60 protein-coding genes, 1 tRNA gene and 1 pseudogene (1 of these 62 running past the window's edge) are annotated in these 56888 nt (G+C 38.4%); 50 read left to right on the top strand and 12 right to left on the bottom strand.

Annotated features, from left to right (window positions below; all coding sequences use genetic code 11):
- On the bottom strand, window positions 1–202 hold the 5' portion of the coding sequence (gene nhaC, locus HMPREF9706_RS04135) for a Na+/H+ antiporter NhaC (RefSeq protein WP_006908130.1). Its footprint begins 1232 nt before the window's first position; only the first 202 of its 1434 coding nucleotides appear in the window; the start codon lies at window positions 200–202; its stop codon lies off the left edge, out of view.
- 11 nt (window positions 203–213) lie between these two features.
- The gene (locus HMPREF9706_RS04130; protein ID WP_006908129.1) at window positions 214–1257 is read right to left on the bottom strand and encodes a DmpA family aminopeptidase; all 1044 of its coding nucleotides are present in this window, start codon (window positions 1255–1257) and stop codon (window positions 214–216) included.
- Between the two features lie 298 nt (window positions 1258–1555).
- On the opposite strand from HMPREF9706_RS04130, the gene HMPREF9706_RS04125 reads away from it, so the two are divergent.
- From HMPREF9706_RS04125 to thrS, 11 genes are all read left to right on the top strand, one after another.
- Window positions 1556–2602, top strand: coding sequence for a 2,3-butanediol dehydrogenase (locus tag HMPREF9706_RS04125; protein ID WP_006908128.1), 1047 nt, complete (start codon window positions 1556–1558; stop codon window positions 2600–2602).
- A gap of 299 nt (window positions 2603–2901) precedes the next feature.
- Entirely contained in the window at window positions 2902–3288 is a 387-nt protein-coding gene (locus tag HMPREF9706_RS04120; protein ID WP_006908127.1) for a GtrA family protein, read from the top strand.
- A 9-nt stretch (window positions 3289–3297) separates the two neighbouring features.
- Window positions 3298–4233, top strand: a complete 936-nt coding sequence (gene pgfS / locus HMPREF9706_RS04115) for a glycosyltransferase PgfS (protein WP_006908126.1) — start codon at window positions 3298–3300, stop codon at window positions 4231–4233.
- 1 nt (window position 4234) lies between these two features.
- On the top strand, window positions 4235–6907 hold the full coding sequence (locus tag HMPREF9706_RS04110; protein WP_006908125.1) for a YfhO family protein: 2673 nt from the start codon (window positions 4235–4237) through the stop codon (window positions 6905–6907).
- On the top strand, window positions 6900–7751 hold the full coding sequence (mutM, locus tag HMPREF9706_RS04105) for a DNA-formamidopyrimidine glycosylase (protein WP_006908124.1): 852 nt from the start codon (window positions 6900–6902) through the stop codon (window positions 7749–7751). Before HMPREF9706_RS04110 ends, mutM begins: the two co-directional genes overlap by 8 nt.
- Entirely contained in the window at window positions 7751–8341 is a 591-nt protein-coding gene (gene coaE, locus HMPREF9706_RS04100; RefSeq protein ID WP_231285834.1) for a dephospho-CoA kinase, read from the top strand. The genes mutM and coaE overlap by 1 nt, the downstream gene beginning before the upstream one ends.
- A gap of 36 nt (window positions 8342–8377) precedes the next feature.
- On the top strand, window positions 8378–8881 hold the full coding sequence (gene nrdR / locus HMPREF9706_RS04095; RefSeq protein WP_006908122.1) for a transcriptional regulator NrdR: 504 nt from the start codon (window positions 8378–8380) through the stop codon (window positions 8879–8881).
- On the top strand, window positions 8878–10317 hold the full coding sequence (locus tag HMPREF9706_RS04090; RefSeq protein WP_006908121.1) for a DnaD domain protein: 1440 nt from the start codon (window positions 8878–8880) through the stop codon (window positions 10315–10317). Before nrdR ends, HMPREF9706_RS04090 begins: the two co-directional genes overlap by 4 nt.
- Complete coding sequence (gene dnaI, locus HMPREF9706_RS04085; protein WP_006908120.1) at window positions 10318–11250, top strand: primosomal protein DnaI; 933 nt, start codon at window positions 10318–10320, stop codon at window positions 11248–11250.
- A 9-nt stretch (window positions 11251–11259) separates the two neighbouring features.
- Window positions 11260–11469 (top strand): hypothetical protein, encoded by a 210-nt coding sequence (locus tag HMPREF9706_RS04080; protein WP_006908119.1) that lies wholly within the window; start codon window positions 11260–11262, stop codon window positions 11467–11469.
- Window positions 11470–11854: 385 nt separating this feature from the next.
- Entirely contained in the window at window positions 11855–13801 is a 1947-nt protein-coding gene (thrS, locus tag HMPREF9706_RS04075) for a threonine--tRNA ligase (RefSeq protein WP_006908118.1), read from the top strand.
- A gap of 271 nt (window positions 13802–14072) precedes the next feature.
- Here the strand turns inward: thrS and HMPREF9706_RS04070 are convergent, their stop codons facing one another.
- Window positions 14073–15320, bottom strand: coding sequence for a D-alanyl-D-alanine carboxypeptidase family protein (locus HMPREF9706_RS04070; protein ID WP_006908117.1), 1248 nt, complete (start codon window positions 15318–15320; stop codon window positions 14073–14075).
- 175 nt (window positions 15321–15495) lie between these two features.
- Between HMPREF9706_RS04070 and HMPREF9706_RS04065 the strand changes: the two genes are divergently transcribed.
- Together HMPREF9706_RS04065 and HMPREF9706_RS08920 are read left to right on the top strand one after the other, a co-directional pair.
- On the top strand, window positions 15496–16671 hold the full coding sequence (locus HMPREF9706_RS04065) for an O-antigen ligase family protein (protein WP_006908116.1): 1176 nt from the start codon (window positions 15496–15498) through the stop codon (window positions 16669–16671).
- A 79-nt stretch (window positions 16672–16750) separates the two neighbouring features.
- Window positions 16751–18171, top strand: a protein-coding gene (locus HMPREF9706_RS08920; RefSeq protein WP_155949073.1) for an IS3 family transposase whose coding sequence is annotated in 2 segments (ribosomal slippage) — window positions 16751–17318 and window positions 17318–18171 — 1422 coding nt in all. Because the reading frame shifts where the segments join, the coding sequence is not laid out codon by codon here.
- Window positions 18172–18278: 107 nt separating this feature from the next.
- On the opposite strand, the gene HMPREF9706_RS04050 is transcribed toward HMPREF9706_RS08920, so the two are convergent.
- The gene (locus HMPREF9706_RS04050; RefSeq protein WP_006908114.1) at window positions 18279–19253 is read right to left on the bottom strand and encodes a serine hydrolase; all 975 of its coding nucleotides are present in this window, start codon (window positions 19251–19253) and stop codon (window positions 18279–18281) included.
- Window positions 19254–19553: 300 nt separating this feature from the next.
- On the opposite strand from HMPREF9706_RS04050, the gene infC reads away from it, so the two are divergent.
- Genes infC through rplT form a run of 3 tightly spaced genes read left to right on the top strand, consistent with a single transcriptional unit; the run spans window position 19554 to window position 20692 of the window.
- A complete protein-coding gene (infC, locus tag HMPREF9706_RS04045; protein ID WP_081580744.1) occupies window positions 19554–20075 on the top strand; it encodes a translation initiation factor IF-3 in 522 nt (173 codons plus the stop codon).
- Between the two features lie 38 nt (window positions 20076–20113).
- Window positions 20114–20311, top strand: a complete 198-nt coding sequence (rpmI, locus tag HMPREF9706_RS04040) for a 50S ribosomal protein L35 (RefSeq protein ID WP_006908112.1) — start codon at window positions 20114–20116, stop codon at window positions 20309–20311.
- A 24-nt stretch (window positions 20312–20335) separates the two neighbouring features.
- Complete coding sequence (gene rplT, locus HMPREF9706_RS04035; protein ID WP_006908111.1) at window positions 20336–20692, top strand: 50S ribosomal protein L20; 357 nt, start codon at window positions 20336–20338, stop codon at window positions 20690–20692.
- Between the two features lie 194 nt (window positions 20693–20886).
- Here rplT and HMPREF9706_RS04030 read toward each other — a convergent pair whose 3' ends face one another.
- A complete protein-coding gene (locus tag HMPREF9706_RS04030) occupies window positions 20887–21558 on the bottom strand; it encodes a DsbA family protein (protein WP_006908110.1) in 672 nt (223 codons plus the stop codon).
- Window positions 21559–21777: 219 nt separating this feature from the next.
- Between HMPREF9706_RS04030 and HMPREF9706_RS04025 the strand changes: the two genes are divergently transcribed.
- From HMPREF9706_RS04025 to ptsP, 9 genes are all read left to right on the top strand, one after another.
- A complete protein-coding gene (locus tag HMPREF9706_RS04025; protein WP_006908109.1) occupies window positions 21778–22461 on the top strand; it encodes a GTP pyrophosphokinase in 684 nt (227 codons plus the stop codon).
- A complete protein-coding gene (locus HMPREF9706_RS04020) occupies window positions 22458–23306 on the top strand; it encodes an NAD kinase (protein WP_006908108.1) in 849 nt (282 codons plus the stop codon). Before HMPREF9706_RS04025 ends, HMPREF9706_RS04020 begins: the two co-directional genes overlap by 4 nt.
- Window positions 23297–24211 (top strand): RluA family pseudouridine synthase, encoded by a 915-nt coding sequence (locus HMPREF9706_RS04015; protein WP_006908107.1) that lies wholly within the window; start codon window positions 23297–23299, stop codon window positions 24209–24211. Before HMPREF9706_RS04020 ends, HMPREF9706_RS04015 begins: the two co-directional genes overlap by 10 nt.
- Complete coding sequence (gene mgtE / locus HMPREF9706_RS04010; RefSeq protein WP_006908106.1) at window positions 24198–25562, top strand: magnesium transporter; 1365 nt, start codon at window positions 24198–24200, stop codon at window positions 25560–25562. The genes HMPREF9706_RS04015 and mgtE overlap by 14 nt, the downstream gene beginning before the upstream one ends.
- A 94-nt stretch (window positions 25563–25656) precedes the next feature.
- Window positions 25657–26727, top strand: a complete 1071-nt coding sequence (locus tag HMPREF9706_RS04005; protein ID WP_006908105.1) for a M42 family metallopeptidase — start codon at window positions 25657–25659, stop codon at window positions 26725–26727.
- A 74-nt stretch (window positions 26728–26801) separates the two neighbouring features.
- Window positions 26802–27455 carry a DivIVA domain-containing protein gene (locus HMPREF9706_RS04000; RefSeq protein WP_006908104.1) on the top strand — a complete coding sequence of 218 codons (654 nt, stop codon included), beginning with the start codon at window positions 26802–26804 and terminating at the stop codon, window positions 27453–27455.
- Window positions 27456–27543: 88 nt separating this feature from the next.
- Complete coding sequence (locus HMPREF9706_RS03995; RefSeq protein WP_006908103.1) at window positions 27544–29121, top strand: peptide chain release factor 3; 1578 nt, start codon at window positions 27544–27546, stop codon at window positions 29119–29121.
- 332 nt (window positions 29122–29453) lie between these two features.
- Complete coding sequence (locus HMPREF9706_RS03990; protein ID WP_006908102.1) at window positions 29454–29720, top strand: phosphocarrier protein HPr; 267 nt, start codon at window positions 29454–29456, stop codon at window positions 29718–29720.
- Window positions 29720–31447, top strand: coding sequence for a phosphoenolpyruvate--protein phosphotransferase (ptsP, locus tag HMPREF9706_RS03985; protein ID WP_006908101.1), 1728 nt, complete (start codon window positions 29720–29722; stop codon window positions 31445–31447). Before HMPREF9706_RS03990 ends, ptsP begins: the two co-directional genes overlap by 1 nt.
- 124 nt (window positions 31448–31571) lie before the next feature.
- Here ptsP and HMPREF9706_RS03980 read toward each other — a convergent pair whose 3' ends face one another.
- Window positions 31572–32114 (bottom strand): folate family ECF transporter S component, encoded by a 543-nt coding sequence (locus HMPREF9706_RS03980; RefSeq protein WP_006908100.1) that lies wholly within the window; start codon window positions 32112–32114, stop codon window positions 31572–31574.
- A gap of 206 nt (window positions 32115–32320) precedes the next feature.
- Between HMPREF9706_RS03980 and HMPREF9706_RS03975 the strand changes: the two genes are divergently transcribed.
- The 14 genes and pseudogenes from HMPREF9706_RS03975 to HMPREF9706_RS03910 form a co-directional block, all read left to right on the top strand.
- Window positions 32321–33538 (top strand): glycosyltransferase family 4 protein, encoded by a 1218-nt coding sequence (locus tag HMPREF9706_RS03975; protein WP_006908099.1) that lies wholly within the window; start codon window positions 32321–32323, stop codon window positions 33536–33538.
- A gap of 126 nt (window positions 33539–33664) precedes the next feature.
- On the top strand, window positions 33665–33892 hold the full coding sequence (locus HMPREF9706_RS03970) for a YkuJ family protein (RefSeq protein ID WP_006908098.1): 228 nt from the start codon (window positions 33665–33667) through the stop codon (window positions 33890–33892).
- Window positions 33893–34026: 134 nt separating this feature from the next.
- Window positions 34027–34563 carry a YqeG family HAD IIIA-type phosphatase gene (locus HMPREF9706_RS03965; RefSeq protein ID WP_006908097.1) on the top strand — a complete coding sequence of 179 codons (537 nt, stop codon included), beginning with the start codon at window positions 34027–34029 and terminating at the stop codon, window positions 34561–34563.
- Window positions 34550–35674 (top strand): ribosome biogenesis GTPase YqeH, encoded by a 1125-nt coding sequence (gene yqeH, locus HMPREF9706_RS03960; RefSeq protein ID WP_006908096.1) that lies wholly within the window; start codon window positions 34550–34552, stop codon window positions 35672–35674. The genes HMPREF9706_RS03965 and yqeH overlap by 14 nt, the downstream gene beginning before the upstream one ends.
- Window positions 35675–35690: 16 nt before the next feature.
- Window positions 35691–36011 (top strand): ribosome assembly RNA-binding protein YhbY, encoded by a 321-nt coding sequence (gene yhbY, locus HMPREF9706_RS03955; protein ID WP_006908095.1) that lies wholly within the window; start codon window positions 35691–35693, stop codon window positions 36009–36011.
- 3 nt (window positions 36012–36014) lie between these two features.
- The gene (locus tag HMPREF9706_RS03950; protein WP_006908094.1) at window positions 36015–36704 is read left to right on the top strand and encodes a nicotinate-nucleotide adenylyltransferase; all 690 of its coding nucleotides are present in this window, start codon (window positions 36015–36017) and stop codon (window positions 36702–36704) included.
- 8 nt (window positions 36705–36712) lie between these two features.
- Window positions 36713–37327, top strand: a complete 615-nt coding sequence (gene yqeK / locus HMPREF9706_RS03945) for a bis(5'-nucleosyl)-tetraphosphatase (symmetrical) YqeK (protein WP_006908093.1) — start codon at window positions 36713–36715, stop codon at window positions 37325–37327.
- A gap of 6 nt (window positions 37328–37333) precedes the next feature.
- A complete protein-coding gene (gene rsfS, locus HMPREF9706_RS03940; RefSeq protein ID WP_006908092.1) occupies window positions 37334–37693 on the top strand; it encodes a ribosome silencing factor in 360 nt (119 codons plus the stop codon).
- Window positions 37681–38463 (top strand): class I SAM-dependent DNA methyltransferase, encoded by a 783-nt coding sequence (locus tag HMPREF9706_RS03935; RefSeq protein WP_040444581.1) that lies wholly within the window; start codon window positions 37681–37683, stop codon window positions 38461–38463. Before rsfS ends, HMPREF9706_RS03935 begins: the two co-directional genes overlap by 13 nt.
- Window positions 38463–39671 (top strand): tRNA(Met) cytidine acetate ligase, encoded by a 1209-nt coding sequence (locus tag HMPREF9706_RS03930; protein ID WP_006908090.1) that lies wholly within the window; start codon window positions 38463–38465, stop codon window positions 39669–39671. The genes HMPREF9706_RS03935 and HMPREF9706_RS03930 overlap by 1 nt, the downstream gene beginning before the upstream one ends.
- Before the next feature lie 69 nt (window positions 39672–39740).
- Window positions 39741–40295: a YceD family protein gene (locus HMPREF9706_RS03925; protein WP_006908089.1), complete on the top strand. Its 555-nt coding sequence runs from the start codon at window positions 39741–39743 to the stop codon at window positions 40293–40295.
- An 18-nt stretch (window positions 40296–40313) separates the two neighbouring features.
- On the top strand, window positions 40314–40487 hold the full coding sequence (rpmF, locus tag HMPREF9706_RS03920) for a 50S ribosomal protein L32 (protein WP_006908088.1): 174 nt from the start codon (window positions 40314–40316) through the stop codon (window positions 40485–40487).
- A gap of 131 nt (window positions 40488–40618) precedes the next feature.
- Window positions 40619–41221 carry an ATP-dependent Clp endopeptidase proteolytic subunit ClpP gene (clpP, locus tag HMPREF9706_RS03915; RefSeq protein ID WP_006908087.1) on the top strand — a complete coding sequence of 201 codons (603 nt, stop codon included), beginning with the start codon at window positions 40619–40621 and terminating at the stop codon, window positions 41219–41221.
- A 127-nt stretch (window positions 41222–41348) separates the two neighbouring features.
- Window positions 41349–41564, top strand: a pseudogene (locus tag HMPREF9706_RS03910) (ArsR/SmtB family transcription factor); the annotation flags it as partial.
- A 63-nt stretch (window positions 41565–41627) separates the two neighbouring features.
- On the opposite strand, the gene HMPREF9706_RS03905 reads toward HMPREF9706_RS03910, so the two are convergent.
- Genes HMPREF9706_RS03905 through HMPREF9706_RS03895 form a run of 3 tightly spaced genes read right to left on the bottom strand, consistent with a single transcriptional unit; the run spans window position 41628 to window position 44728 of the window.
- Entirely contained in the window at window positions 41628–42326 is a 699-nt protein-coding gene (locus HMPREF9706_RS03905) for an amino acid ABC transporter permease (RefSeq protein WP_006908085.1), read from the bottom strand.
- A 23-nt stretch (window positions 42327–42349) separates the two neighbouring features.
- Window positions 42350–43207, bottom strand: a complete 858-nt coding sequence (locus HMPREF9706_RS03900) for a transporter substrate-binding domain-containing protein (RefSeq protein ID WP_006908084.1) — start codon at window positions 43205–43207, stop codon at window positions 42350–42352.
- A 12-nt stretch (window positions 43208–43219) separates the two neighbouring features.
- Window positions 43220–44728 (bottom strand): amidase, encoded by a 1509-nt coding sequence (locus HMPREF9706_RS03895; protein ID WP_006908083.1) that lies wholly within the window; start codon window positions 44726–44728, stop codon window positions 43220–43222.
- Between the two features lie 557 nt (window positions 44729–45285).
- On the opposite strand from HMPREF9706_RS03895, the gene HMPREF9706_RS03890 reads away from it, so the two are divergent.
- The 5 genes from HMPREF9706_RS03890 (at window position 45286) to eno (ending at window position 50533) form a co-directional block, all read left to right on the top strand.
- Entirely contained in the window at window positions 45286–45687 is a 402-nt protein-coding gene (locus tag HMPREF9706_RS03890; protein WP_006908082.1) for a hypothetical protein, read from the top strand.
- 423 nt (window positions 45688–46110) lie between these two features.
- The gene (gene gap, locus HMPREF9706_RS03885) at window positions 46111–47109 is read left to right on the top strand and encodes a type I glyceraldehyde-3-phosphate dehydrogenase (protein ID WP_006908081.1); all 999 of its coding nucleotides are present in this window, start codon (window positions 46111–46113) and stop codon (window positions 47107–47109) included.
- 110 nt (window positions 47110–47219) lie between these two features.
- Complete coding sequence (locus HMPREF9706_RS03880) at window positions 47220–48419, top strand: phosphoglycerate kinase (RefSeq protein WP_006908079.1); 1200 nt, start codon at window positions 47220–47222, stop codon at window positions 48417–48419.
- Window positions 48420–48445: 26 nt separating this feature from the next.
- On the top strand, window positions 48446–49210 hold the full coding sequence (gene tpiA, locus HMPREF9706_RS03875) for a triose-phosphate isomerase (protein WP_006908077.1): 765 nt from the start codon (window positions 48446–48448) through the stop codon (window positions 49208–49210).
- Window positions 49211–49228: 18 nt separating this feature from the next.
- Complete coding sequence (gene eno, locus HMPREF9706_RS03870) at window positions 49229–50533, top strand: phosphopyruvate hydratase (RefSeq protein ID WP_006908076.1); 1305 nt, start codon at window positions 49229–49231, stop codon at window positions 50531–50533.
- An 84-nt stretch (window positions 50534–50617) separates the two neighbouring features.
- On the opposite strand, the gene HMPREF9706_RS03865 is transcribed toward eno, so the two are convergent.
- Window positions 50618–50962, bottom strand: a complete 345-nt coding sequence (locus tag HMPREF9706_RS03865; protein ID WP_006908075.1) for a BlaI/MecI/CopY family transcriptional regulator — start codon at window positions 50960–50962, stop codon at window positions 50618–50620.
- Between the two features lie 346 nt (window positions 50963–51308).
- Between HMPREF9706_RS03865 and amaP the strand changes: the two genes are divergently transcribed.
- Genes amaP through HMPREF9706_RS03845 form a run of 4 tightly spaced genes read left to right on the top strand, consistent with a single transcriptional unit; the run spans window position 51309 to window position 53081 of the window.
- Window positions 51309–51872, top strand: a complete 564-nt coding sequence (gene amaP, locus HMPREF9706_RS03860) for an alkaline shock response membrane anchor protein AmaP (RefSeq protein ID WP_231285832.1) — start codon at window positions 51309–51311, stop codon at window positions 51870–51872.
- A 14-nt stretch (window positions 51873–51886) separates the two neighbouring features.
- Window positions 51887–52081, top strand: coding sequence for a DUF2273 domain-containing protein (locus tag HMPREF9706_RS03855; protein WP_006908073.1), 195 nt, complete (start codon window positions 51887–51889; stop codon window positions 52079–52081).
- Window positions 52082–52109: 28 nt separating this feature from the next.
- Window positions 52110–52496 carry an Asp23/Gls24 family envelope stress response protein gene (locus HMPREF9706_RS03850; protein WP_006908072.1) on the top strand — a complete coding sequence of 129 codons (387 nt, stop codon included), beginning with the start codon at window positions 52110–52112 and terminating at the stop codon, window positions 52494–52496.
- A gap of 24 nt (window positions 52497–52520) precedes the next feature.
- Complete coding sequence (locus HMPREF9706_RS03845) at window positions 52521–53081, top strand: Asp23/Gls24 family envelope stress response protein (protein ID WP_006908071.1); 561 nt, start codon at window positions 52521–52523, stop codon at window positions 53079–53081.
- Between the two features lie 112 nt (window positions 53082–53193).
- Here HMPREF9706_RS03845 and HMPREF9706_RS03840 read toward each other — a convergent pair.
- A tRNA-Lys gene (locus tag HMPREF9706_RS03840) sits at window positions 53194–53266 on the bottom strand.
- 137 nt (window positions 53267–53403) lie between these two features.
- Window positions 53404–54741: a C1 family peptidase gene (locus HMPREF9706_RS03835; RefSeq protein WP_006908070.1), complete on the bottom strand. Its 1338-nt coding sequence runs from the start codon at window positions 54739–54741 to the stop codon at window positions 53404–53406.
- 203 nt (window positions 54742–54944) lie between these two features.
- Here HMPREF9706_RS03835 and HMPREF9706_RS03830 point away from each other — a divergent pair, with 203 nt between their 5' ends.
- Both HMPREF9706_RS03830 and HMPREF9706_RS03825 read left to right on the top strand, forming a co-directional pair.
- Window positions 54945–56375 carry a hypothetical protein gene (locus tag HMPREF9706_RS03830; RefSeq protein WP_006908069.1) on the top strand — a complete coding sequence of 477 codons (1431 nt, stop codon included), beginning with the start codon at window positions 54945–54947 and terminating at the stop codon, window positions 56373–56375.
- A gap of 33 nt (window positions 56376–56408) precedes the next feature.
- Complete coding sequence (locus HMPREF9706_RS03825; RefSeq protein ID WP_006908068.1) at window positions 56409–56879, top strand: ribonuclease domain-containing protein; 471 nt, start codon at window positions 56409–56411, stop codon at window positions 56877–56879.
- Window positions 56880–56888 lie beyond the last annotated feature (9 nt).

Here is a 56888-nt window from a genome sequence, read left to right as displayed (position 1 = left end):
TGGTTTCTAGCTCGGGATAGGTATAACCTAAAAAATGAGCGAAGAAATTGACGATAAGCCAAGATAGAAACATGACTACAGCTAGGGGGGCTTGGAAGATTCGAATGCCACAGACCATAATAATGGCGATGGTCACTAAGACTAGACTAGCATAAGCAAAGCTAGGGTCCTTTTTTGGAAGTTGTGTTTTTGTTTCGTTCATAATAAGCTCCTTTAGAGTTTAGTTGTTGAAAAATAATCCATCGGTAAAATTTCTGCTAAACTTGTTAAATGATAGTTACGATAGCCAGTGACACTTTCGGCATAAAGCAAAGAATGGATAACAGCTTCTTCGACGGACTCTTTTACAGCTCGAAAGACTTGGTCAAGCCGGTCATCCGCAAAGACGGTTATTTGATGTAGGGATTGACCACTCTCATGGGGGATGCGATTGGCTGTAGAATAGGCGAGAACGATTTCGCCACTTCCATTAGTGATTAAAGAACCTGACTGAGAAAGTCCTACTACAGCGCGTTTGGCCAGCCGTTTTAGTTGACGATTTGATAAGGGTAAATCGGTAGCCAGAAGTGTGATGACTGACCCTTGATCTTTAGATGGATCGTGGGGTCTCGGAATCTCTTGACCAATCGGTTGATGATTGATGACCAGATCTTCATACTTGCCGTGGTTGGTTAAACACAGAGCACCCAGGATATAATTTTTACCATCGACCTGGATTTGTCTTGAGGCAGATCCAATGCCTCCTTTAAGGTCATGACATTTCATGCCGCGACCGGCACCAACAGCCCCTTCTGGAAAACCAAAGTGTGCCTCTTCTAAGGCTTGTAAAACGTGTTTTTCTTGAATTGGCATTGAGCGGATATTATTAAGTTTTTGGTCATTGCATTCTAAAACGACTTGGTTAATGGTTCCGGTCGTATCCGCTATACAAGGATTTTGATTCAAGTTATAACGAATCGCTGCATTGAGGCAAGTTCCGACGGCAAAAGTATTGGATAGAATGATCGGACTTTCTAGTGAGCCCAGTTCATCAATTTGAACTAAGCCGACTGACTTTCCAAAGCCGTTAATGACATGGGTTGCAGCAGGAAACTTATTTAAGAAGGCATTACCTGGACCAGGGATGATTGCGGTGACCCCTGTTTGAATTTCTCCTTCGTTGAGTGTGACATGGCCCACTCTAACGCCGGGGACATCGGTTATTTTATTATATGGGCCGGGATTGAGATGGCCAATTTTAGGTAGAGTAATCGTCATCGATTATCAAACTCCTTTCTATTTTTCCTATTATAGCAAAGTCAATAAATATAAGGAAATCGAGTTAAGTAATCCTAGAAAAAGGAGATCCAGCTCATCTAATTATAGTTGTCAGACATTTATTATTTTTTTTAATAGATACAAAATGATTATTGGAGCGATAATTAACGACTTCATCTCAAAAGATAGGAGCTGACTAAAACTTTTATTAATATTTACAATATATTTTCAAGGCGGATTATTTGACGCAAGTAATCGCGCTTTATAAACTAGAGATAACATTGAAAGGAGTGGTTGCATGGCGAAAATGCAAGCAGCAAGATGGTATGGTGCGAAAGATGTTCGGATTGAAGAAGTAGAGGTTCCTAGTCCGAAAGAAAAAGAAATTAAATTGGCGATTAAATATACAGGGATTTGTGGTACGGATTTGCATGAATACTTAGCAGGACCTATTTTCATTCCTCAGGATCAACCTCACCCTATTTCAGGAGTTAAAGCTCCTGTAACATTAGGACATGAGTTTTGTGGGGAAGTGGTTGAAGTAGGAGACAAGGTGGATCGTGTCAAAGTAGGCGATCGTGTTGTGATCGAGCCGATCATTGCACACAATGGGTTAATTGGTGATTATAATCTAGACCCTGATTTAAATTTTGTTGGTTTAGCAGCAGATGGTGGTTTTGCTGAGTATTGTGTGGTTGATGAACAATTAGCACACATAATCCCAGAAGGGTTATCTTATGAGCAAGCGGCTTTAACTGAGCCAGCTGCTGTTGCTCTTTATGCGGTTCGTCAATCTGCTATTAAAGCGGGTGATACAGCGGTTGTTTTTGGATGTGGTCCGATTGGCTTATTAGTGATTGAAGCCCTAAAAGCTGCCGGCGCCTCTAAGATTTATGCAGTTGAATTATCAACGGAACGCCAAGAAAAAGCAGAAGAATTAGGTGCAGTTGTCGTTCGTCCAAAAGCTGACCAAGATATGGTTGAAGCGATTATGGAATTAACGGATGGTGGCGTTGATGTTGCTTATGAAGTAACAGGTGTACCTGTTGTCTTGAAGCAAGCTCTTGCTAGTGTACGTAAAGCGGGTGAAGTGATGATTGTCTCTATTTGGGAAAAAGAAGCCAGCATCCATCCTAATGAATTTGCGATTGGAGAAAAAACAATGAAGGGAATTATTGGCTATCGTCATGTGTTCCCTAAGGTCTTAGAATTAATGGAGAATGGTTACTTCCCTGCTGATAAATTAGTCACACAAAAGATTAAAGTAGAAGATATCGTTGAACAAGGGTTTGAAGCTTTGACCCAAGATAAGTCTCAAGTTAAGATCCTTGTCTCACCAAAATAATAAAGTTAACTATTGGTACTTTGTATTAGTTGTAATTACCGAGCGATTATAAAGTCAGAAATAGATATATGATTGGAAATTTCCATATCGAGAACCAAGCCATTTAAATGGCTTGGTTCTTTTTTTGAATCGCATTTAGTTCCCAGTTGAATGAATAGTGATGGGTTAGCTTCACTTCAATTGATGATCATTGTATGAATATTTTAAGTTATTTCTTCATTAGCTAGATTGTAGACTTGCAATGCTTAATATAAATTTTTACGATATAATGGAGTCATTGGATAGTAAGGAGCTAAATTATGAATAATTTAATGAAACAAATTTTTCGCTTTGTATTAGTTGGCGGAACAGCTACTCTTTTAGATATGGGGATTCTATATGTCTTGAACTATCTTTGGGGAGTAAATCATCTCATAGCGGCAACGCTAGCTTTTATTTTAGCGACTTTTTATAATTATGCGATGAGTATGCGTTTTGTTTTTATTTCCAAGTTTGATGCGGCGAGTCGTCACAAAGAAATCATAGCTTTTTTTGTTTTGAGTCTCGTTGGTTTGATTATTACGGTGGTTGGTTTGGCATTCTTTGTTGACTATTTAAATTTTGATGTCATGTTATCGAAGGTTTTAGTCGGTGTCGTGGTCATGATCTTTAATTTTGTGTCACGAAAAATATATTTTGAAGCATAGGAGGAGACCATGAAAGTCAGTATATTAGTCCCTTTTTATAATGAAGAGGAAATGATTGAAAAAATGCATCAAGTGCTATCAGACTATGTCAATCAGTTATCGGACTACGATTTTGAATTTGTGTATATTGATGACGGGTCAAATGATCAGACTTTGCCTTTAATGCGGTCGATTGCTCAAGCGGACAGTCGCGTTCGTTATTATTCCTTTAGTCGTAATTTTGGGAAAGAAGCTGGACTACTAGCCGGGCTAGACCATATGACTGGTGATTGTGTAATTATTATGGATGGCGATCTACAAAACCCCCCTTATCTGATCCAACCTATGCTCGAAAAATTCCAGGAAGGATACGACTTAGTTTCGGCAAAGCGTAACCGTAAAGGCGAAAAGGCAATTACAACATTTTTTGCCCATTCATTTTATAAAGTAGCCAATCATATGATGGAAGTGCATTTAAAGGACGGAGTATCGGATTTCCGTCTCTTGTCACGTCGGGCTGTCGAGTCTATTCGAAGAATGCCTGAATATAACCGATTTTCCAAGGGGATTTTTGCATGGATCGGCTTTAAAGAAGCTGTGGTGGAGTATGATAATGAATTGCGTGAAGCTGGAACAACTAAGTGGTCTTTTAGATCATCTCTCAATTATGCTTTGGATGGTATTTTATCTTTTTCAAATCAGCCGTTACGCTTAATTTTCGGACTCGGTTTATTTTGTATTGGTTTATTTATTCTGTATATATTATATTTGTTTGTCATGTATTTTGTGAATAAAGACCAAACCGTTTCGGGATATTTTACAACTATTTTTACCATTGTATTCTTTGGTGGAGTGCAGCTTGTTTCAATTGGGATTTTAGGAGAATATATTGGGAAAATTTTTTATGAAGTGAAACGTCGGCCCCATTACATTATTCAAGAAACTAATGTTGAGGAGGAAAAATAACATGAAAAAAAAGATTTCAATTTATTTGAGTACTTTTCTTGTGACTTTGGCTGTGATGATGTTGGCTTGGTATTTTAATGGGTTCTACCCTTTTGGCGTCAAGTCTTTTTTAGCGATTGACTTTAATCAGCAATTTATTGATCTGTATATTTTGCTTAGACGTGTTATCCATACGGGAGATTGGGGAGCCTTATTTTATTCTTTTACTAAGTCTCTAGGAGGAAATATGGTAGGGGCTTGGGCCTATTATTTATTAAGTCCTTTTAATCTATTTTACGTACTATTTCCAATTGAACGAATGATTGATGCGGTCTTCTTTTCCGTGTGGTTGCGCTATGGAGCGATGGCTCTATCGATGACTTATTATTTAATGAAACGGCATCAGGGAGTGACAAAACCCTTTTTAACGATAGCGATTGCTACAGCCTATGCTTTAAATGGTTTTGCCGTTTCTTATCAGATGACCCCTATTTTTATGGATGCTTTATGGCTTCTGCCATTAGTGATGGTTGGTTTAGAACGTTTTTTAGATGGGGAAAATCCCAAACAATATATCATTTTCTTGGCGCTAACTTTTTTGATCCAATACTATATGGCTTATATGATTAGCATTTTTATTGCTATCTATACTTTTTATTACTTATGGGTTAAGCATGTCCAAAAACCTCAAATTAATTTTTATCGGGAATCTTTGATCAAAATTCTTCAATTAGCAGCTTTTTCTTTATTAGCTATTGGACTTACAGGATTCATTCTTATTCCTAATATCTATAACTTAGTTTTTTCTAAAGGAGCACTTTCCTCTTCAATGGTTTTTGATTGGCATTTTCAGATTAATCCTTTAGATATTTTAGCCAAATATATGATAGGGGCTTTTGACAATGATTCTTGGTCAGCGGGGCCTAACCTACCTAATCTATATATGGGATCCTTAGGATTAATAGGTGTGTTTTGTTATTTTACACAAAAAGAAAGATCATGGAAGCAAAAAGCAGGCTCAGCAATCGTTCTGTTAATCTTTTTCTTATCAATTTGTCATGAGTGGACCAGTAAAATATGGCACATGGGTCAAAACCCTGCGGGCTTCTTTTATCGTTTCTCTTGGATCCTTATATTCTATCTCCTGATTCTAGCTTTTCAAGGACTAAAACGGAGTCGTGTTAAGGATTGGCAAGTGATGACGGGGCTAGGAGCTTGGTTTATGGTGATGGTTATTGTCATGGCCGGTGATTATTCATTCTTATCGCCGATCCAGATTCAACTGTCTGCTTTGATTGCTGGAATTATGATGGTCGGTCTTTATTACTTTTCAAATGAGTTTTTAAAATGGGGACTAGTTCTTATATTGACTTTTTCAGAGTTAGGGGCTAACGTCTATTTTTCACAGGAAGATATTAATCATAATAATGCCTACAAGTTCCAAAATGCTTTGGCCACAATTGGCCAGGCAGTCGACCAAGTCCGTCCAGATCAACATGATTTTTATCGGATTAGCAAGACTTTTTATCGGTCTAAGAATGATCCTATGACCTTTAATTATCCAGGCTTAACTAACTTTTCATCATCTCTAGAGGGGGCGACTCGCGATCTGTTTGAACGTTTAGGAAATTCAGGTGTCGATGCCGCAATCTATTACTATGGTACGCCTTTAACGGATGCTTTGCTTTCCGTAAAGTATTTGATTCAAAATGAGCCTTTTTATTCGGATGATCAGGCGATCATTGACCAAACATACGTTTTTCCGACAGATGTAACTCGCTTGGATTTAGTTAGTCAAGATCATGAAATTGGGAAAACGGATCGCTTTACCCTTTATCAAGTGCCGGATAGTTTACCCATTGCTTATGGGGTAAACGAAGCAACGGTTCGTCTAAATTTATTAGATAATCAGCCAATTATGAATCAAAATCTGATTGCTCAAACGATGACTCAAAGTGTTGATCCTTTCTTTGAAGAAGTGCCGGTTGATTGGCAAACGCAGGACGTTAATCTTGGAACGACAGCTGAAGGTCATCAAATCTATACTCGTAAAGAAGGAAGTGAAACCGGTGAAATCAGCCTTCATTTCACTCCTGAAACAGATGATCCTTATTTTATTAAGATACCGCGAAGTTTATCGACCTATCTTAATGAGGTGACTCTTAGCTTGAATGATCAATCCTTTGCTTATCGTTCAAAATTTACCAACGATCAAGTTTTCAATGTGGCCTCAGGGGCAAAAGGGGTTGAACAATCTTTTAAAATTACTTTAAAAGCAGATCGCCAATTTGATCTAACTCAATTGAAACTATATCGTATGGATGCTAAACGAGTTAAGGATTTGATTCACTCCCATCAAGCTGAGGGACTAGAGGTGAGCGACTGGGGTTCTAATTATGTCACAGGTCAAGTCCATATTGATCACTCCGATTATTTATTAACATCGATTCCTTATGATGAGGGATGGCGAGTTAAGCTAGATGGGCAAAGCGTTCAACCTATTAAAGCGTGGGATGCCTTATTGGCTTTCCCAATCAGTCGGGGTAACCACCAAGTAGAATTAACTTTTATTCCAAAGGGCCTTATCCTTGGAGTGGGTATTTCAATAATTTCAGTTATTACATTAATTATTTGTTCAATTTATCGCGGAAAGATTAGACCGCGTCAGATTAAAAAGGAGGAAGACCATGCCTGAATTACCCGAAGTTGAAGCTGTTAGGCAAGGGTTAGATCGTTTAGTGACGGGTCGAACGATTGAACAAATTCAAGTATTATGGCCACGAATTGTTGATGCGAGAACACCAGAAGAAGTCTCTGGGTTTGAAGCTAGTCTTGCAGGCTCAACAATTCAAAAAGTGTCTCGCCGTGGCAAGTACTTACTCTTTTATTTGGACGATGGTATTTTGGTGTCTCATCTAAGAATGGAAGGAAAATTCCATTTTTTTCCGCAAGCCAACTCGGCTGATTTGCCTGCTCATGTTCATCTTAAATGTTATTTTACCGATCAATCATTGTTGGTTTATCAAGATGTCCGTAAATTTGGACGTTTTGAACGACTTGAATTGGGTCAAGAGGCCGAATTCTTTGCGAATAAAAAGTTAGGGCCAGAGCCCACGGCGGATTGCTTTTTATTGTCGGATTTTATAGAATCTTTAGCTAAGTCACAGCAAATGATTAAGCCGGCTTTACTGAGTCAGCGTCTGGTGGCTGGCTTAGGGAACATCTATGTTGATGAATGTCTATATCAAGCTGGAATTCATCCGGCAACCCGAGCAAAAGATTTAAGAAACAATCAAATAATACAGTTGCATCAAGCGATTATTGAGACGATTCAGTCTGCAGTAAAAGCTGGTGGATCCTCAGTTCGAAGTTATCGAAATGCCTTAGGCGAGGCTGGACATTATCAGGATCAGTTGAAGGTTTACCAGCGACAAGGACAAGCTTGCCTTCGTTGTGGACATGAGATTCAGAAAATAAAGTTAGCTCAGAGAGGAACTCATTTTTGTCCGCATTGTCAAAGATTGGGGGAAGTAAATTAATGCCCTACGTTATTGGAATAACAGGTGGAATCGCATCAGGAAAATCCACAGTAGCGGCCTACCTTAGACAACTTGGCTATCACGTTATTGATAGCGATCAGGTTGCGCATGACTTGATGAATCAAGCTCCTTTATTAGAGACCTTAAGTCATACTTTTGGTGATAGAATTGTGGACGATCGTGGTCAACTTGACCGGAGGCAATTAGCCTCAATCGTATTTAGTGATCCTAACTCCTTGGAAACTTTGAACCAATTAACGCACCCGCATATTTTTGAACGACTGCAAGCAATGTTGGCAGAAGTTCAAGCAGAGTTGTGTTTTTTGGAAGTTCCTTTGTTGTACGAATCCGGACGATTAGAATTATATGATGAAGTGTGGTTAGTTTGGTTGGATGAAGCGAGTCAATTAGAACGATTGATGAAGAGGAATGGCTATTCCTATCAGGAGGCCAAAAGTCGAATCGATAGTCAATGGCCCTTAGAAAAAAAGCGCCAGTTAGCTGACCGAGTTATTAATAATCAAAATGGCTATTTAGAAATGAAAAATCAAGTCAATCAAGCCTTACAAGGGCTTATAAATAAGTTATAATAGATTCTATAAGGGTTAGTAGAGAGGGGGGCTTTGATGGAATGCCCAAAATGTCATCAATCGCAGCTGAAAGTGATTGATTCAAGACCAGATGACTCCGCGAATGCTATTCGTCGCCGTCGTGAATGTTTAGCTTGTGGCTATCGTTTTAATACCTATGAACGTATTGAACGACGACCAATATTAGTGATTAAACGTGATGGGATGCGCGAGGAATTTAATCGCGATAAATTATTAAGAGGGATCGTTCGGTCGGCCGAAAAACGACCAATTACGGGTCAACAGATGGAAGACTTAGTAAATCAAGTTGAGACACAAATTATTGAACAGAATCAATCAGAAATTGAAAGTAAGCAAATCGGTGAATATGTGATGCCTTTATTGTTAGAGTTAGATGAAGTGGCCTATATTCGATTTGCTTCTGTCTATCGTAAGTTTCAATCGAAGGAGATGTTCATTAAGGAACTCGAAGCCTTAGATACTAAAAAGACGGAGAGCCCGACAACGCCTGTAGAACCTGTGAAGGATGAAGATGAATGATTAATCCATATCAAGCTTATCGGGTAAAGACTCAAAATCAGTTAGGGCCAAGCCAATTGCAAGTGTTAACACAGCTATATCAACCTTTTATGGGAGGACTAGCTTTGAGTCTGTATTTGACCTTAGCGAATCAACCCTTAGAGGCGCTTAATTGGTCGACGCGTCAATTGCATGCAGTGTTAATCAGTCAAATGAATGTGGGGATTAAGGATTTCAATCAAGCACGAGTAAACCTTGAAGGAGCAGGCTTGCTAGAGACATATCGAGATCAATCTTCTCATTCGAACCATGATCGGCAAACCATTATTTATGAATTGAAATGGCCTTTGTCTTCTGAACGTTTTTTTAAGGATCCTCAACTTTCTCTGGCTTTGTTTAACCAGATTGGGGATCAGGCTTACTTCAATCTGATCAAACAGTGGATTAACCAAAGTGATTTAGAAGACAGTTGGCGTCCCATGACCCTTGATTTTTCCTCGGTTTATCACGTGGGGAATCAAAGTAATCGGTTAGGAGAGATACAAGAAGCTGTTCAAGGCTTAGATTTTAAAGATCGATCAGGTTTGCAGATAGATCCTTTGAGTTTACAAGATCTATCCTTTAACTTTGATTTGTATTTACAGATTTTGTCTACCAAGTCGATGAACATGGATCATTTAACTCAGGCTGTTTTATTACAAATAGCTAGTTTGAGTCAGTTCTATCAACTAGATGAAGCAGCGATGGCTCAGGTAACTTATTTAGCTCAAAATCCTATTTCAGGACATATTAACTTGGTGGATTTAAAAACATATGCACAAAAGCAGGTTTTCTTTAAGCAAGAGCGGAAAAAACCAGAATTGACTATTCAAGATCAACCTTTGGTTATTGATCCCCAGCTAAAAACGAATTATCCTCATTTCTCAGATAAAGAATTGGAGATCGTTACTCTTTGTCAAAGTTTAAGTCCAAAAGAATTTTTACAAAGGGTAAAAGTAGCAGCAGGAGGCTTTGCGACGTCTTCTGAATATCATTTTGTTAAAGAATTGCAAAAAAATTCTTCGCTGTCTAATGGCGTGATTAATATGCTGATTTATTATCTGATTGCATTAGAGAAAAAGGCAACCTTTGAGAAGGGGTGGTCTGATCGCATCGCTAATGAATGGCAACAAGCTGGTCTTAAGGATCCTGCCCAGACTTTAGATTACTTGCATAAAGCGCAGGAAAAGAAGAAAGACAAAGCAAAAAATGACTTTAGAACTGCTAAATTTAATAAGTACTCAAGGCGGTCTAAGCGTCAGGAAAAACTCCCTTCATGGTTAGCTACATCAGATCCTAACAAGCATGGAAGTGAAGAGTCACCATCGACCGATAAGCAAACGAATTCGGGGGTTGAACTATCAGAAGATGAGATTCGGCAGCGCCTACAGGCGATTTTAAAAAAGGAGGGGAGATAGATGCAAAATATTGGACAGGTAATGGATCAGGTGTTGAAGAATTTGCCTCAAGCTGGATCGAGTCAAGCGATTTTTCAATCTTTGCTTTCTTTTGAACCCATTCAACGGTTTTTGAATGAACACCCAGAAGAGATAACAACTCAAATGATCGTTAATAGTTTGTCGAAATTAAATGAATATAAGTTAGAATGTGAGGCACTTGCTGCAGGAAAGCCGGGTCAAAACCCTGGGTTTCAACCTAAATTATTTTTGAACGCAGGGTATATTGATATTACTTATGAGCCGACACGGGCCTATCAAGAACGGCAAAGCCAGCTCTACAAAAAATCCTTGATTGATAATCGAATGATGTCACGCGATGTGCAGGAGGCGTCACTTGATAAATATGATATAAATAGTCCGCAAAGACGACTAGTTTTAGAAGCGGTGACTGATTTCTTGGGTCAAGTACAAGACGATATGCATTTAGCTAGAGGGATGTATTTAACGGGTCCTTTTGGTGTGGGAAAGACCTATTTATTAGGAGCCTTAGCCAATGCATTGGTCTATTTAAATATTGACGTAACAATGGTGCACTATCCAACTTTGACCAATGAAATGAAGGCTTTAATTAAGTCAAATAACGGTGTATATAATGAACTTAAGAAGCTGCAAAGGGTATCGGTGCTTATTTTAGATGATGTGGGTGCAGAATCAAATTCTGCCTGGCTAAGGGATGATATTTTATCCGTCATTCTAGAGTCTCGGATGAAGGAATCTTTACCGACTTTCTTCACGTCAAACTTTTCAATGGATGAATTGGAACAACATTTGGCTTCCACTCGGGAGGCTGATGAACCGGTTAAGGCGAAGCGTTTAATGCAACGAGTGCGATATTTAGCGAAAGAATTTTACCTTGATGGAGAAAATCGACGCTTACAGGGTCGAGATTAGGAGGAGCTTATGAATAATCGACACAAAATTGACGAAGAAAAAATACAGATAGATATAAGGTATATTACAACTTTGTTAGTCATTGCTTTATTCATTCAAATCGTTATTTTAGCCCTATATTATTTCAAAGAAAAACAAGTGGCCTTAGCTTTTCCAATGGTGTTGGGAATTTTTGTTAATTTTGTCGCTTGTGTGAAGACTAGCCAATTGGGCAAATAATGGATTGTCTATAAATAGTTATTCGTGTTTTGCCAAGTGAAGTTTTTTCTGCGGATGAATAAGGAAAATTAAATTAATCCTTGCAATCTTGACTTAATCGTGCTTTAATGAATCTAGAAGTCATTTGACTCTATGAAAAGCCAAAATGAGGTCTCTCTCAATTTTAGAAAGCGACTGGTTGATGAAAAGTCCCATTGATAGATCTTATTACCTCTTTTCATTTTTTTCGACTGAAAATTAGATAGGTAAGTCGAGACGGTAGAGCCGTTAAACTCTTTTGAGATTACCAATTTGGTAATGAAATTGGGTGGAACCACGTAATTAGACGTCCCATTGGTTATATAGTAACCAATGGGATTTTTTTTATGATAGAGGAGGAAAATATATGTCACTTATTAAGATTACTTTACCGGATGGCTCGGTTAGGGAGTATGAATCCGGTGTTACCCCTGATTTAATTGCAGAGTCCATTTCTAAGTCCTTAGCTAAAGCCACCTTAGCTGCTAAACTGAATGGTCAAATTATTGATCACAATCACCCAATTGTAGAGGACGGACAGGTGGAGCTATTAACTGATAAAAGTCCGGAAGCCCTCGCAGTATTAAGACATTCAGCGGCTCATTTGATGGCGCAAGCTTTGACGCGTTTATATCCTGGTATTCATTTTGGGGTAGGTCCTGCCATTGAAAATGGCTTTTACTATGATACGGATAAAGAAATTCCCTTAACCGATGAGGATCTACCGAAAATCGAAGCAGAGATGAAGAAGATTGTGGCAGAAAATTACCCGATTGAAGGCAGAGAAGTGAGTCGTGAAGAAGCTTTAGAAATTTTCAAAAACGATCCTTATAAATTAGAATTAATTCATGATTTACCAGAGGATGAAGTGATTACAGTATACTCACAAGGAGAGTTTACGGATCTTTGTCGAGGGGGACATGTTCCTTCAACAGGTAAGATTAAAGTCTTTAAGCTCTTGTCCTTAGCGGGGGCCTATTGGCGTGGAAATTCTGATAATAAGATGATGCAACGGGTTTATGGAACAGCTTTCTTTAAGCAAGCAGATCTAGATGCTTTCTTAAAACAACGAGAAGAAGCGAAGGAAAGGGATCACCGTAAACTGGGTAAAGAATTGGGACTTTTTATGCTGAGTCAAGAAGCAGGCTCAGGCTTGCCATTCTGGCTTCCTAAAGGAGCAACCATTCGTCGAGTGGTAGAACGCTATATTCAAGATAAGGAAATTGAACTAGGTTATCAGCATGTTTATACCCCAGTAATGGCTAAAGTGGACTTGTATAAGACATCTGGTCACTGGGACCATTATCAAGAGGACATGTTCCCACCAATGGACATGGGAGATGGGGAAATGCTTGTTTTAAGACCTATGAACTGTCCGCATCATATGTTGATTTATAAAGATGATATTCATTCATACCGTGAATTACCAATTCGCATTGCAGAGCTTGGTATGATGCATCGTTATGAAAAATCAGGTGCTTTATCAGGTCTTCAACGAGTTCGTGAAATGACACTCAATGATTCTCATATTTTTGTGCGACCCGATCAGATTAAAGAAGAATTCACACGGGTCTTAAATTTAATTCAAGAAGTTTATCGTGATTTTGGGATTACCGATTATCGTTATCGTTTATCCTACCGTGATCCTAAAGATACAAAGAAATACTTTGATGATGATGAGATGTGGGAAAAAGCTCAAGCTATGTTAAAAGAAGCGATGGATGAGTTAGGATTAGAGTATTTCGAAGCGGAGGGAGAAGCAGCTTTCTACGGACCTAAGCTAGATGTTCAGTTTAAGACAGCTATGGGGCTTGAAGAAACGATGTCTACGGTTCAATTGGACTTCTTATTACCGGAGCGATTTGATTTAACCTATGTAGGTGAAGATGGACAAAATACCCATCGTCCTGTGGTTATTCATCGTGGAGTGGTATCGACAATGGAGCGTTTTGTTGCCTATCTGATTGAGGAATATAAAGGCGCTTTCCCAACTTGGTTAGCACCTGAGCAAGTGGTATTAATTCCAGTGAATCTCGAAGCACATGGAGATCATGTTGAGGCTATGTATCACCAATTACAAGCACAAGGTATTCGGGTTGAAATGGACCTTCGTAATGAAAAATTAGGTTACAAGATTCGCCAAGCTCAAACGCAAAAGGTACCTTATCAATTAGTAATTGGAGATAAGGAAGTGGAATCTGGTAAGGTGAATGTTCGCCGATATGGTCATGAAGAGACACAGGCAATGTCTTTAGAAAGTTTTATTGAGCATATTAAAGCCGATATTGCCAATAAGAGTCGTATTAAAGAATAAATATATCAAAAGCGAGAAACGGGCTAGCCCATTTCTCGCTTTTTTGTAATATGATTTTTGAGCGATCTTTCTCAAGACACGTTAAAGTATATTAAAATATTTTTATACATTAATATATCCCTTGCTTGTTTAGTTGACTGCTTATTAATTTATCAACCGTCTAATAACTCAAGATTATTTCTAGTGTTTTCACTTAGATTTCTCATAAATTGCATGAAAATTATAAATCTTGTTAAATTGTAGGGTTCAATTTGATTGAGGAGCCACCGATTTAGAAGGGGAATATCTTTTTAAAGAAATTGGTGATGGCATTGTCGCGATGATTTGTATAATTATTCGTCGATTTTTCTTTATTGGCTTTGTTTGGATTAGCTTGGTCTAGTGAACCTTGGATTGATGCTTCGAGTGCTTCCTGGTCAGCAAGACTTAGATGTTTATTGGAAGGCAGCTGATCGTTTTTATAAAGATCTGGGTATTGGGCTAAAGCATCTAATAGAGTATAGATCTCTTGGTAAGGGCTAGAAAAGCTACCATCTTCGCGCATCATATTGCCCATAGAGACTGCAATTATTTTTCGACCATTTTCTTGCCCAGTGGCTACAAAATTCAAGCCGGCAGCATCGGTTGATCCAGATTTAAGACCTGTGATACCTTCGCGTCCATATTCTTGACCAGGTAATAGTTTGTTGGTCGTGTAGAATATCTGTTCGTAATCCGTCCCCTCTTTGAAAACGTATTGTTGCTTTTGAGAAATCTCTAATATCTCAGGGAATTCTTCCACAGTATACTGAGCCATGAGGGCAACATCTTGGGCAGACATGACATTTTCATTGGTTTTATCGGAACCAGGTAGTCGCCAAGACTCAGGGACTAGACTATTGGGAAGACCAGATACTGTATAAAAGGCAAAGTCGCGCATTCCCCACTCTTTAAGCTGATCAATAATAGCTTGGGTACCCTCTTGCTCGGAACCATAAATATGCCACATTAAGACAGAAGTTGCATCATTTCCTGACTTCATAATGACACCATGGAGTAGGTCTTTAACAGAATAAGAAACACCACCAACAAGTCCTGTACTTGATAATTCAGGATCATCAGATAGGACAGAAGTAATCTCTTCAGGGGCTTGAATTTCCTCATCCATACTCAAGCGACCTTCTTTGATGGCCTTGAAGACTAAATAAGTAGAAATAACTTTTGACATGGAAGCAATAGGATAAGGAATATTGCCTTCTTTTTGAGCAAGAATATGATGGGTTTCCTCATCAATGACAGCATAAGAACGAGCCTCAAGTTCTTGATCAAATTTTTCTAATAAATCATTGGGGTAATTGTCTGGCATAACTATTGGATCAATGTTTTGAAATTGTTCTTTAGACCAGGAAAAATGAGGGGTTTTACTCAATTGGTTAACTTGAGCATTAATCTGGTTAGGAAGTGTAATTAGTGAACCAGCTAGACAGCAGAGACTGAGATGGATGACTAATTTTCGGGTAAGTTTAGGAAGTTTAAGCATAGGTTTCCTCCTTGTATAATAAAGTCAATCGTGATCATTATACCTCAACTAAGTTCGATAGCCAATAAAAGTCATAGACTCTTTGAAAATTACTAGTAATTAAGAGGGCTTTGAGGTAAGATTTTACTAATATGAACTTGGAATGTTCTATGCTGAGATGAGGGAGTGATTTTTTTTGCTTAAATCTTTATTTTCGAACGTATCCAGTCTATCTACCGATGAAAAGGTATTTTTATTAACTTCCTTTGCAATTCTCTTGCCTTATTATATTTGTGGGCCGGTGATAATTATGGCGACGATTTATTTAACGATTCGTCACTGGAAAGATCTTATATCAGATATTAGTCAGTTGCGTTATTTGCTGATATTTGTGATTTATGCGATCGCAGTGGCTCTGTATTATCGGAATTATCTAGGAATACTACTTCCTCTTGCCTTTGGTACATTTGGTCTCTTCTTTTTGATATATAAACAGCTAGTCACAGCTCGACTTTATCGATGGAATTTAAAGATATTTACCTGGGGTTCGATTTTATTAGCGTTTTACGCTTTTGGTCATTATGTAAATCAAGTATTAAGAGCAGGCTATGATTTGATGTATATTTTTAAATATCAAAATCTGCAGACGCGAGCTCAAGCCACGGTCTTCAATCCTAATTATTACGGTTTGCTCATTGCGATGGTCTTGGTGATGGCCATTTATCTAATTTTTAAATCGCGAAGTACTTCTGAGCGAATCTTGTCTTATATTGCGATCTTTATGAATTTAATAGCACTTATCCTAACGGGATCGCGTTGGTCGATTCCAACGGTCTTTTTAGGTGTTGTTATGATGGTTTTGGCTTTAAAACCAAAATTAGCTCGGATCTTAGCAGTAGCATCATTCGGTTTAGTTGCGGGACTTGTTTTGAAGCCCAGTCTCTTGCCGCGATTTGCTAATTTGGCTCATGGTTTTGCGGATCGATATGGAATATGGTTAGCGGGTTGGAAGTTGTTTGAAACCAGCCCTTTAATTGGCCGTGGTTCCATGACTTTTGTTAAGTTTTACTATTTAGTATCTGACCAAGCTAAAATGCATGCTCATCAAATTCTTATTGATAGTTTAGCTAACTATGGTATTTTTGGAATGATGCTGCTTATTCTTTTTTTAGGTCCATTTTTCCGTGGGCTAGTTTTTCAACTAAAGGAATGGGGGTTGACTCCGGAGTTGGGTTTAATAATTAGCTTGATAGGAGTATGCCTATTTCATGGATTAATGGATGTTTCGATTATCTGGGTGCAAATGGGTTATATGCTTTTATGTTCAGTAGTTGTTCCTGATGAAACTTTGAGAGAAATCCAAACAAGTTAAGTTGAAAAGAACTCGCTAGCTTGTACCGACCCCCAAAAGTTAGACCAAAAAATCTAACGATTGGGAGGTCGGTATTTTTATGGCAAAATATAGTTTTGAATTTAAGAAGAAAGTTGTTTTAGAATATTTGGATGGTAAAGGGGGAACACACTATCTTTCTAAAAAATATGGATTGGGTTCTAACTCACAGCTACGTAAATGGATCAATACATACAAGGCTTTGGGAGATAAAGGATTAATGCGTTCTCGTAAACGAACAAACTATTCTTTCGAGAAAAAGCTTTCTGTTGTAGAATTATATCTATCAAGTGAAATTTCGTATCAAGAATTGGCGATTCAAGAAGGTATAACCAACCCCAGTATGATTAGTCATTGGGTTAGCCGTTTTCGCGTTGCCGGTCTTGATGCTTTGAGACCACGCAAGAAAGGTCGAAAGAAAAAAATGGATAAATCTAAGATAGACATTAAGGCTCTGGAAGTTGAAGAAAGAACAGTGGATGTCAGTGCAGAACATGTTAAAAAATTAGAGGATGAACTGCTTAAGCTAAGAATTGAGAATGCCTTTTTAAAAGGACTGAGGAGGCTGCGTTTAGAGGACGAGGAAAAAATGAGAGAACGGCACTCGTCATCAACAACCTCCGAAGAGAATTCAAACTAAAAGACCTTCTCTCTTATATAGGTATGCCTAAGGCAACCTATATGTATTGGCGAAAACGAATTAATCGAGAAAATCCTGATAAAGAAATCGAGGAAAAGATACTAGAAATTCGAGAACGTCATAAGGATTATGGCTATCGTCGAATGTTAGGAGAATTAAGAAACCAAGGCTATCGCATTAATAAAAAGAAAGTTCAACGTATAATGCAGAAGCTAGGATTACAAGTTACATCCTTCACCCGCAAGAGTCGCAAGTATCGTTCTTACAAAGGGAAAATTGGAAAAGTTGCACCTAATCGCATAAAGAGACGGTTTAACACACACATCCCCCATCAGAAGATTACAACAGATACTACGGAGTTTAAGTACTATGAGGTGGATTCTAAAGGACATATGACCATGCACAAGCTTTATTTGGATCCATTTATGGATATGTGCAATGGAGAAATCCTAAGCTATGGAATTGATAAACAACCTTCAGCTAAGAACGTCATGGATGCCTTAGAAGAGGCTATGGCAATAACTTCTGATTGCCCATATCGAAGAACGTTTCATTCTGATCAAGGATGGGCATATCAGATGAAGGCATACACTCATCGCCTTAAAGAAAACCAGATTTTCCAAAGTATGTCACGCAAAGGAAACTGTCATGATAACTCTGTTATGGAAAACTTCTTTGGTATCCTTAAGCAAGAAATCTATTATGGTGTACTTTACTATAGTTATGAAGAATTAAAGACAGAAATTGAACGATACATTAAGTATTATAACGAGCAAAGGATAAAAGAAAAACTAGGATGGATGAGTCCCGTGCAATACAGGCTTAGCCTCTTGGTTGCATAAAAAATTGCGTAACAGCTTGTGATAGCTGTTACGCAATAAAGTCTAACATTTGGGGGTCACATCACTATTAAATAGCTAGCGAGTTCTTTTAGCAACTTTTTTCTTAATTAATGGCTTAATTGATAGCGGTAGTATTGGTTGACCCTTAGATTCAACTCTCCCATGAATAAGTCAACGGTCCCAATATCTCGTGTCATAAGCACTAAAATATAAGCAGGACGTTTGCCATCGTAGTAGATGCCAATATCGTGGTAGCCGGGCCCGTATTGACCATATTTTGTGGCCATTCCATTTTTGACAAAGAGCTTAAAACGTTCATTGGGTTCCGAGAGAAAGAGATAATTTAAGATACGCTGATGTTGATCCTCGGTGGCCACTTGGTATAGGTAATTTTGCAGCATTCGTGGAGTGGCATAGTTAAGATGCGATTTTAAGCTTTCGGGTGGGTTTTTGAGTTTAGATTGCTTAATAATGGCAGTCCAATAATCCCCGACATGTTTAGAATAATAATCAATCAAAATATTCCAAGCGGTATTGTCGGAATAGACTAAGGCGTTATACACTAGATCATCGACGGTGTAGGAGGATTTTAGGGGATGGTTAGTAATATCTCCTGCTCCTTCTTCGAAATGCGAGGGGTTTGCCTGGAGGCGGGTGGTCCAATTAAGCTTATGCTGTTTGATAAGGTTCGAAATTAAGATACAAGTACTTACTTTATTGGTAGAAGCAGCATGGATAGCTTTGTTCTCATTAAGATAGTAACTTTCACCAGACACCAGATTATAATAGGCGATTCCAAGATTTTTCTTTGAAAATCCATATTGATTAATCACTTCGTTAATGACTTTTTCCATGGAATCGAAATTGTCATAATTCCAAGAATCCAATTCAAAACTTTCGTCTTCTAAATTAATCGTTTCTTTAAAGCTGGCCATTTTTTCTTCCTTAATATTACGTGTTTGTTTTACGGCGGCAACGTCTTCCTGCTCATTTTTTTCTTCTGGTTCAGGTGTAATTTGTGTGTGACTACATGAGCTTAGGAAAATTATCCCTATTAATAGGCTGAAAAGTTTTTTCTGCATACGACTTCACCAATCTTTTTTTATCGTTCTCATTGTAGCAGAGTTTAAAAGTAAAAGCGATAGAAGTAGCTTCACTAAAAAATGATCTCAAGAGTTCTTGCTTTCATCCGAGTATTATGATATGATACTAAAAGTTGAGACAACAAGTAGAGACAGCTGTTTCTCGCCGGGCACTAAAGTGTAGGGCTAATCATGATAAAACCTATATCATAGGTTTTTTGATGGAGAAATGAGCGCGTCTTTGGACGGGCTTTTTGTGTTTTTACTTAAACTCATCAAATATAATGGAGGTGGACTCATATCGCTAAAGAAGCCTTGATAAATGATCAAATTCGCGCAAAAGAATTGCGAGTTATCGGAGATAATGGAGACCAAATCGGGATTAAATCTTTAAAAGATGCACTAACGATTGCGGAATCGTTTGAATTGGACTTAGTCTTAGTATCGCCCCAAGCCAAGCCCCCAGTGGCTCGGATTATGGATTATGGCAAATATCGCTATGAACAACAAAAGAAAGAAAAAGAACAACGCAAAAATACCAAGACGGTTAATGTTAAAGAAGTACGGTTTAGCCCTTCGATCGATGACCACGATTATCAAACAAAATTGCGTCAATCAATCAAATTCTTAGAAAAAGGCGATAAAGTGAAAGCGAGCATTCGATTCAGAGGACGCTCGATCACTCATAAGGATCTAGGACGAGATGTTCTAGAGGACTTTATTGAAGATACCAAAGATATTGCGGTTGTTGAATCAAAGCCGAAGATGGAAGGGCGTAGTATGTATACTATAGTGGCCCCTAACACAGATTCTGGCAAATAATTATACAATCAAAAATCAACATATTTAGGAGGATTACCATGCCAAAACAAAAAACTCACCGTGGATTAGCTAAACGTGTTAAGAAGACTGCTTCTGGTAAGTTGAAAAGAGATCATGCCTTTACTTCTCACCGTTTCCATGGAAAAACTAAAAAACAACGTCGTCAATTAAGAAAATCAGGACTTGTTTCTGCTTCAGATATGAAACGAATCAAGCAAATGATCGACGCATTATAGAATCAGGAATAGGAGGACTAAAATATGGCACGTGTTAAAGGTGGATATGTTACTCGTCAACGTCGTAAACGTACCCTTAAATTAGCAAAAGGTTACTATGGCGCAAAATCTAAATTATATAAAACAGCTAAGCAACAAGTAATGAAGTCATACATGTATGCTTACCGTGATCGTCGTCAAACCAAACGGAACTTCCGTCGTTTATGGATCACACGGATTAATGCAGCGGCACGCCAAAATGGTTTGAGCTATTCTGTTTTAATGAATGGTTTGAAAAAGGCTGGTATTGAAGTTAACCGTAAGATGTTAGCGGATTTAGCAGTTAATGATGAAGCAGCTTTTTCAGCTTTAGTAGAAGAAGCTAAAAAAGCATTGGCTTAATTCGATTTTTGAAAGACTGGGATCGTTCCCGGTCTTTTTTTGTTGGAGATAGGTTGAGGGAGGAAATAACGTTTACTCTTTATCATACCATTGCTTTGTTAGTTGTTCGAGTCCTAAAACAAAAAGAATCGACCGCAATTCCTAGGAAAATTTTCGAAGGGGAAGCAATCGATTAGAAAGGTTGAATAAAGGTCTTAATGGAGAATGAATAGAGGATGAGTCGATTTGATGTTTATCGGTGAACAGTCACACTGGCAAATCATCATTTGGTCTAAGAGTTCTAGAGCACTCTTTAGTGTAACGTTATCTTCAATTTTATAGCCGCCTAAGTCATTTGTTGAATCAAAAACCACCAGAGTAGGTGTTTTATGAACAGTCATACTTTGTGCAATTTTTAAATCATTAAGGTATAATTTACGGACTAATTTTGACTGATAGTCTTCAATGAATAGGTCTACATCTAAATTAGCTAGTTCTGCAATTTGATAAAGTGTATCCTGAGTAAGTTTGGACATATCTTTTTCTAAATTGTTTTCTAAGCAAAGAAAATAATGCCGACTTTTTTGTTTACCTTGTAAGCTAGCAGATTTAATGGCCAATGCGGTATGATAAAGTTTATGGTAAACTTCATTGCGAACTTTTAAGGAGCAGTTCGTCAAACCGATTCGGCTTAAAAAATCGTTGAGAATATATTCATTACAAACACATAGGATATTCAAGTCTACTTTGGAAGAAATGAGCGCTTTAGTTCGACTGATTTCTTGTTCAGAAAAGAAACATTTGCGACCTAAAGGATTTACAAATAAATAAAAATCAAAATATTTAGCATGACCATTGATATGATAATCAATAAGATATTTATTCATTTGATTTCCTCCTTTGTTATTGAATTCCAAGTCACCATTATAGTAACACATAGATGAGATATATAATAATGATATGCTTTATATTAATTAAACTAATAAGTAGACCTATGCTATTATCTAATCAAGCTGATAAAAAATCAATCCTTTTTTGAAATCTTTTATTAAATCTTTCTCTTATGATAAAATAAATCTGATTATGAGTTTAGGGAGGGTTTGTCCGTGCGAGAGGACTTTATTGAAGATTGGGATCTTTTTTTAGCCCCTTATGCGCAAGCAGTGGCTGAATTAAAAGTCAAGCTTAAAAATATTCGTCAAGAATTCCACGATTTAGATCGCCACGCACCGATTGAGTTTGTGACTGGGCGTGTTAAATCAAAGGAAAGTATTTTAGAAAAAATGGATATGCGGCAGATTGCTCCCGAAGAGATTCTGATAGGTGTGCAGGATATTGCTGGGATCCGAATTATGTGTCAATTTGTAGATGATATCTACGAAGTAGCGGATATCTTAATGGAGCGTTCGGACTTCAAGGTGATTTTAATCCGCGATTATATCAAGAAACATAAACCTTCGGGTTATCGTTCTTATCATATGGTATTGGAATATCCGATTGAGCGGGTACATGGTCAGGTTCAGAATGTGATTGTGGAAGTTCAGATTCGGACTTTGGCGATGAATTTCTGGGCGACGATTGAGCATTCCCTAAATTATAAGTATGATGGTCAATACCCTCAAGCTATTTTAAGCCGTTTGCAACGTGCGTCTGAAGCTGCCTTTCGTTTGGATGAAGAGATGAGTGCCATTCGTGAAGAAATTCGTGAAGCAAATAAGATTTTTGATAGCCGTTTTCAAAAAGAGGATCCTCGGTTACCAAAATCACGAAATGAAGGTAGCAATTCATGAAGAAAATAGCTATTTATCGAAATTCCCATACAGCCTCTATTCAGTTAGCGAGTAAGGTGAAGGAAAAATTAGTTCAAGCGGGGTTTATTTGTCAAGAAGGGTTATTAAATCCAGATTACGTTCTATCCATAGGTGGGGATGGAACCCTTTTAGGAGCTTTTCATGCTTATGAAGATCATATGGATCGTGTTCAATTTTTAGGCTTGCATACTGGACATTTGGGCTTTTATACGGATTGGTTACCTGATGAGTTCGATCGTATGATTGATAGCTTGGTTCAGAACCGTATGAAAGAAACGTCTTATCCTTTATTAGAAGTTAAGCTTTATTTTCAAGATCAAACGATCGAACGACGTCTGGCTTTAAATGAGGTAGCTCTTCGTTCGTTTGGTAAGACGATGGTGTGTGATGTGTCGATCAAGGATGTCTTTTTTGAGACTTTTCGAGGCGATGGACTCTGCGTGGCAACACCTACGGGGTCGACAGGATTGAATAAGTCTCTAGGTGGTGCGGTGTTGCACCCTTGTGTCGAGGCGATCCAAATGACTGAGATGGCATCGGTTAATAATCGTTTATTCCGAACTCTGGCTTCGCCGATTATTTTGCCAAAACAGGAATGGCTAGATCTTTATCCTCAAGAGGCAGATATTCCTTTATTCTTAAGTATTGATCATTTGTTTAGAGATCATTGTCAAATTGAACGATTACGCCTGCAAATGGCACAAGAGCGAGTTCATTTTGTCTATGCGAAGCATTTACACTATTGGGACCGGGTAGAAGCTTCTTTTATTGGTCACCGACAAGTGGATAAGCCACCCCTTCAAGGAGATAAGTCATGGAATTAAATTGGATCTATCAAGAGGATCAGCCGATGACGATTAAAGCTTTTTTGAATCAACAAAAATTACCACGAGCCTTTATGCGTGATGTTAAATTCGCAGGCAGTATTTACTTAAATTATGTTAAGGTGCCGATTCGATTTTTCATTCAAAAAGGCGATCATCTACGTTTAGTGGCTCCGGTTGAAGAGGGTTATGATTCGGTTGTGGCCTCATCGATTCCCATCGAGATTGTTTATGAAGATCGCGATTTGTTGGTTATTAATAAGCCAGCGAATGTCACCTCAATCCCTTCAGTTAAGACACCTGATTCATCGATTGCCAATCGAATAAAAGGATATTATCAGTCTAAAAATTATCAAGATCAAGTGATTCATATTGTTACTCGTTTAGACCGTGATACAACCGGTTTGATGTTGGTAGCTAAGCATCGTTTGGCCCATGCCTTAATGGATCGTCAAGTAAAACAAGGGACATTTTATAAATTTTATGAAGCCTTGAGTTCACGTAAGAATTGGCCGGATCATCAGATAATTGATCAACCCATTGCTCGTTGTGGCGATTCCATTATTACCCGTAAGGTGGATCCTCAAGGGCAGAAAGCCAAGACGGAATATTGGACCATAAACCGTTATCAATTAGGGAGTCACTTAAGATTGAGATTGCACACGGGGCGTACACATCAAATCCGTGTTCATTTAGCTCATGAAGGAGGGCCTTTAATTGGTGATGATTTATATGGAGGGCCAATGGATCAAGGGTTGATGCGACAAGCGCTTCATTGTAAAGAACTGCATTTTATTCACCCTTTTACCCAAGAACCCATGCATTTTAACCAGTCTTTACCCCAAGATATGATAGATTGGTTAGCTAGACAGAAGAAGCAGGAGGACCGTTATGGAAGTATTTGAAAGAAGTTTTGAAGACAGTTTAGCCATTTTCAAGCAATTATTACAGCATAAAAAGATGACGCGTTTTAGGAATGAATACTTAGCCCTACATACTTATGATCAGGCTAAGCTTTTCAACCATTTTGAAGCCCAAGAAAGAGCCTTGGTCTATCAATATTTATCTCCAGACGAAATCGCAGAAATCTTTGATGATATGGAGAATGAAAATTTTGATTTGAGTAAGGAATATTTTTTAGAGATGGAAAGCATGTATGCTGCTACTGTCTTAGCAAAGATGTATGCCGATAATGCAGTGGATGTTTTGAATCATATTGAGGACCGCGATAAAATCGCTATTTTTCTTCATTTGATGCCTAAGGAGGCGGCTAGTGAGTTATCTCAATTGATGAATTATATTGAGGATAGTGCCGGTTCAATTATGACTACCGAATTAGTGATGGTTCAAGAGAACTTTACGGTCAAGGAAGCCTATGACTATATTAAGACCTGTGCTGTTGATGCAGAAACTATCTACTATGCTTATGTGGTAGACGAAGATCGTATATTAAAAGGTGTTATTTCATTGAGAGATTTAATTCTCAAGGAAGATTTGACACCGATTAAGGAGATTGAAAATACACGGGTTATTTCGGTTCAAGTGTCAGATGATAAGTTGGAAGTTGCTAAAATGGTACGCGACTATAATCTATTAGCTTTACCGGTTGTGGGATTTGACCATAAATTATTGGGTATTATTACTGTAGATGATGTACTAGATGTTATGCAAGAAGAGGCGGATAGTGATTATTCCGGTTTGGCAGCAGTTGATGTTAATGAAACCCATAAAAGTCCATTGTCTGCTTCTAAGAGTCGTTTGCCTTGGTTAATCACCCTATTGTTCTTGGGAATGGGGACCGCTTCGTTAATCAGTCAATTTGAAGGTTTGATTTCAATAGCCCCTGTTTTATCTATTTTTGTGACGCTAATAACAGGAACGGCAGGTAATGCCGGGACACAATCTTTAGCAGTTGCGGTTCGTAAGTTAACGAATCGCAGTGAGGATGATCCATTCTTTGAGTCTTTTGGCTTTGAGATGTTAACGGGAGTGATTACAGGTATTGTGATGGGGTTAACGATTGCTTTAGTAGCAGGTATTTGGAAACAGAATCTATTATTAGGCGTGATTATTGGGGTGGCAATGGCCTGTGCGATTGTTGTAGCCAATATTGCAGGGGCTCTAATTCCAAAGGTGATGCTTAAGTTTGGCTTTGACCCTGCGGTCGCATCAGGACCTTTTATTTCTACTTTGAGTGACTTAACGTCAGTTTTTATTTATTTTACGATTGCTAGTTTATTCCTAAGTTATCTTTAAAATGAAAAAACAATAAGGATTTGAAAAGTCATTGAATTTCTTTTAAATCCTTTGTATAGTGGTATTAAGCGATTACAAATCAAGGAGTGATTAAATGGTAGTAGATTTAAATTATCAATTAGATGCAAAAACAAGAGAACGTCTCGAACGAGTGAAAGCACTCACTCAAATTCCTTCACCTACCGGTTATGCTCAAGATATTTTAGATCATATTCAAAAAGATCTAGCAGATAAAGGGATTCAAGCTCAATCAACGCATAAGGGTGGTTTATTAGTTACTTTAGAAGGAAAAGATACCGAGCGTCATCGTTTTATGACGGCCCACGTTGATACTTTAGGGGCTATGGTCCGTGCGATTAAGCCAGACGGACGGTTGAAGTTAGATTTGATTGGAGGCTACATGTATAACGCCATTGAAGGTGTATACTGCCTAGTGCATGCGGCTCAAACTGGCAAAACCTATTCTGGCACCATTTTGATGCATCAAACTTCAGTCCACGTTTATCGCGATGCTCGCACTGCAGAACGTAACCAAACGAATATGGAAGTTCGTCTAGATTATCCTGTTTTTTCACCGGAAGATGTTGCTGAATTAGGAGTTCAAGTGGGAGATTTCATTTCTTTAGATCCTCGAGCTGAAATAACAGATTCTGGATTTTTAAAATCACGGCATTTAGATGACAAAGTAAGTGTTGCTTTATTAATTGAAGCGATGGAAGCCATTCAAAAAGGTGAATTATCCTTGGCTCATACGACACATTTTTATATTTCCAACAATGAAGAAATTGGATATGGTGGCAATTCGAATATTGATTCCCGAGTTGAAGAGTATATTGCGGTGGATATGGGAGCGCTAGGTGATGATCAGACTTCTGATGAGTACACTGTTTCGATCTGTGCTAAAGATGCTTCTGGCCCTTATCATGTCGGCCTTCGTAATCAATTGGTGTCCTTATGTCAAGAAAATGAGATTCCCTATAAGATTGATATTTATCCACTTTATCAAAGTGATGCATCTGGTGCCATGTTCTCTGGCCATGATGTTAAGCACGGGTTATTCGGGGCAGGTATTGATGCGAGCCATGCTTTTGAACGTACACATGCGACTTCAGTGAATGCGACTTACGAATTAATTCGTCATTATCTAGAAAGTTCTATGGCTTAAATGAGGAAAAGTCTGTTCAAGCTCGGTTATTTTTGGTAGGATAGATTGGATATTAAGAATAATGGGGTGGCAAGGTGGATAAAATTTCTGAAATTTCGACGGCTCTTTTTGGCTATAACCGTCAACAAGTTAGTCAATTAGTTGAACATAGGGATCAGAAAATAAAAGAACTTGAAAACCAATTGCTTCAAATGCAGCAGAAAATTCAAACCCTTGAAAAAGACTTATCCTATTATCAATCGATCGAGGCTGCTCTAAAAGATGGTTTGGTAGATGCGCGTAAAACGGGGAACGAGATTATTAGTCATTCTCAAGAACAAGCCGATCAACTTCTAGAACGTACCAATGAACAGGTTATTCAATTTAAGGAAAATCTGGCGCATTATAGTCAGGAATTGGCTGACACAGGATTAGACCTTAAAGACCGTTTAAAGACAATGCAGTCACAAATGATCGAGATGATGGAAGAGCAAGTTCAATATCTTAAAGCACAGGATTTTGAACGTGTTTATCCAGATAAGCAGATTGATCGTTTTCTTAACCAAGTGGATTACTATCGAGAAGAGGATCGTTTAAGCGTAATTACAAAGGAAGTTCGACCGAATAAAGATCCTTTGACTCAAGATGAAAAAGCGACCTTGCAACGATTAGTGCAAGAAGTGATCAAGAATGAAACAGAGCATTTAAAGCAAGAGGATGATAAGCTTTTGCACTTTAAGCAAGGCTAGTTGAAAAAAATAGATTGAAATGAAAGCTGGCTTTGTCCAGCTTTCTTATTTGACTATATGAAAAAGAATTTATTTTGAGGAGTTATAAATGGAAGAAAACTTGAACAAAGAAGTTAAACGTCGGCGGACATTTGCGATTATTTCTCACCCGGATGCTGGTAAAACAACCATTACAGAACATCTTCTGCTATACTCAGGAGCAATTCGAGAGGCTGGGACTGTCAAAGCTAAAGGGAAAAAATCGAACAAATTTGCCAAATCAGATTGGATGGAGATCGAAAAGCAAAGAGGGATCTCTGTTACATCTTCGGTAATGCAGGTAGACTATGATGGGTACCAGATTAATATCGTAGACACGCCTGGTCACGAAGATTTTTCGGAAGATACCTATCGGACCTTGATGGCAGTGGATGCTTGTGTGATGGTGGTGGATACAGGCAAGGGTATTGAACCTCAAACTAAAAAACTCTTTGAAGTGGTTTCCAAAAGAGGTATTCCTATTTTTACCTTTATGAATAAGTTAGACCGAGATGGGCGAGAACCTCTAGATTTAGTTTCTGAATTAGAAGAAGTCCTAGGTATTGATGCCTATGCTATGAACTGGCCGATGGGTATGGGTAAGACTTTGTTAGGTCTTTATAATTTATATAATCAGCGTTTAGAAATTCGGCACTCGCAGGATGAAGATGAGTTAATAGATTTAGCGGATCCAATGCTGCTTCAAGGTCAATATGATTTCACTAAGTCTTCCATTTATAGTCAAGCGATTGAAGAAGCCGATTTATTACATGAAGCCGGGAATCAGTTTGATCGAGAAAAAGTTAATTGTGGAAAATTAACACCAGTCTTCTTTGGGTCAGCTTTGACAGGATTTGGAGTACAGACCTTTTTAGATGCATTTGTGGATTTAGCACCTAGTCCAGCAGCTGTTGAGACGGTAACTGGTGAGGTTATAGATCCGGTTCAAAAGAACCTAACTGGTTTTATTTTTAAGATTCAAGCGAACATGAATCCGGCTCACCGAGACCGAATTGCATTTGTGCGAATTATTTCAGGCAAATTCGAAAAGGGTATGAACGTGACTCTTCAACGAACGGGTAAGACTTTAAGGATGGCTCATACAACCCAATTTTTGGCAGATAGTCGTGAAGAGATTCAAGATGCTTATGCAGGAGATATTATTGGTCTCTATGATACAGGCAATCTTCAAATAGGAGATACCATTTATGCAGGTAATCAGGAAGTTCAATTTCCGGATTTACCTCAATTTACCCCTGAATTATTTATGAAAGTATCGCCAAAAAATGTGATGAAACAAAAATCCTTTCATAAAGGAATGCAACAACTCGTTCAAGAAGGCGCTGTCCAACTCTATCGTTCTTATCATACAGAAGAGTATATTATTGGAGCGGTCGGGGCTTTGCAGTTTGAGGTTTTCCAATATCGTTTGAAGAATGAATATAATGCTGAAGTGGAGATGGAGAATATGGGCTCCAAAATTGCTCGCTGGATTGATCCTGCTGAATTAGATCCGAAAATGTCTTCATCACGCAATTTGTTAGTTAGAGATCGTTTTGACCAACCGGTATTCCTTTTTGAAAATATGTTTGCCGAAAATTGGTTTAAAGATAAGCATCCAGAAGTTCATCTTAAACAATTAATGTAATAAAGAGCGTACTAATGGTATAAATAACAATGACCTGGTGGTATGTGGAAAGATTTAAATCTTATTAATAGGACCAGTAATCGTCAGTTACAGCCATGGCAGTCGTCTATTAAAGTGACCACAATTGCTAAAATGTAGTTTTGGAGAGCGAATGGTTTATAAATGGATTCAAGATTTTATGAACTAGTTGAGTTATTTATGTTTAGTTCTTGACAAAAATCTATTTTCTATCGCTTTTAACCATTTTTTTGTGTATAATTATGTCAACGTTTACCTTTAGCATAAGGTAAGTGATTTACCATCGAAGCAATATCATTAAGGAGAGATCAAATATGAAAAAGGAAAACTTTGTTGTAACATCAGAAACTGGAATTCATGCTCGTCCAGCTACTTTGTTAGTACAAGCAGCAAGTAAATTTTCTTCAGATATCACGCTAGAATATAAAGGAAAATCTGTTAACCTTAAATCCATTATGGGAGTGATGTCTTTAGGTGTGGGTCAGGGATCAGAAGTAACTATTCTTACAGAAGGTTCTGATGAAGAAGAAGCAATGGCTGTTGTTAAAGAGACAATGAAAAAAGAAGGATTATCAGACTAATGTCGCAAAAGTTGAAGGGGATCGCTGCCAGTGATGGGATTGCGTTAGCCCCTCTTTATTGTTTAGAAAAGGCGGATTTAAGCTTTAATACTTATTATGTGAAGGATCCAGACCGAGAAAAAGAACGGTTGCTTCAAGCAATTGAAGCTTCTAAACAAGAGATTGATCAATTGCGCTCTCAAGCTTGTTTAACCATGGGTGAAGAAGAAGCAAAGGTGTTTGATGCACACCAGTTAATGCTAGAAGATCCAGAGTTCTTACAAGCGATTTATGACAAAATATTAAATGAACATCTAAATGCAGAGGCGGCTTTACAACAGGTGTGCCGCTTCTATTTGACTAGCTTTGAAGCGATGTCCGAGAATGACTATATGAAAGAGCGTTCCATGGATATTCGAGATGTTAGTCAACGATTGATGGCGCAGCTCCTAGGAAAGCAGTCAAAAGGTTCTTGGCAATTAAATCAACCTGCTATCATTGTGGCTCACGATTTAACGCCAAGTGATACGGCTCAGTTAGATCCCCGCTTTGTAAAGGCCTTTGTAACTGAAGTGGGTGGTCGGACCTCTCATTCAGCGATTATGGCTCGGTCGCTTGGAATTCCAGCCATCGTGGGTGTAAAAGATTTAATGGTTAAGGTTAAGGGGTGTCAACACGGGATCGTGGATGCTATATCAGGGCACTTTATATTAAAACCTAGTCTTGATGAGCAGGCAGTTTATCAAGCAAAAATTAACCAATTAGATCAAGAGTCCCAGCAGTTGCAAGCCCTTATTCATAAAAATACCCAATCTAAAGATGGAGTAAAGGTAGAGCTTGCTGCTAATATCGGTAGGCCGGAAGACTTGGAGATGGCTATCAAGAACGGGGCAGAAGGGATCGGTCTATATCGTACTGAATTCTTATACATGGATTCAGACACTATGCCTAGTGAAGAAGCACAATTTAAGGCTTATAAATTCGTTTTAGAAAAAATGGCTCCAAAACAAGTCGTGGTTCGAACCATGGATATTGGTGGGGACAAAACATTACCCTATATGACAATGCCTCAAGAGATGAATCCATTTTTAGGATATCGAGCAATCCGCTTATGCTTGGATCAAGAGGCCCTTTTTAGAATGCAACTTAGGGCTTTGTTAAGAGCCTCTATCTATGGGCAGTTAAGAATTATGTTTCCGATGATCGCTAGCTTAGATGAGTTTCGCCAAGCTAAACGAATTTTTGAATCAGTAAAAGAAGAATTAATTCAACAGGGACATTCTGTTTCTAGCGATATTCAATTGGGTATGATGATTGAAATACCAGCAGCAGCGTTATTAGCAGATCATTTTGCTAAGGAAGTAGATTTCTTTTCAATAGGCACTAATGATTTGATTCAATACACGATGGCTGCTGATAGAATGAATGAACGAATTTCATATCTTTATCAACCCTTTAATCCCTCTATATTGAGATTGATAAAATTTGTGATTGATGCTGCTCATAAAGAAGGAAAATGGGTGGGTATGTGTGGTGAGATGGCAGGAGAAGCAGCGGCTGCACCTTTATTATTGGCTATGGGTTTAGATGAATTTTCGATGTCTGCAGCTAGTATTTTAAAGCAGAGACACTTAATTCGTAAACTGGATAGTCAGGTTGGTCAGTCGATTTTAGACCGAATTTTGAATGAAACCTGTACCCAAGAAGAGGTTCAAAGATTATTAGAAGCTATCATTGCTGAAAGTTAGTCTGGCTAATGATTGCTGGTCCTTATCAAGGATACTGCTTCTTTGACATAAAAAAACTCGCTGTAGAGACTTTATAAAAGCTTCTACAGCGAGTTTTTTTAGTTGTTTTGGTATTCTATGAGAATTAAAATTGATATTTATTAATAAAAGATTTTACAGTTCGGTTATTAAAAACGAAATATAGAATGATTGTATTTAATGGAAGCGATAGTGTATTTTTAACGATCCGCATTGGCATAAAAACAGCCCACGCTTTGCCATACATCATTTTAATCCAAATAGAGTTTAGACCAAGATTAATGATTAGGGTCACCGATAAAACGGCAAAGAAAATGTTTTTCCAAGAAGCTGGCTTACGATATAAAAAATAGCCATAAAAAAGACCACCAAGTCCAGCTGATAGGGTGAAGCCCAAGAATATATTTTTACCTTGTAAAAGCGAAGTGATTAAATCATTAAAAAGTGAAAGGATAAGGGCGTACCAAGGGCCGAATAGAGCTCCAGACAGTGCAGCCCCTATAAATCCAACTCCTAGTTGGACGAGATTACCAAGGTTGATGGATGGGACGAAGGATAGAACAATTCGTAAACCTAGGATAATTCCTAAAAGGGAGACTTGTAAAGTAGTAAGTCTTTTTTGGGATGGATTAGTAGAATTTTTTATCATCAATAAGCTCCTCTATATATGACTGTTGCATCTAATATTACCATTAATAAATGGGTATGTATAGGATAATTGCTAGGGTTATAATAGTAACTAGGAAGCTATTTTAATAAAATGCTATGTTTAAAAATTCCTTCAGATAAAACTAGGATCTTAACAAAACTTAGGCTATAATTAAGGTAAAGGCCCATGTAAAGAAAGGAATTGTTATGAAAATAGGTATGTTTACGGACACATATTTTCCGCAATTAAGTGGGGTGTCAACGTCAATAAAAACTTTAACTGATGAATTACGAAAACAGGGACATCAAGTGATTATATTCACTACAACGGATCCTAAGGCGGAAGAAGAGCAAGATATCGTTCGACTTGCATCCCTTCCATTTTTAAGTTTTGCTGATCGGCGGATTGCATACCGTGGCTTTGATCGCTGCTTAAAAATAGCACGGTCTATGGATTTAGATTTAATTCATACGCATACCGAGTTTTCCGTTGGGCTAACGGGACATTATGTGGCGAGTCGCTTAAAAATACCTTTAGTTCATACTTATCATACAATGTATGAAAACTATACACATTATATTATGGATGGTATGCTATTACAGCCTAGTCATGTTCGTGCCTTATCTAAACAATATTGTAACCGAGCGGATGGCGTTATCGCACCGAGTCATTTGACGCAAGATACTTTGCAGGATTATGGGGTGACGGTTCCTATTCAAGTAATTCCAACAGGCGTCCCAATTCAAGCGGTTAAGACAGACTTGCGGCAGGATTTGCGGCAAAAAATGGGAATCCAAGCAGAAGATACGGTCCTATTGACGCTTTCACGACTATCTAAAGAAAAGAATATTCAGGAAGTGTTAGAGGCTTATAAGGAGTTACGACAAACGAATAAAAAGCTACAGTTACTTGTTGCAGGGGATGGACCAGAAAGAGAAGCTCTGGAACTCTATTGTCGTAAGCATCATTTGGAAGTTGACTTTGTTGGCTTTGTCGATCATGAGCATGTATCTGATTATTATCAAATAGCTGATCTATATCTAAATGCCAGTCAATCGGAGTCGCAGGGCTTGACTTACCTTGAATCATTGGTCAATCGCTGTCCTATTATTGCTAAAGAAAATGACTACCTTAAATCGATTATGGTCAAGGATAGTTTTGGCCGATTATATACAAATCAGGAGACATTAGCTGGGGTAACTGCCGAATTTTTAGCTGAACAAGCAGCTGGACAGATTGCTCCAATCCAAGCAAGTGATCTCTATGAGCTGTCTAGTGAAAAATTTGCTGATGAGGTGCTTGCTTTTTACCAAAAGATGCAAGAAGCATATGCTAAAGAGGAACATGACTTATTTGATGTCTTCTTTAATAAAATTAAACAAGGCGTCAGGGAATTGGTTATTGGTGATAAAATAGATCGCTAATTCTTCTTAAGAGAGAGGCTTCTTATTAAATAAATAGCTATTTAGACCATAAAGTTCTTGCAATTCTATCTGAATTTGTTACCATACAATCATTCGATCAGAAGAGTTGAAGATGGGAGAGATAAAATGAAAGCATCAGTTTTAACAGGGATCATTCAACGCTTAGAAACTATGACAAAAACTAATGAGACCATTGAAGTTCGTCGTTTTGAGTTGGAGGGCGTTGAAAAATGTCAAGTGGCCTACCTACCCAACGAAGATATTTTTGAAATGACTGATAGTCAAACGAACACGGTTTTTCGCTTTGATAATATTGATTTAGTAGCTATTGAAATTTTTGATTTGTTAGATTAATTAAAAGACTGTTTACAGACTGAATCGATGAGGTTGAGTTTGTAAACAGTTTTTTTATCGTAGATCCGGTCTCTTTTTTAATAATAGCGTGCGGATATGATATACTATAAGGTATATAAAAAGAAGGAGCGCTTATGAGACTTAAACATTTAATTCGTCCGACATGGATGGTTAATTCGCCTTATAATCTAGATGCAGAGGATTTACTTCGTCAAGGAATCCGTGGAATGATTGTTGATTTAGATAATACTTTGTTAGCGTGGAATCAAGCGGAGGGGACTCCCCAGCTTAGCCAGTGGGTTGAGATGATGAATCAGGCTGGAATTTCTTGCTTTATTCTTTCAAATAATTATCCAGAGCGGGTTAAGCGTGTGGCTGATCCTTTGGAACTTCCTTTTAAAGCGAATGCCTTAAAGCCCTTAACGTATAACTTTAAAAAAGCCTTAAAGGCCTTGGGCCTTAAAAAAGAAGAGGTTGTTGTGATTGGGGATCAAATTATGACGGATGTAATTGGAGCTAATCGTTTAGGACTGTCGGTTATTTTGGTTAAGCCAATACTTAATCATGATAATGTATATACTTATGTGAATCGTAAGTTAGAGCGTTATGCTTTTAAAATTTTAGGTATTGATAGCCATTCAGATTGGGGGGAAGAGCTTGGAAACAAATGATCATCAAGCAGGTTATCAGTGTATTGGTTGTGGTGCTTTAATCCAAACCGAATCACCAGATCGATTTGGTTACTTGCCTGCTTCTGCTTTTAAAAAGGGGCTTGAAAAGGGAGATTTCTACTGCCAACGTTGCTTTCGTTTGAGACATTATAATGAATTAAGTGATTTAGAACTGGATGAAGACTTTTTCCTAGATAAGCTTCGAAAAATTACCGATGATCAGGCTCTGATTATTCATGTTATCGATATCTTCGATATTGAAGGGAGTCTATTAACAAGTTTGCCTCGTTTGCTAGGTCAGGATAATATTATAGTTATAGCGAATAAAGTAGATCTCCTACCAAAATCTGTGAATCGATCACGACTAACACATTGGTTGATGCAGTATATTCGCAGTTTAGGATTAAAGCCCAAGCAAGTAATTCTTGCTTCAGGCAAGCAAGCCAATGGGATTGAAGGATTAGTTGAGGTTATTAATCATTTCATTCAAGACCGAGATATCTATTTAGTGGGAATCACTAATGTCGGTAAATCGACTTTGTTAAATCGTTTGATTCAGCATTATGGGGGCGATCAAGAAGTGATTACCACATCGAATCATCCGGGAACGACTTTGGATCTTATTCGGATTCCTTTATCGGAAGAATATGGTTTAGTAGATACACCCGGCTTTGTGAAGAAGGATCAATGGGCACATTATTTGAGTCGTAGAAGTTATGGCCAAGTCATCCCGCAAAAGCCAATTAAACCTAGAGTGTTTCAGTTGAATCCCAAGCAGACGCTATTTTTAGCTGGGCTGTGTCAAATTGATTTTGTGGAAGGGGAGCGGACTAGTTTTATCTTAAACGTGGCTAATGATTTGTATTTGCATCGAAGTAAATTAGAAAAAGCCGCGGATTTTTATAAAGCGCATTGTGATGATTTACTAATGCCTCCGACAGCTAAGGAGAGAAGTCTGATTCCTCAATGGCAAGCCCATCATCTAACGGTTAAGTCTGATCAAGACTTAGTTATTCCTGGATTAGGGTGGATAGCGGTCAATGAAAGAGTACAAGTGAATGTTCAACTTCCTAAAGGAATGGTTCCTGTTGTTCGTCCATCCATGATTTAATAAGAAAGGAGAAAGTATGACAAACTTATCAAAAGCACAACTTAAATTTTTAAGAAAAGTAGGTCAAAAAGAAAAGCCAATTTTTCAAATGGGTAAACAAGGCTTGACGGAGGCCTTTATTGAACAAATAGATTCCGCACTTGAAAAAAGGGAATTAATTAAATTTAACCTCCTTCAGAATACGAGTGAAGAGATTGACCAAGTGACTGAGAGGATCGCACAGACGACTCAGGCGCATGTGGTACACGTAATTGGAAGTACGGCGGTTCTTTATCGGCCATCTAAAAAAGAAAAATATCAATCGCTGAGTCAAGACGTGGCTAAAATAGGAGATTAAGTCATGAAATTACCAGCCATGCATGTGATGGGTGCAAATACTATTGATACAATTGAGGTGAATGAGGAAGTTATGACAGATTCTTCCACCTTAGTTATTCATCAGCCTAAGTCTAATCAACGGATTGGCATTCTGGGAGGTACTTTTAATCCACCGCATTTAGGTCACTTGATGATGGCACAGCAGGTGGGGACTCAATTGGAGCTAGATGAAGTTTGGTTTATGCCAACAGCTAAACCGCCTCATGTTCCAGGAAAAACAACGATTGCTGCTAGTCATCGGCTAAAGATGGTTGAATTAGCGATCGCGGATAACCCCCTATTTAAGTTACAAAGTTATGAAGTGAATCGTGGAGGAAAGAATTATTCGGTGGATACTCTGCGTCATTTTAAGGAAAATTACCCAGAAACGGACTTTTATTTTATTATGGGGGCTGATTCCGTCAAGGATTTACCGACTTGGTACAAACCTGACGAACTCCTTCAATTAGTGCAAATTGTCGGGGTGAATCGACCGGGATTCATGGTTGAGCAGGATAAATACCCTATTTTATGGGTAGATAGCCCGCTTGTAGACCTATCTTCCACTGAAATTCGCTTAAGGGTCTATCTTGACCAGTCCATCCGTTATCAAGTACCAGCTGTAGTAGAGGCTTACATTCAGCAGCAAGGTCTTTATGCATATCCCAGATAGGAGAGACAATGAAAATGATAACTTATCAAACGAACTGGCTCACAATTTCCCGAGATGAACTTATTGAACGCTTAAGAATCAAATTATCCTCCAAGCGCTTTAAGCATGTGCTAGGAGTAGAAGCAACCGGTATGATGTTAGCTAAACGCTATCATGAATCCGTTGAAAAAACATCGATTGTGTGTTTGATGCATGATTATGCGAAAGAAATGCCCGATGCACAGCTATTGGAGCTAGCTCTAGCTTATTATCCCAAAGAGGATTTACGGTCAGCCAATGGAGCTATATGGCATGGGTTTGCAGCAGCTCAGATTTGTAAACAAGAATTTGCTTGTCAAGATGATGAGATTCTTCAAGCGATTGCCTTTCATACGACCGGACAGCCTGATATGTCTCAGTTAGCTAAAATTCTTTATTTAGCTGATTATATTGAACCAGGCCGTCAATTTGAAGGGGTTGATCGAATTCGAAAGAAGGCTTTTGAGAATTTAGATCAGGCTTGTTATGACAAAATTCGGATGAGTTTTAGTCATTTGATGAACCAATGCACTGAGATTTACCCATTGCAATTGGAGGCTTACAATGCTTGGACGCAACGAATAAAAAAAGAAGGAGTTATATAGAATAGGATGACGATTAAATCAATTGAAAAATTAGAACTGATTGTTAGAGCAGCAGATGATCGGATGGCTCAAGATATCATGGCTTTAGATGTGAGTAGTTTGACGCCTATGGCAGAGTACTTTGTGATTATGCAAGCATCTAATGATCGTCAGTTAAAGGCGATTGTGGACTCAATTTGTGAAAAATTGCATGAATCTGGGCTTGACATTAAAGGGATTGAAGGTAAAGAGGGTGGACGTTGGATTTTGATTGATGTGTATGACATCTTAGTCCATGTTTTTCATTATGAAGAACGAAGTCATTATAATTTGGAAAAAATATGGGCAGATGCTCCACTTATTGATGTTAGCTCATGGCTCAATTAATGAACGAGTTTAAAAATATTGCGACAATCTATGATCGTTTTAATGATTTAGGTCTGTATGAAGAATGGTTAACTTTTACTTTGGCACATCTTGATGGTCCGGGTTATAAAGTTTTGGATGCAGCGTGTGGGACCGGGTATTTTACTCGGATGCTTGCACCTTTTACCAAAGAGATTCATGGTTTTGATCGTGATCCAGCGATGTTAGCAGCCAATTCAGATTCTAATAACGAACCACTGATGAATGGTCAGTTTTTTCAAGCTGACATGCTTGATTTAAAGCGTTTAGCGAGTGATTATGATTTAGTGACTTGTTATGCGGATAGTTTGTGCTTCCTAGTTGATGAGCTATCTTTAAGCTGTGCCTTGGACCAATTCTATCAGCGCTTAGTACCAGGAGGTCTGTTGTTGTTTGACGTTTGGACGCCTTATCAATTGACTGATTATTTTGCAAATTTTTCCTATCATGATCAGGATGATCGAGGAGCTCTATTATGGGATAGTCAGGTGGATGCAAGTCAGTTAAGGGTTCAGCATCAATTGAATTATTTTGAACAATCGGTAGAGGATCCAAGGATGTATCAACGTCTAAAAACAACCTTAATCGAACGAACCTATCCTATGTCAACTTATTTAACTTTATTACAGGAAGTAGGGTTCAAATCGTCTCGAATTAAGGTGACGTGTGATTTTAGCCTAGACGCCTATTCACCGGATCAAGATAAAACAGCGACTCGTTGGTTTTTTGCTTGTTATAAGGAGGAAGATTGATGCGTACTTGTGCAGTGATTGCGGAATTCAATCCTTTCCATTATGGACATGCATACCTATTAAAAGAAGCTCGTCGCCAAAGTCAAGCGCAGTGTATGCTTGTATTGATGAGTGGTAATAGTGTTCAACGGGGAGAATTCGCTATCTTAGATAAATGGCAACGAGCGCAATCAGCCCTCTTAAATGGAGCTGATTTGGTATTAGAATTACCTGCTGCTGCCACGATTCAAGCAGCTGATTATTTTGCCAGACGATCTGCGGAGTTAGTAGCAGCATTGCAGTGTGATTTTCTTGCTTTTGCTAGTCAAGGGTTAGATGCACATGCGTATCATGATTTATATCGGTTATTGAATGACCATCAGTCGACTTTTGATAATTACTTGAAATCAGCATTAAAGGAAGGCGCTTCATACCCTAAGGCCTACGAAATTGCTTTGGAGAGTCTTCAAAGAGATCGATTTATCAAAGATCCTGTGAATTTAAAAGAGGGAAATAATCTCCTGGGATTTGGTTACTATCAAGAGCTCCATCAAACGAAAACCAAAATGATCATTATTCAACGAGAAAAAAAAGCAGAGACTATTTTTCAAAGTCTGGAGCTACCCCAAAACCTCATGCCGGGCCAGATTTTTTCAGCGAGTCAGTTACGCTCCCGTATGGTTCATGGACAACTGCAAGCGGCTGATTTGCCGATTGCAAGCTATCAAGCATACTTATCAGGACCTTTAATAAGGTGGGAGGATTATTATCCTTTATTAAAATATGCCATCATCTCTCGCGGTATTTCCCAGCTCAAAGCTATACATTTGATGAAAGATGGTGTTGAGACAGCAATCTATCAAGCGGCTCTGCATTCAACGAGCTACGAGGATTTACTCGATCGATTGGTAAATCAACGTTGGACCCGCGCAGCGGTTCAGCGAGTCTTATTACAAATCTTATTAGCTAATAGCAAAAGTCAATGGCAAAGCGCTTTGAATGTTTTTGATGAAAAGCCAGCTTTACGAGTGCTAGGCTTTAATCGACGTGGTCAGGCATTTTTAAAAAGCCGTCGTCAAGGGGCCATTCAATTATTTACGAATTTAAGTCAAACGATTGAAGACTCCTATCAATTAAATTTAAAAGTAGATCGTATTTATCAGAATAATCTAAACCATCAAGTCCCAGAACAAATTGTGAAAAGAAGGGCTATGATTCTTCGGTTTTAATGACAGCAAAGATTGACATTTTAGACAAAGTTACGTATAATTACCTTTGTCGTTTTAGAGGTGATAGAAATGAAATGGACGATACGTCAGATTCACGATCAAAGTCGTGAAGGGATCCTTTCCTTTGAAGAAGCCTTGGATATCCAAGCGGCGATAAAAGAAAGAAAATCTGAGATTATTGCGATTAGCCCAGTTCAAGCAAAAGGGTATTTCGTAGATAGGCAAGAGGATATCTTTCTGCATTGCCAACTAAAGGCAAAAGTGACCCTACCGTCCACTCGCAGTCTAAAGCCGGTTCAAGTACCTTTAGAGATCGAGGTAAAAGAACGCTATGTCCGACCAGGAATGGATGAGACTCTTTTAGACTATGAAGAAACTACTTTAACGCTTGACCATGATTATATTGATTTAATCACTTCGGCGGTGGATAATATTCTCCTGAATTTACCATATAAGGTGCTCGCTTCAGATGAAGAAGGCCAAGAACTTCCTAAGGGAAATAATTGGGACGTTCTGACAGAGGAAGAATATCAAAACCGTCAAGAAGAAATAGAAGCCGTCGATCCGCGTTTTTCAGCCTTAAAAACGTTATTAAATAAGGATGATGTCGAATCATCACAATAATTTCAGGAGGTGTCAATAATGGCAGTACCAAAGAGAAGAACATCAAAATCCGTTAAAAGAAAACGTCGTACGCACTTTAAGTTAAATGTTCCGGGAATGAATGCATGTCCTGAATGTGGAGAATTAAAGTTAAGCCACCGCGTTTGTTCAGCTTGCGGTTATTATGATGGTAAAAAAGTTGTGAATGATTAATTCAATAAAGGTACTAGGGGGCTTACCGTTAGTACCTTTTTATTTTGTAATGAAGCATATTGCTTGACCTAATTTGACCATTTATTTATACTAAGGTAGATGCTTAAATAGCTTTAAAAGGAGGAGATTGAATGAATTTAGTACCAACAGTAATTGAACAGACTTCTCGTGGCGAACGAGCTTATGATATCTATTCTCGTTTGTTAAAAGATCGTATTATAATGCTTTCCGGTCAAGTGGAAGATAATATGGCGAACGCCGTCATCGCTCAATTGCTCTTTTTAGATGCACAAGATCCTGATAAAGATATTTATCTTTATATTAATTCTCCAGGAGGCTCAGTTACAGCGGGATTGGCTATTTTTGATACAATGAATTTTATTAAGGCTGATGTGCAGACGATTGTGATTGGTCTGGCAGCTTCGATGGGTTCGGTATTACTTGCGGCTGGAACGAAGGGGAAACGTTATGCCCTGCCTAATGCTGAAATTATGATCCACCAACCCCTAGGCGGTGCTCAAGGACAAGCAACGGAAATTGAGATTGCTGCGAGACATATTTTAAAAACGCGTCAACGGCTTAATCAAATTTTGAGTGAACGGACCGGCCAACCCATTGAAGTGATTGAGAAGGACACTGATCGTGATAATTTCATGACTGCGATTGAAGCCAAGGAATACGGGCTAGTGGATGACGTCTTAGAAAGTAAGAAATTACCCAATAAAAAAGATTAACCATAGTCAATCAATAGATCTAGCCTGATTCAGCGGTAGTGCCTGCTAGCGTGGAGGATAACTTAAAAAGCAGCGGGTTTTAGGGACAATAAAGAGTCAGTTAAAACTTAAATATAATATTTCGTTAATAGGACAAATCTCTGATAAAGTAATGATGGAACAATCTGCCATGTCACATCAATTGAAGACGTTGAAAGAAGCACGTCTCGTGAAATATGAGCGTTCTGCTAAGAATGTCTACTATGAGTTAGACGACGATCATGTGTTTAGTATTTTGAAGCAAGTACTAGATCATATTCAAGAAGTAGAGTGCGACCATCATACCCATTTATCAATCAAATAAGCTACCAAGCTCATCAGCGTATGATGTGTTTGGTAGCTTATTTCTTTGCGTATAAGTTTAAATTTAAGAGAAACTTTGAAACGAGATTGGGGTTTCTTTGACTGTATAACGTCTTTCTAAGTAATGTTGCACTTGTTCAAAGATGAAACAAATTGACCAATATAAGACAGCTAACAAGAGATACATTGTAATAAAATTATTATTCGAAGCTGCAACAATCTTAGCTTGTTGGAAAATATCTCGCACCGTAATCATCGCGGTCAGTGAGGTTCCCTTAATGAGATCTAATAAGACGTTACTCAATCCTGGAATGGCAATCTGTGCTGCTTGTGGGAGGATGACCCGCGTAATCACTTGTCTGAGATTCGCGCCTAAATCCATTGCCATCTCCCATTGGGCGCGCTCAATCGCAATGATTGAACTGCGAATGACTTCGGAGCTGTAGGCACTGGCCGTGAAGGTAAAGCCAATCACTGCAGCAGTATAAGCTTCTAATGTGACTCCGGAAAAGGGCAATCCAAAGTATAGAAAGAATAAGACAACGAGTGCGGGAACGCCTCGAAAGAAGGATACATAGAATCGAGCAACCCAATGTAAGATAGGGACTCGTAAGATTCGAATGATGGCAATCAAGGTACCAATCATCAATGAGCTTAAGAAACTAATAATGGCAATGGAAAGTGTTGTGCTCAACCCCATTAAGACGAAATCAAGGTTGTCCAAAATTAATTGAAAATCAATCAGTTCATTAAGTGGAGTCATCGATTCAACCTCAATTTCTAAATTTAGTATTCAATGACAGGGATATCTTCAATTGGCGTACCGTTGATTTCTTTAAACGGTTCAGATGGATTTTCTCCATTGAAATACTGTTCCGCAATTTCTTGTAAACGACCGCTCTCGCGAAGTTTTTCAATTTCTTCATTAATTTTTTTGACTAATTCCTCAGCACCTTTATGATACATAAAGCCTGCTTGAGTTGGGTTGTAGAATATATCTGCCATTTTAATCGGGTATTGATCACCGTAGAAAGCAATCGCAGACTTAATCGTGTAGTAATCGTTCGGAATAAAATCAATGCGTTTCGCTACTAAGTCCATAAGATATTGTTCGTTAGACGAATTGTCATAAACGACAGGTTCAGCGCCTAATTTCTGAGCCGTTCTCATATAAGTTGTCGAAGCGGCCCCACCGGCTTTCTTTCCAGCAAAATCTTCGACACTTTCAATACCAGAATTATCTTCACTTCGAACGACGGCGGTTCCAAGACTATAAATTAGCGGTGTAGAGAATAGGTAGTCTGCTTGGCGTTCAGGGGTCATATCAAAGCCTTCCGCAATTAAATCAACTTGACCGTTATCTAATGATGTCATCATACCATCGACACCCATCTCTTTAACTTCAAGCTCTAGCCCCATATTTTTTGTGACTTCTTTAAGAATATCGAGGGTGTAACCTACAAGCTCATTATCTTCATTGTAAAAAGCAATGGGGTATAAAGTCCCTGACGCTGCGATGACTAATTTACCGGTTTCTTCAACGCGAGCGAGTGAGTCATCTTGCTTGTCTTCTGCATAAATAGCAGTGTTGATTGAGGTAAGTGACAGTAGAAATACAAGTAATGTTGTTAGAATTTTTTTCATAATAAGGCTCCTTTATTCGTTAATTTGTGTTGATAAATCAATAATATCTGTATATAATAGGCCATTCTCCTCAAGTTGGAGTGCTAGCTGGAGTAGTAAATATTCTTCACCACGACCGCCCCACGCTTGAATACCGATCGGTAGACCTTGCGCCGTATGATACATCGGTAATGATATGGCTGGTTGACCTGCTAAGTTTTGTTGTTGGGTAAAAGGTGTCCACTCGAGACTGTGATTGAATACCTCCCAAATTAAACTTTGCTGTTCGCTTTTGGATAAATCATCTATATGATGGAGTCGATCAATCATCTCAGGTTGTTGATGGAATTCTTCATGAACGAAGGCTGCTCCATTGTTGGTAGGCGTTAACAGCACATCATACTCTTGGAAGAATTGTTCCATTTGAACGGCTAAATTATCCCAATACGTTAATACTCTAGAATAATCAGCGCCCGTCACGTTCTCGCCTGAACGATAGAGAGCCCAGCTCATCGGCTCCATATCATCTTGAGTCACTGTACGTTGTTGACCTTGTTCGATGCTTTCCATCATTACTTGGGTCTCCACGCCGTTAACCATATAATACGTTTCCATCGCTTTGCGTCCATCAGTAGGCAGTGGAACTTCTACCAGTTGGTGCCCAAGTTGTTTTAGTTGTTCGATAGCCTGATCAAGTGCCTCGCGTGCATCCTTTCGCAGCGTGTATCCTGCGGGGACATCGTATGTATAGGCAATTTTAAGTGGTCGATCTAGCTCGATTAAATCTTGTTGCGAAATTTTTGGACAGAAGAAAGCTGCTTCAGTCTGTTCAACTTGCAAAGCTTTTAGCATTTCCCAAGTATCACGCACGGTTCGAGTGATGGCGAAGTTAATTGATGCCCCTTGCCAGCCCCGGTATCCACCAGGTCCGACCGGCATCCGACCACGAGTGGGTTTGAGGCCAATTAATCCGGTAAAGCTAGCAGGAATCCGTATTGAACCTCCGCCGTCACTGGCCGTAACCGCTGGAACTAACCCAGCTTTTAAGGCGGCAGCCGCGCCACCACTAGAGCCTCCTGGGTTACGTTTTAAATCCATCGGATGATTCACTGCACCATTAAAATCGGAATCACTTTCGTTTTTGAAACCAAACTCAGGTGTATTGGTTCTCCCGACAACAATAAATCCTGCATCCAAAATTTGTTGGACAAAGTTATCCGTGATGGGTGCAATAAAATTCTTCATCAATCGACTGCCAGAAGTACTCGGTTGCCCCGCTTGAGTTTGACCGAGGTCTTTCAAAAGGATTGGTACCCCGTAAAATGGTGGTAATGTTTCTTTTTGAGCATCGCTCAGTGCTTCGAGCTTTGCTTGGTAAGCTTCAGCAACGTTTAAAGCATCAAACTGGATATGCGTCACTGCATTTAACAACGGATTGTACCGATTTATATTATTAAGCGCTCGTTGAACCGTATCAACGATTGAGATATTGGATTGGCGAATCTGTTGTGCAATTTGAACCGCATCTTCAGTAAACAGCATAAAATACCCCCTTCAATTTAATACAATCAATTTATTTTGTTTTTAGTATAAATTATTTGAATGGTTTTGTGTACCATGATGTATTATGTACCTAATTTGCTTACTTTGATTTTTGAGAGCTATTTAATGTATGAATACTACAAATCGGCAACAAAACATTTCAATTCGCAAACCCATATTGGTCTTTGAAACGTGATACACTACAATTGCGATTATAATGACGGTAAAAAGGTGAAATTATGAATAAAACAAAAAAATATGGTTAAGCACATCGCTGGTCGCTTTACTAGCACCCAGCGTTTTAGTAAGTGCTCAAGGTCCAACAGTGACAGCGCAACCTAAAAGCGTAGCACAAGCCAAACGATTACAAACTACCAAGCGTCAAACTAGCTATCAAGTGAAATCTGGTGATACGTTAAGCACCATTGTGAACAAACTTAAGATGGATTTACGCGTTTTAGCATACTTGAACAAAATAGGTCAAGTAAATATCTTCGAACCAACCGGGTGCTGTAATTGAAGCACATTTTGATTCGAATCAGCGCGCTGAGCGCATGATGATTTCGGCGCCAGAACAAGAGGCTGTTGAAGTAGACGTACCGGGTAACTTAATGCCACTTTACAAAGTAAAAGCACCCACTCTCGTTAAACGTACAACACCAGTAATACTAGCTGTGTATACTGAAGAAACAACGACACAAGTTGAAGTATCTATCGAAGAACCAATTATTGTTGAAGAGGTTGTACCTGAAACACCGGTTGAGACACCATCAGTGGATGGTTTACAACCACATGTCGGAGCTTATAAAGATTTAGTTGGTTCGATGTTTGGTATTACTAACTTTAGCACCTTCCGACCAGGAGATCCGGGAGATCACGGTAATGGTTTAGCTATTGATTTTATGGTTTATAGTAACGAACAGCTAGGCGATACAATTGCTGAGTATACTTTAGAATAAATGAAGAGTGGCCAAAGTAGCATTAGCTATGTAATCTGGAAACAACGTATTGCAGGGTCTTGGGCAGGTTACTAATGGGAAGATATGGAAAATCGTGGAAATATTACAGCAAACCACTTTGACCATGTTCACGTTTCATTTAATCCATAAAAATATTCGATTCTATCAAAGAAATTCAGCGTCCACTCAATCCAGAATAGAATTTTGAGGGGACTTCGTATTAATCTAACAAAGGGGCTGTATCAAAATGGACTTTTGATATAATCCCTATTTCATTTTTTGACATTTAAAAATCGAATAATGCTATGGATTATATTCCAACAAAAAAGATAGCATTTTCAATTTAGCCTACTTTAGGGATTAAATGTTAAACGGATTCATGGTATAATAAGGTCAAATTGATAATTCCAAGGAGGAACTGTAATGACGACTAAAATTGCAATTAATGGATTCGGCCGGATTGGACGGTTAGCTTTACGTCGTATTTTGGAGAAAAAATCAGATCTTGAAGTTGTAGCAATCAATGATCTTACAGATAATGAAGACCTAGCTTATCTTTTAAAATATGATTCTGCTCAAGGTCGTTTTCCTTATGAGGTAGCTGTTAAAGGAGACGCGCTAGTTGTCAATGGTAAAGAAATTAAAGCCTTCGAAGAGAAAGATGCGCGCAACTTACCTTGGGGTGAATTAGGTGTAGAATATGTTCTTGAATGTACGGGCTTTTATAATAGCGCTGAGAAAGCTCAAGCTCATATTGATGCAGGTGCTAAACGGGTACTTATCTCGGCGCCTGCTAAAGATAGCCAAACGAAAATGATCGTATATGGGGTGAATCAAGACACATTGACCAAAGATGATGTCATTATTTCGGCTGCCTCTTGTACGACGAACTGTTTAGCGCCAATGGTAAATGCACTTCATAAAGAGTTTGGAGTGAAGTCCGGTCAAATGTTAACGGTTCATGCATATACGGCTACACAAAAATTGCAAGATGCTCCTGGAGGCCGTAAGAGCCGTGCTGGAGCCTTCTCAATTATTCCGGCTTCAACAGGGGCTGCTAAGGCAATTGGAAAAGTTATTCCAGAATTAAATGGAAAGATTGATGGATCAGCAATGCGTGTGCCAACGATTACTGGTTCTATTACTGAATTGTACTCAGTTCTTGATAAAGAAGTGACCGCTGAAGAAGTGAATGCTGCTGTTAAAAAATATGCTAATGATGCTTTCGTCTATGAAGAAGATGAAATTGTTTCTGCAGATATTATTGGCTACCCTGCGGGCTCAGTTTTTGATGCTTCTTTAACGAAGGTTGTTGGTAAAGGTGACGAGCAAATTGTTATGACTGCTGCTTGGTATGATAATGAATACGGCTTTACTGCTAATATGATTTCATTATTAGAGTATTTTATTCATTTAAATTAAATTTGCAAAACGGTAATAAGGCTGTGACATGTTCGTCACAGCCTTGCCTATAATTGCTGGTGATGGAAAGTCAAGAAGCATTTTGTTAGTAGCTATTTAGGGGGAATACTATGTCCAAAAAGACAATCAAGGATCTTCAAGTTGAAGGAAAAGTCGTTTTAATGCGTGTTGATTTTAATGTTCCGATGAAGGACGGTAAAGTTCAAGACGATAATCGGATTAAGGCAGCTCTAAAGTCGATTCGGTATTTGATCGATCATCAAGCAAAAATAGTGTTATTTTCGCATCTTGGTAAGATAAAAAGTCAAGAAGATTTGCAAAATCCTGACCGTAATTTGGAGCCTGTTGCAATTCGATTAGGGGAGTTATTACACCAATCAGTCGCTTTTTGCCCAAAAACACGGGGAGAAGCGTTAGAAACAGCCATAAAAGCCTTACAAAGCGGTGATGTGTTATTGGTACAAAATACACGTTTTGAAGATCTTGATGGTAAAAAGGAATCTAAAAATGATTCAGAATTAGGGCGTTACTGGGCTTCTTTAGGCGATCTATTTGTGAATGATGCCTTCGGAACAGCACACCGTGCACATGCTTCTAATGTGGGAATAGCAAGTCATTTGGATTCTGCTGTAGGATTCTTGATGGAGGAAGAATTAGAGGGATTAGCACCAGCTATTCATGACGTTAAACACCCATATGTTGCCATTCTAGGCGGTGCAAAGGTCTCCGATAAAATTAAAGTCATTGAGAACTTACTAGATAAAGCGGATAAATTATTGATTGGTGGAGGGATGGCCTATACTTTCCTAAAGGCCCAAGGCTATGAGATTGGAAAATCAATTTGTGAAGTGGATCGCTTAGAATTAGCTAGAGAACTTTTAGAGCGGGGGGGAGATAAACTTGTCTTGCCCGTAGATCATGTAGTTGCTAGTGCTTTTGATAATGATGCCAAGACACAGATTGTCGAAATTGATGAAATTCCAGAAGATTATATGGGAATGGATATTGGTCCTAAAACGATCGATCGATTTAAAGAAGCACTTCAATCTGCCAAGACAGTCGTTTGGAATGGGCCGATGGGTGTCTTTGAAATGCCTCGATTTGAGAAGGGAACACTTGCTGTTTGTCAAATGATTGGTCAATTAGAGGATGCAACAACGATTGTAGGTGGTGGGGATTCAGCAGCAGCTGTCAAACAATTGGGTTATCAAGATGAATTCACACATATTTCAACCGGTGGTGGTGCCTCATTGACTTATTTAGAAGGACAAGATTTAGTGGCCATCTCGGCAATTCAAGATCGAGTTTAATCAAAAAGAAAGGAACTAGGATAACGATGACGCGAATACCTATAGTGGCGGCGAATTGGAAGATGCATCTAACTTTGTCGCAAGCCGAAGAATTTGTGAATACAGTTAAGAATCAAATCCCTGATGAAGAGATTGTTGAAAGTATTATTATTCCTCAAAGCTTATTTATTGACCGGGTTTTACAAGCCGCTTTTGCCAGTCCTATTTTAGTAGGTGCTCAAAATGCTTATCTAGAAGATCAAGGGGCTTTTACTGGAGAAGTGAGTCCAAAGGCATTAAGTGATATGGGGGTTAAGTATCTGGTCTTAGGACACTCAGAAAGACGTCAGCTTTTTGCTGAAAGTGATGCAATGATTCATGATAAGGTTCAAGCTGCCATAGCTAATGAATTAGTGCCTATTTTATGCTGTGGTGAGAGTTTAGAACAGTATGAAGCAGGTTTAACCAAGGACTTTGTTTGGAGTCAAGTTAAGCAAGCTTTATCAGGTGTAGAATCAGATGCTTTGAAGAAAATAGTCATTGCTTATGAACCTATTTGGGCGATTGGCACAGGTAAGACGGCTTCGAGCGAAGAAGCTAATGAGATCATTGCTAGCCTTCGTCAAAGTATTGCTAAAGAATGGGGTGCTGATATTGCGGATGCCATTCGTATCTTGTATGGTGGGTCCGTAAAACCTAATAATATTAAAGAATTTATCAATCAATCAGACATTGATGGAGCTTTAGTAGGGGGAGCCAGTCTAGATCCAGCCTCATATATTGAGTTAGTCCAAGCTGTAGCAGTTAAGTAACAATAAAGGAGTAAAATTATGTCATTTATTACAGATATTTATGCACGTGAAATCTTAGATTCGCGCGGTAACCCAACAGTGGAAGTTGAAGTCTATACAGAAAGTGGTGCTTTTGGCCGAGGTATGGTACCTTCAGGAGCTTCAACCGGTGAGCACGAGGCCGTTGAATTACGAGACGGGGACCAAGACCGCTATGAGGGAAAAGGCGTTAGCAAGGCTGTTGACCACGTGAATCATGTTTTAGCGGAAGCCTTGGTTGGTTTTGATGTTTTAGATCAACAAGGGATTGATCAAACAATGATTGAACTAGATGGAACCGCAAACAAGGGTAAATTAGGAGCTAATGCGATTTTAGGAGTTTCGATTGCAGTAGCAAGAGCGGCTGCGGATTATTTAGGATTATCACTCTATCATTATCTTGGTGGCTTTAATACTAAGGAACTCCCTGTTCCGATGATGAACATTGTCAATGGTGGTTCACATTCGGATGCACCTATTGCGTTCCAAGAATTTATGATTTTACCAGTTGGCGCAGAGAGTTTTAAAGAAGCTCTACGCTGGGGAGCTGAAATTTTTCATCAACTGAAAAAATTGTTAAAGGAAAGAGGATTAGAGACATCGGTTGGAGATGAAGGTGGCTTCGCTCCTCGATTTGAATCTACCGAAGATGGGATCGAGACGATCTTAGCAGCGATTGAACAGGCAGGCTATCAACCGGGATCCGATGTCTATTTGGGCTTTGACTGTGCGGCATCTGAATTTTTCCAAGATGGCATCTATGATTATGGACAGTTTGAAGGGGAGTCAGGAGCTAAACGTAATGCCCAGGAACAAGTAGCATATCTTGAAGAATTAGTCACTAAATACCCCATTATTACCATCGAGGATGGGATGGACGAAAATGATTGGGAAGGTTGGAAGTTACTTACGGAGCGTTTAGGCGATAAGGTACAATTGGTCGGAGATGATCTCTTTGTGACAAATACCGAGATCTTGCAAAAAGGGATCGAAAAAGGTGTGGGGAATTCGATCTTAATTAAAGTTAATCAAATCGGAACCCTAACTGAAACCTTCGATGCGATTGAAATGGCTAAACGAGCAGGATATACTGCAGTTATTTCACATCGATCCGGTGAAACTGAAGATGCAACGATAGCTGATATCGCAGTTGCTACTAATGCTGGTCAAATTAAGACAGGTTCTTTAAGTAGAACGGACCGAATTGCTAAGTATAATCAATTGCTTCGTATTGAAGATGAATTAGGAGACTTAGCCCAGTATAAGGGAAAAAAAGTATTTTATAATTTGAAAAATTTTAAATAAACGACTCCTACAAATTTCTTAAGAAGTTAAAAAGTGCCTAACAGCAAATCAAGCTGTTAGGCATTTTTGGGTTATTAATAAAGTTTATAGAAGATCTTTCAATGCTTGTTTTTGATCTTCGGTCATAGAATGAGCTTTGTTATAACGTTTTAAAAGAGCAACAATATCCATTTTAGGATATTGTTTAACGATATATTCTTCCATGGTCAGATTGGCAGCATAAGTTCTAGACAAAGCTCGGCCTGAAAAGTCGACTTTGGCCACCCGAATTAAGTTGCGTTTTAGAAGATTTCTTAAGGTTGTTTGTGTCGTTGACATAACTAATCCTGGATAATTATCAACGATTTGTTTTGCTGTAAGGGCTTGATCAGTATCCCATAATATTTGTAGTAATTCATGCTCTTTGTTGGTCAATTTTATTTTTGGCATTTCACACTCTCCTTTACAAGCTTTCGTCTTATTATATCATCTCTATTGAATTGAATATAGTGAAAACACAAAAATTTCATATAATTTTTAAAAATTAGAAAGCTAGTTGGTGAGATGATTCACGATTGTATCAATGAGTGGACTTTCCTTTATTAAGAATGTGACCAGTAATGCTTTTATTTTATTTGTCCAATAAAACAACAATGATTCTCATAATGAAAACGCGTTTCATTATAAATTGTTTCTAAATCACACGGCTTATTTGATGGAGTCGTTTTATTTCACATTTAAAGAAATTAATGTTAGGCTAAAGGTACTAAAGATGAAGGGGTGTGAAGAGTATTTTATGAAAAAGTCGTTCAAGTGGCTATTACTGGTCTTGACAATTTTTGCGATCAGCCTATTATGGCCCAATATGGTAAATTATCATCAGATAGCTACCAGCAAATCTTTGATGTTAAAAGGGTATTCCTCAATTGCAGCGGTGAGTGGCTCTTATATTTATTGGGGAAGTTTAGTGTTAGTTGTCTTGCTAGTCGTTGGTATTATTGCATGTTTCTTGATGCCTGATAAGCAAGAGGGAATTGAATTAAGAGATAATCGCGGTAAGCTAGTGGTAAGACCTAATGCGATTGTTGGTATGATTCAGGCCTTGCTGGATAATGAGGAAGCGGTTGACTATTATTCATCCAAAGTGACGGTCGAAAAGAATAAGATTAAGGTGTATGTGATTGTTAGTCTCCGACGAACTTCTGATCTATATGGTCAAGCTAATCAGTTGGCTGAACGTATCCGCTCAGAGATTCGCCAACTAATTGGACGGGATTATCCAGCCGAAGTAGAACTTGAATTTAAAGATATTTCAAATGAAGAAAATCAAAAATTTAAGACTAAATCACGAGTTCTTTAAAAGGAGGCTAGTTCATGAAAAATTGCTTTAATTATTTTTCTTACCCCTTAGTGGGAGCAGTGCTAGGATTAGTAACTGCCATCTTATTTATTACAGTTGGTTTTTTCGAAACAGTTTTCATCTATATAATGACACTCGTTGGAGCATACTTGGGTCTTCAAGCAGAAGCGAACAACTTTTTAGAGAGAATCAAAAATTTAATGAAGTAATTTATCGAGTATGAAAGGAGTGATTTTAATGACAGAAGATAAATCAATCGCTGGGAAGATAACTTTTGATGATAAGGTCATTGAAAAAATAATTGCCCGCGTTTTAGAAGAGACACCAGGGGTTATCGCAGCTAAGGGAAACTTTGTATCCGATCTTGCTCAACGTTTTTCTAATAAGGAAGTATCAACGGATGGCATTGATGTTGAAGTAGGTCAAGAACAAGTAGCTGTTGATCTTGATATTATTATCGAATATGACCAAGATGTTCCGGAGATCGCGGAAAAAATTACCCAGTTAGCTTATGATGAAATTAAGTTAGCTACAGGTCTTGATGTCATTGAAGTGAATGTGAATGTAGCGGATATTATGAGTAAGGAAGAATATGCTAAACAACAGGCAGACCCTAAAGAATAACAAGGAAATAAGGAGGAAGTAGAAATGACAGAAATAAAAAAAACAACTCAAGATGTAGTTAAAGAACAATCGGTGGATACTAAGGCTAGCGATGGAGTTCGCGGTGAATTAACTTTTCATGATAAAGTCATTGAAAAGATTGTTGCGCTTGCCTTAAAAGAGGTTCCAGGATTATTGGGCGTTTCTGGGGGATTCTTCTCGAATTTTACTGGGAAGTTAGTTAATACGGATAATTCAACCGATGGTATTGAAGTAGAAGTGGGTAAGAAGCAAGTAGCAGTTGACTTGGATGTTGTAGCGGAATTTGGCAAGGATGTTAATGAAATTTTTGAAGCGATTAAAAAGACGGTGTCTGAAAAAGTAGCCAAGATGACTGGTTTAGAAGTCGTAGAAGTGAATGTGAATGTGGTTGATGTTAAATCACGTGAACAGTATAAAGAGGAACAAGTAACAGTTCAGGATCGTGTGAGTGATGCTGCCCAATCTACGGGTCAATATGTATCTGAAAAAACCGAAGAAGCATCTGATAAGTTATCAAAAGAAGCAGATAAAATGAAAGATAAAAATACCTCACGTGTTAAATAATAGAAAAAATGAAAAAGATCCTTTCCATTCAAATTTGAGTGGAAAGGATCTTTTTATATTGCTTGGCGGTTATTAAAGATAAAATAAAAAAGCCCTATTGGGCTTACGAATATGTCCCCTGTAGGACTCGAACCTACGACCCTCTGATTAAGAGTCAGATGCTCTACCAACTAAGCTAAGGAGACGTAACATCAACAAAATATATATTACGACTTTTCATCGGATTCGTCAAGGGGGAAAACTAATTTTTTGCGGATACTTTATACTTAATATTAAAAATCCCATCTTTGTTCTAGCAACAAAGATGGGAGAAAGGGTTATTTTAAGCTTGATGGAAGGCTAATGAGCCCATTGGATCCCATGGTTCGAGAGCGATTGGATCTGCTTGATATAATTTTTGATAGGCTTCTTCAATATATTTAGCGGGGACCGTAATTTGATACATATATTCATCAAACCATGCATCTGACATGGAGTAGATGCCTTCGTCTCCAGAATCTTTGCCCCAGGAATTTTCTACTTTCCAGGTTAGTGGGGAACCATTTTTATCTAAGTCTACCCCTACGAATACCATGGCATGTGTTAATAATGAACAGCCATAATCTAAGCGTTCGGCACGGTTTAAATTAAATCCTTGACCCAGAGTGTCTTCATAGGCATACATATGTGCGTCCATAATACCGATTTTGCGTTCACTCATCTTACCGACATCACAACCAAACCATACGGGATGACCATCTTGAATGGCAGTGATAGCAGCTTTCTTAATCACTTCAATGGGTACATTTAGATATTTAATGGGTTTTGATTCTACGATAGAGCCTAAATATTTTACGGTATAAGTCTTATTGTAGGGTTTATCATCTGTAGGAGCATTAATCAAACTAATCATATGATCTAAGTCCATGGAAGTATATTTATTGAAGAATTCTTGAGGAGTAATCGCTTCAATTCGATGGAACTTGTTATCCTTATCTCGATATGCATAATCGAATTGAGTTGGGAATTCTCCTAATGCTTTTACGAGAAGGTTATAGATGAAGGATAATTGATCTTCTTTTAAGGCTTCGAGTTCTTCTTTTGAGGCTCCGGCAGCTTGTTTTTGACGAAGACGAGCAGCGAATTCTCTCAATTTGTTAGCTAAAATTTCATTTAGGCCCCTTGTATTTGAAGAGTGGAATGTCTCAGGCATAATCTCTTTCGGAACCGAACCATATTTCTTTAAGATACCTGCGAACATTTCCCATTGACCACCATCACCAATCGGATCATTTAGAAGATGGGCAATCAGTCGAGAATTAAGGGGTTGATCAGCGGTTTCAATAATTGAGGTCAAGAAGAAGTTTGACCGTTCTAATTTATCGCAGAATAAGGTATAGTTTTGTGAAAATTCAAAATTTTCAACATTTAATTGGTTCATGGTTTGAACCCGTAGAACATTCAGGGCTGAGAACATCCAGCAGCGACCTGAAGCTTTTTGGTTGGTGATTTTACCACGTTTGGTTTCGTCTGAGAAAGTAAAGGTGTGCCGACGAATGGCCTGGTTGTCGACACTGGCTTCATTAATCCCTACCCTTGCGATGGCATGCTTGCTTGCTTGATTGGCAGGGTCTTTATCGAATGCATCTTGATATTGTTTGAGCAAAGCTTGATTAATCATTAAATCCCTCCTAAAAGTTATGATCAGCTTAATGCTTATAACCTGATTGTACGCTTTTTAATAATTTAGTCAACCCTAAAAATAAAACGCTTTAAAAGATTTTAACAGGCGGTTAAATCTAAAAAATGGCAAGTAAAAAGGGTGCAATATGCCTTTAATTCTACTACAATGAAAGTAGCACATTACATTAGAAAGGATTTACTATGAAAAAAGGATTAAAGTGGGTATTTTTATTAGCTCTGATTGGATTTGTTGCGGCTTGTGATACGCAAACGGTGAAGGAAAAGAAGCCAGAAATTATTGAATTAGAGAAGAAAATTGAAGAGGGTAAAATATTTGATCAAATTCAACCAATGTTACAAACCTTCAATGAAAATAATTACTATCAATATGAAGGAAGTTTAGTGGTTGATAATGGAACCGAACAATTAACTAAGGATTACCAGGGGCAAGAAAATTATCAAGAAGGGAAATTGAATTCATATTATATTCAAACCCAAGTCAAAGAAGGTAATCAATCGACTCAGTTTGACTTCTATGGTCAGAAAGATAAGGGCTATATACGTTCCGATGGAACAAATTGGCAGACTAGTGATGGAGAACGCTTACCGGATTTGTTGGTGAGTTATTTGAACTTAATGGTTGAAGGTGAAGATCAGTTGGATTTAAGCCAAGAGGGTCAGGTAAAAAAAGAAATAACGGATAAGGACCAACTTAGGTTACTACCAAGTCACTTTGATTGGCCGATTGCTGTAGAAGAAGGCTCGATTGATTCAGTAAGCTTTACGATGAATTATGATCCAAAAAGTTTTCAAATTAAAAAGTTCGAACTGCAAGCTCAAGTGGACACAGGGGGAAGCTCCTACCAATTGAATCAGATTGTTCAAATAAAGAAGGCGCAAGTCGATGCGATACCGTTGGATGTGGACCTCAATAGCCAATTACAAGAGTCAGTTATTGATTCAGATAGTCTCTTAGAAGCTTTTAAAAAGGCAAATTTAAGTAAGGTCTATTATACTTATGGCATAAATTTTTACCATCAAATGGATGAAAGCTTGGATGAAGCAATGGTTTATGTCAATTATTTAGCTTCGGATAATTTACTTTTGGCTTATGGCGAAGTAAAGGACAAAAAGGTAGAAGACTTGCGATTATATACTAAAGATCTGATGGATGATCGATTTGGCAAGGATTTAACTGCTTTTAGTCAAAAAAATTACTACGATTATTTTGTCAATTATTTTATTGAGCATTTTGATGATTTTAAAAAAGTTGATGAAAAAGAGGACCAATCAGAAGAAGATCGACCAAGTTATTATAGTTATCGTTATTTTGTAGAAGATAACTTGGAGGATATCAATCAGATTGGTGAGGGACTTGATCTATCATTTCTTGAGAAGCCTTCACCTGCCATCTATGGTTTGGATTTGATGATTGATAAAGTCAGTGGAAAGCTTGTTTCAGTGATTTTTTGGTCCGCTACCGGTCAAGAAGAACAAGTTCAGACACTTTATGGAATTCATTTCTCACAATTTAACGCTTTTAACCCCAATAATTTAGTGATAAAGGGTGCAAAAGCGGATCAGTCTGTTAGTGAAGAAGCGGAAGTTACTTCCTCCGACGCCGTTGAGTAATAGACATCCGTGAAAAAATGGGGGGATTAAAGATTGAAACAGACTAAACAAATTCTTTTCTCAGCCTTAGCGATTATTCTATTATTACTTAGTCTAATGAGAGGTCTTACGACTGATAGGGATCTCTCCCTTGACTCAAATTCCTCACTGGAAAATAGCCATCAAGTTGAAAATAAAGAGCTAGTCAAAGGGGAAGCTTATTATGATCTAGAGGATGTAGCGGCCTATATTCACCAGTATCAAAGCTTGCCTGCTAATTATATTACGAAAAAGCAAGCTCAAAGTAAGGGTTGGCAACCTGGTGATCCCTACTATGTGGTAGGTGGAGATTCCTTTGGTAATCGTGAAGGACAATTACCTAAAAAATCAGGGAGACGTTATTATGAGGCAGACCTTAAGGCGGGTTATACCAATCATCGAGGACCTCTGCGATTGGTTTATTCAAATGATGGGCTGATCTTTTACACACAGGATCACTATGATAGTTTCGAACAACTTTATTGAAGTTAAGGG

It is taken from the genome of Facklamia hominis CCUG 36813 (assembly GCF_000301035.1).
GTDB classification, from domain to species: Bacteria; Bacillota; Bacilli; order Lactobacillales; family Aerococcaceae; genus Facklamia; species Facklamia hominis.
The sequence above is the reverse complement of the archived record's forward strand: the minus strand, read 5'-3'. Positions and strand labels throughout refer to the sequence as shown.

What these genes read in the sequence shown, in the direction of transcription:
- HMPREF9706_RS04130 (WP_006908129.1), bottom strand. Translation starts at nt 1,257, where the DNA reads ATGACGATTACTCTACCTAAAATTGGCCATCTCAATCCCGGCCCATAT.
- HMPREF9706_RS04125 (WP_006908128.1), top strand. Translation starts at nt 1,556, where the DNA reads ATGGCGAAAATGCAAGCAGCAAGATGGTATGGTGCGAAAGATGTTCGG.
- HMPREF9706_RS04120 (WP_006908127.1), top strand. Translation starts at nt 2,902, where the DNA reads ATGAATAATTTAATGAAACAAATTTTTCGCTTTGTATTAGTTGGCGGA.
- pgfS (WP_006908126.1), top strand. Translation starts at nt 3,298, where the DNA reads ATGAAAGTCAGTATATTAGTCCCTTTTTATAATGAAGAGGAAATGATT.
- HMPREF9706_RS04110 (WP_006908125.1), top strand. Translation starts at nt 4,235, where the DNA reads ATGAAAAAAAAGATTTCAATTTATTTGAGTACTTTTCTTGTGACTTTG.
- mutM (WP_006908124.1), top strand. Translation starts at nt 6,900, where the DNA reads ATGCCTGAATTACCCGAAGTTGAAGCTGTTAGGCAAGGGTTAGATCGT.
- coaE (WP_231285834.1), top strand. Translation starts at nt 7,751, where the DNA reads ATGCCCTACGTTATTGGAATAACAGGTGGAATCGCATCAGGAAAATCC.
- nrdR (WP_006908122.1), top strand. Translation starts at nt 8,378, where the DNA reads ATGGAATGCCCAAAATGTCATCAATCGCAGCTGAAAGTGATTGATTCA.
- HMPREF9706_RS04090 (WP_006908121.1), top strand. Translation starts at nt 8,878, where the DNA reads ATGATTAATCCATATCAAGCTTATCGGGTAAAGACTCAAAATCAGTTA.
- dnaI (WP_006908120.1), top strand. Translation starts at nt 10,318, where the DNA reads ATGCAAAATATTGGACAGGTAATGGATCAGGTGTTGAAGAATTTGCCT.
- HMPREF9706_RS04080 (WP_006908119.1), top strand. Translation starts at nt 11,260, where the DNA reads ATGAATAATCGACACAAAATTGACGAAGAAAAAATACAGATAGATATA.
- thrS (WP_006908118.1), top strand. Translation starts at nt 11,855, where the DNA reads ATGTCACTTATTAAGATTACTTTACCGGATGGCTCGGTTAGGGAGTAT.
- HMPREF9706_RS04070 (WP_006908117.1), bottom strand. Translation starts at nt 15,320, where the DNA reads ATGCTTAAACTTCCTAAACTTACCCGAAAATTAGTCATCCATCTCAGT.
- HMPREF9706_RS04050 (WP_006908114.1), bottom strand. Translation starts at nt 19,253, where the DNA reads ATGCAGAAAAAACTTTTCAGCCTATTAATAGGGATAATTTTCCTAAGC.
- rpmI (WP_006908112.1), top strand. Translation starts at nt 20,114, where the DNA reads ATGCCAAAACAAAAAACTCACCGTGGATTAGCTAAACGTGTTAAGAAG.
- rplT (WP_006908111.1), top strand. Translation starts at nt 20,336, where the DNA reads ATGGCACGTGTTAAAGGTGGATATGTTACTCGTCAACGTCGTAAACGT.
- HMPREF9706_RS04030 (WP_006908110.1), bottom strand. Translation starts at nt 21,558, where the DNA reads ATGAATAAATATCTTATTGATTATCATATCAATGGTCATGCTAAATAT.
- HMPREF9706_RS04020 (WP_006908108.1), top strand. Translation starts at nt 22,458, where the DNA reads ATGAAGAAAATAGCTATTTATCGAAATTCCCATACAGCCTCTATTCAG.
- HMPREF9706_RS04015 (WP_006908107.1), top strand. Translation starts at nt 23,297, where the DNA reads ATGGAATTAAATTGGATCTATCAAGAGGATCAGCCGATGACGATTAAA.
- mgtE (WP_006908106.1), top strand. Translation starts at nt 24,198, where the DNA reads ATGGAAGTATTTGAAAGAAGTTTTGAAGACAGTTTAGCCATTTTCAAG.
- HMPREF9706_RS04005 (WP_006908105.1), top strand. Translation starts at nt 25,657, where the DNA reads ATGGTAGTAGATTTAAATTATCAATTAGATGCAAAAACAAGAGAACGT.
- HMPREF9706_RS03995 (WP_006908103.1), top strand. Translation starts at nt 27,544, where the DNA reads ATGGAAGAAAACTTGAACAAAGAAGTTAAACGTCGGCGGACATTTGCG.
- HMPREF9706_RS03990 (WP_006908102.1), top strand. Translation starts at nt 29,454, where the DNA reads ATGAAAAAGGAAAACTTTGTTGTAACATCAGAAACTGGAATTCATGCT.
- ptsP (WP_006908101.1), top strand. Translation starts at nt 29,720, where the DNA reads ATGTCGCAAAAGTTGAAGGGGATCGCTGCCAGTGATGGGATTGCGTTA.
- HMPREF9706_RS03980 (WP_006908100.1), bottom strand. Translation starts at nt 32,114, where the DNA reads ATGATAAAAAATTCTACTAATCCATCCCAAAAAAGACTTACTACTTTA.
- HMPREF9706_RS03975 (WP_006908099.1), top strand. Translation starts at nt 32,321, where the DNA reads ATGAAAATAGGTATGTTTACGGACACATATTTTCCGCAATTAAGTGGG.
- HMPREF9706_RS03970 (WP_006908098.1), top strand. Translation starts at nt 33,665, where the DNA reads ATGAAAGCATCAGTTTTAACAGGGATCATTCAACGCTTAGAAACTATG.
- HMPREF9706_RS03965 (WP_006908097.1), top strand. Translation starts at nt 34,027, where the DNA reads ATGAGACTTAAACATTTAATTCGTCCGACATGGATGGTTAATTCGCCT.
- yhbY (WP_006908095.1), top strand. Translation starts at nt 35,691, where the DNA reads ATGACAAACTTATCAAAAGCACAACTTAAATTTTTAAGAAAAGTAGGT.
- HMPREF9706_RS03950 (WP_006908094.1), top strand. Translation starts at nt 36,015, where the DNA reads ATGAAATTACCAGCCATGCATGTGATGGGTGCAAATACTATTGATACA.
- yqeK (WP_006908093.1), top strand. Translation starts at nt 36,713, where the DNA reads ATGAAAATGATAACTTATCAAACGAACTGGCTCACAATTTCCCGAGAT.
- rsfS (WP_006908092.1), top strand. Translation starts at nt 37,334, where the DNA reads ATGACGATTAAATCAATTGAAAAATTAGAACTGATTGTTAGAGCAGCA.
- HMPREF9706_RS03935 (WP_040444581.1), top strand. Translation starts at nt 37,681, where the DNA reads ATGGCTCAATTAATGAACGAGTTTAAAAATATTGCGACAATCTATGAT.
- HMPREF9706_RS03930 (WP_006908090.1), top strand. Translation starts at nt 38,463, where the DNA reads ATGCGTACTTGTGCAGTGATTGCGGAATTCAATCCTTTCCATTATGGA.
- HMPREF9706_RS03925 (WP_006908089.1), top strand. Translation starts at nt 39,741, where the DNA reads ATGAAATGGACGATACGTCAGATTCACGATCAAAGTCGTGAAGGGATC.
- rpmF (WP_006908088.1), top strand. Translation starts at nt 40,314, where the DNA reads ATGGCAGTACCAAAGAGAAGAACATCAAAATCCGTTAAAAGAAAACGT.
- clpP (WP_006908087.1), top strand. Translation starts at nt 40,619, where the DNA reads ATGAATTTAGTACCAACAGTAATTGAACAGACTTCTCGTGGCGAACGA.
- HMPREF9706_RS03905 (WP_006908085.1), bottom strand. Translation starts at nt 42,326, where the DNA reads ATGACTCCACTTAATGAACTGATTGATTTTCAATTAATTTTGGACAAC.
- HMPREF9706_RS03900 (WP_006908084.1), bottom strand. Translation starts at nt 43,207, where the DNA reads ATGAAAAAAATTCTAACAACATTACTTGTATTTCTACTGTCACTTACC.
- HMPREF9706_RS03895 (WP_006908083.1), bottom strand. Translation starts at nt 44,728, where the DNA reads ATGCTGTTTACTGAAGATGCGGTTCAAATTGCACAACAGATTCGCCAA.
- HMPREF9706_RS03890 (WP_006908082.1), top strand. Translation starts at nt 45,286, where the DNA reads ATGATTTCGGCGCCAGAACAAGAGGCTGTTGAAGTAGACGTACCGGGT.
- gap (WP_006908081.1), top strand. Translation starts at nt 46,111, where the DNA reads ATGACGACTAAAATTGCAATTAATGGATTCGGCCGGATTGGACGGTTA.
- HMPREF9706_RS03880 (WP_006908079.1), top strand. Translation starts at nt 47,220, where the DNA reads ATGTCCAAAAAGACAATCAAGGATCTTCAAGTTGAAGGAAAAGTCGTT.
- tpiA (WP_006908077.1), top strand. Translation starts at nt 48,446, where the DNA reads ATGACGCGAATACCTATAGTGGCGGCGAATTGGAAGATGCATCTAACT.
- eno (WP_006908076.1), top strand. Translation starts at nt 49,229, where the DNA reads ATGTCATTTATTACAGATATTTATGCACGTGAAATCTTAGATTCGCGC.
- HMPREF9706_RS03865 (WP_006908075.1), bottom strand. Translation starts at nt 50,962, where the DNA reads ATGCCAAAAATAAAATTGACCAACAAAGAGCATGAATTACTACAAATA.
- amaP (WP_231285832.1), top strand. Translation starts at nt 51,309, where the DNA reads ATGAAAAAGTCGTTCAAGTGGCTATTACTGGTCTTGACAATTTTTGCG.
- HMPREF9706_RS03855 (WP_006908073.1), top strand. Translation starts at nt 51,887, where the DNA reads ATGAAAAATTGCTTTAATTATTTTTCTTACCCCTTAGTGGGAGCAGTG.
- HMPREF9706_RS03850 (WP_006908072.1), top strand. Translation starts at nt 52,110, where the DNA reads ATGACAGAAGATAAATCAATCGCTGGGAAGATAACTTTTGATGATAAG.
- HMPREF9706_RS03845 (WP_006908071.1), top strand. Translation starts at nt 52,521, where the DNA reads ATGACAGAAATAAAAAAAACAACTCAAGATGTAGTTAAAGAACAATCG.
- HMPREF9706_RS03835 (WP_006908070.1), bottom strand. Translation starts at nt 54,741, where the DNA reads ATGATTAATCAAGCTTTGCTCAAACAATATCAAGATGCATTCGATAAA.
- HMPREF9706_RS03830 (WP_006908069.1), top strand. Translation starts at nt 54,945, where the DNA reads ATGAAAAAAGGATTAAAGTGGGTATTTTTATTAGCTCTGATTGGATTT.